The following is a 52,728-nucleotide window of genomic DNA, read 5'->3' as shown; positions in this document are numbered from 1 at the left end:
TTCCCGGAATAACGTTCCAGTTCTCGTCGAGCTGGGCAACTACAGCTCTCTCGACTTTTTCCTTCCCTTCGGCTCTCAGAATCGTGTGTCTCGTGAGTATCGGGATTCCCAGGCGCCTGACCTTGGCCGCGTGGACGAAGTAGCCTCCGACTTTGGGCATCGCCTCGACTATCGCGGCAACATCAACGCCCGCTTGGACGAGTTGGTAGGCCAAGATAAGTCCGACGTTGCCTGCTCCGACAATGAGAACCCTATCGCCCGGCTTCACACCGTAGGTGTTCATCAGCGTCTGAATAGCTCCGGCCCCGTAGATTCCGGGCAAATCGTTGTTCTCGAAGGGTATCATCTTCTCCATAGCGCCGGTTGCCACTATAACCGCTTTTCCATGGAACTCGATCAGCTCGCGGTTGTTTTTGACACCCAGAACGAGCTTTTCGTCTCCTTCCTGAAAGATGCCGATGGCAGAGGTTTCTAAGAATATCTCGACGTTCTCCCTCTTCCTGATTTCGTCCTCCAGAATCTTCGCTATCTCGACACCCCTAACGCCAGCGAACTGCTCTCTCTTGCCAAAGAACTTGTGGGTCTGCTTGACCAGCTGGCCGCCGAGCATTGGATTCTCCTCAAGCAGGATAACTTTGGCACCGGCATCGGCCGCATGGATTGCCGCCATCAGTCCGGCTGGCCCCCCTCCGATGATGACGATGTCTGCCTTCACGACCTTGGCGTCCTTCCACTCTGGCGGCTTTGCGTTTTTTGGGAGTTCAGCTTTTCCCCTCTGGCGCTCAATGACCATGCCGTCCTCGACAAGGGTTATGCACGTCCTGACGTTCGGTATTCCATTTACGACCATTAGACAGGAGGAACACTTTCCTATAGCGCAGAAAAGCCCCCTGGGACGTTGATTATTTGCCGAATAGTTCAGTATCCTTATTCCAGCGGCGTGCAGAGCGGTTGCAATGGTTTCGCCCTCGTAGGCCTTGATCGGTTGGCCATCAAAATATATCGTGACCTCTCTGCCACGCTCAAAGCGGAGAACAGGATGTTCTTTAAGGCGCATGGTAATTCACCTAGGTGTTAATAGATTATGTCTATTTATGAGTATTTTTTAACAGTAAGGTTATTCACCTTTGGTTTAGGAGACATAAATGTTCATGGATGAGCACTTTTGATTCACCAAACCTTTATATATCCGGGTAGTTTACCTTACTTGGCGGCGGGCTAGGCCGGGGGGTTCGGCGTCCCCTGTAACCGGAAACCGTCGATATGCCGGGGCCGAAGCCCGGGGGGCGGTTCCCAAAGCCGTCCCCGGAAGCCGGGGCACAACGATGAGCCCTCGTCCCACGGGGCCGGCGGTGGGCGGGGCGGAGCTGGAGGGCTCCGCTAACGCCCTTTGCCCGCCGAACCCCGCCAGGCCCGGAAGGGAGCAGCGGTAGGCGGGACGTTCGGCGCTCGTGGGGTAGCGGGGGTGAGCGAGCCCCGGTGGAAGGGAGCGGTGGAGGGTTCCCACCCCCGGGCGCGCCCGCCGCCGTTAGAAATCCACTCTTTTTTAAGGCTGATGACAAAAACCTTAATAGCCAACCGAATCTTTTGCCTTTGAGGTGTTAAAGGTGGCCAAACTTGAAGTTGAGGTTGCCGGGATTAAGCTTGATAACCCGCTCATTCTTGCCTCCGGCATAAACGACAAGACGCCTGAACAGTGGATAAGAGCCCACCGCGAAGGAGCGGGCGGAGTTGTTACAAAGTCGATAGGAATCGAGCCGAGAAATGGCTACGACAACCCCACTATCGTGGAGCTCCCCTATGGACTGATAAACGCGATGGGACTGCCGAATCCCGGCTGGAATGGCTTTCTGGAGATGGTCGAAGGCTACACCTTTGACTTTCCACTAATAGTCTCGATATTCGGCGGAACACCGGAGGAGTTCGCCTTTCTCGCTGAAAAGCTGAGCGACGTGGCAGATGCTTTCGAGCTCAACCTTAGCTGCCCCCATGCGAAGGGCTACGGCATGGAGATAGGTCAGAGGCCGGAGATGGTCTATGAGGTCGTCAAAGCAGTAAAGGACGCGACGGATAAGCCAGTAATAGCGAAGCTCACTCCTAACATTGATGATATCACAAAGCTCGGACTTGCCGCTGAAAGGGCTGGAGCAGATGCGGTCTCGGCCATAAACACCCTCAAGGCTATAGCCATAGACGTCTACGCGAGAAGGCCAATACTGAGCAACCGAGTCGGCGGCTACTCCGGGCCGGGTGTCAAGCCCGTCGCCCTGAGGGCTGTGTATGACCTTGCAAAAGTCCTCGACATTCCGGTCATTGGAATCGGGGGAATAACAACCTGGCAGGATGCCGTGGAGTTCCTCTTGGCAGGGGCGAGCGCGCTCCAGATAGGAACTGCGGTTTCCCTTCGCGGCTGGGGAGTTTTCAGGGAGATAAACGCAGGCATTGAGAGATACCTTGAGGAGGAAGGCTTCGGGAGCGTGGAGGAGATAGTGGGCCTGGCCATGGAGTAGGTTTTTAACCCCAACATCACTTTTGAATCAAAAAGAGAGGGTGATAACATGAAGCGCGCGGTCGTTCTCTTCAGCGGTGGGCTCGACTCGACGGCCTGCCTCTACTGGGCGAAGAAGAACTACGACGAGGTGATAATGCTCACCGCAAACTACGGCAGCAACGAGGAGAAGGTTACGAACAGGGTTGCTGAGTTTTTCTCCAAAGAACTCAACGTTCCGCTCAAGGTAGTCCGCCTTGACTTCCTCGAGGAGTTCTCGAAGCTCAGGGGGACAACGCTCGTCGGCGGTGAGACGCCAAAGGTTACCGCCGAGGAGCTCGAGGATATAAGCGTTGCCCAAGAAACAGCCAAAAGCGTCTGGGTTCCGGCTAGAAACGTCGTCCTCATAAGCGTTGCAGCATCGCTTTTGGACGCCCTCGGCGGCGGGGACATAATAGTTGGCTTCAACGCCGAGGAGGGAGCGACCTTCCCAGACAACACGCCGGAGTTCGTCGAGAGGATGAACGAGATGCTGAAGTACGGCACCATGGCGAAGGTTAAAGTTGTCGCCCCGCTCATCGAACTCGACAAGAAGGGCATAGCGAGGCTTTTGAAGGAGCTCGATGCCAAATACGAGTACTCTAACTCTTGCTACATGCCGAAGGGCTTCACCGATGATGGGAAGCCAATACACTGTGGTGAGTGTGAGAGCTGCGTGAGGAGGCACCGCGGTCTTATCGAGGCCATCGGCGAGGACAGGACTGTCTACGCGGTGGAGCCGAAGATTTAGACCACCTTTCTCTGTTCTTTTCACTTAACTTGGTGTGTAGTGAGCACCTCGACGCTCACCGCAAGATTTATAAATCCCGGTTTGCCCCTTATCTTTGGGCATGGGGCGGTAGCTTAGCCTGGGAGAGCGCCGGACTGAAGATCCGGGTGTCGGGGGTTCAAATCCCCCTCGCCCCACCACTTTCTCTCAGTGCGGTGGTAGTCTAGCCTGGTCTAGGACACCGGCCTTCCAAGCCGGTGACCCGGGTTCAAATCCCGGCCACCGCACCATTACAGCCCTTTGCTTCGCAAAGCGCCGCTTTCGCTAACGCTCAAGCATCCTGACGGATGGTGGAAAACTTCTGACTGCTTTTGAAATACTGGCTTTTGAGAGTGCACTTGCTCAAGTGACAGAGTTTAAGCGGATTTCTTTGTTAACTGGCCATTTTCGATGAGTCTCTCACGGTATGACACCCGAAGGGCGTCAAAAAGAAAAGCAGACTCTTCCCGACGTGTTGAGACGAAAGTCTCAACATGCGAAGGCAAATGTTGTTCACCTTCGCGTTCTGAGACTGTTGTCTTAGCCCCTCCAGCGAAGCTGAAGGAACTTCGCAGGACTCTTCATTCGCTAGCTTTAAGTCAAGCTCACGTTAAACTCGCGAGTTTGAGAAGATAACTCTTTGATCAACCTTCATTCGCCGGAGCCGGGGGACTGAGACGACAGTCTCAGGATGCACAGGCAGAAGTGTTGTTCAGCTCTTCAGCTCCATTCTGACCTCCTCATCCAGCAGTATGAAAAGCGCCAGTGCTGAGAGCAGCGTTAAGCTTACCGCTGGAACTGACAGACCGATGAGAACCCACAGGAGGCCAAAGAGGAAGTCGAGAAGCGCTATGTGCGGGGAGACGTCCACGATGAGCTCATGGCCTTTTTTGATACCGTAGGAAAAGGCCAGATGAATTGTTGCGATTATCATAAAGCCCCAGAATGTGTATTTCTCTCCAACGCTTATAGCGGCCAGGCCGTAGAAATACGCCGAGAGAATTAAAAAGAAGGAAAAGACAACCGTTTTAGGCCGCATTGCCCAGCTCCTCCACGGGGAGCTTCATTCTTGAGACTGCTATAAGGGTCAGGATTCCGAGGAGCGGCATTAAGGCCAGCTCCCCTAGGGCCAGTGCGGTGCTCTGCCTTGCGAGTATATCCGTAACGGTCGGTGCCACCGCGTTGGCCGAGTTGGAGATTAGCCCGAGGGCGAACGAGGCCTTCGGGAAGATGCTCTTTGGATATGTCGCCGGGGCGCTCGTCCAGAACGCCGGGCCAGTTCCTTGGAGGGCCCCAATGAGGACAACAGAGGCGAGCGCTAGGGTGTAGTTGCCGTCGAGCATGGCCTTGGCGTAGATGGCAAGTCCTATGAAGGAGACAGCATAGGAAAATATCATGACCTGGACGATGGCCTTGAAGAGTCCCCTGGCGGTTGGGTTCTTCCTTGAGAGCATGTAGCCGATGTAGCCCATGCCTATTGACCAGAGGGCCTTGGATATGTTGAGGCTCGTGCTGAGTGTTGCCACGTGATCCTTAGTCCACCCCATGTTGTAACCGAGGGAAGCTGAGAAACCCACGATGGTGAATATGACCCACAGTGCTGGGAAAAATGTGAAACCGAGCACCCATGTGAACTTCATCTTCCAGACGTTGACCTTGGTGGTTGTCTCACTCTTGTGGGATATCTCAAAGTCTTCAGTGAGAAGCCACCAGATGGCGAGAACCGCGTACATAATAAGAACCGTGCTCCAGAAACCACCCTTCCAGCCGAGGGCTTCAACCGCGTATTTGGCGCTCATGCTTCCAAAGACTCCTCCCCAGAAGATGCCCGAGAGAATTATGCCCTTGGCAAAGGGTCTCTCGGCGACGAAGAAGTGGGCTATCTGAGTGCTGAAGAGGGGGACAAGGGTGACGACAAAACCCTGGATAAATCTCAAGAAGACGACAACGTACCAGTTCGGTGCGAGGGGGATGAGTGCTTGGGTTATCGCGGCCCAGCTCAGGGCTATGGCAACGCTCCTCTTGAAGCTGCCTTCATATATCTTAGTATGACCGAGGAGGAAAGCGATGAAAAGACCGAAAACATAAGCTATGTGCTGCCACTCGTAGGTATTAGCATCTATTCCGAAGTGAGCCATAACATCGGGCTTCGCAACTGCCATCATGCTCAGCGTTCCGAATCCAGCCGTCATGACGAGAGTATCGAGCAGAACCGATTTCCACCGTTTGTCCATGCTATCTCTCCTCCCTACAGCTTTCCAAGTATCATCAGCACACCGAAAAGAATGAAAAGCCCTCCTGCTACCTTGTGGACAACGTCGAGGGGGAGAACATCTCCGAGTTTGTCGCCCAGAAAGGCCCCGATGAGGTTGACTGCCGCGAGACCGAGAATTGCACCGATGAAGGCCGTCTTCCAGCCGTACTTGGAGGCAAAAGCTATGGTGGCAAGCTGAGTCTTGTCGCCCAGTTCAGCAAGAAAAATTGCAATAAAAACCGCGAGTATTCCGTCCATCACCTTCACCGTCATAGTTCTGAGAGGGCTGCCTTCATCCTCTCCATTGCCTCGATTAGCTGGCTCTTCTTGGTGGCGTAGCTGATTCTAATGTAACCCTCGCCGGCCTTTCCGAAGGCCGTTCCAGGTATGACGACAACTCTGGCATTCTCCAGGAGCCACTCAGCGAAGTCCTCGCTGCTCATGTCGAGCTCCGGATCTATCTTTGCCCATATGTAGAAAGCACCCTTCGGCTTGAAGGGTGTTATGTGTGGCATCTTGTTGAGGTATCTGAGAACGACTTTCCTTCTCTCGGCGTAGGTCTGGCGCATTCTTTCAACGGCTTCCCAGCTGCGCTTATCGCGAAGGGCGGTTATTCCCGCTATCTGGACGAAGGAGGTGACGTTTCCGACGACGTAGGCGTGGAGCTTTATCATATCTCTTATTACCTGGGTCGGGGCTATGGCGAATCCGAGGCGCCAGCCGGTCATGGCGAAGGTCTTGGAGAAGCTGTTCGCTAAAATCGTGTTGTCTGGGGCGTACTTTATCATCGGGTAGTGTTTTGCTCCCTCATAGAGGAAGTGCTCGTAGGGCTCGTCGCTGAGGATGTAGAGGTTGTAGTCCTCGGCTATGTCGGCTATGGCCTTTACGGTCTTCTTCTTGAGTATGGCTCCGGTGGGGTTGTTCGGGTAGTTGATGACGAGCATCCTCGTGCGCTTGGTTATGGCCTCGACGAGCTCGTCTGGGTCAAGCTGGAACTCGTTCTCCTCACGGAGGGGAATCCTGATTATCCCCGCTTCTGCTATCTTGGCATCCTCAACGTAGCAGACAAAAGCCGGATCTGGAATGATAACGTCGTCATCCTTCTCGAGGAGCGTCTGGAAAGCGAGATATGTAGCTTCGTAAGCGCCGGCGGTAACGATTATATCGTTTGGAGAAACGTCCACCTTATAGTAGCTCTTATAGTATTCGGCTATCGCCTCTCTGAACTCTGGAATGCCCGCATTGGGCGTGTAATGGGTGTATCCCTCATCGAGGGCCCTTTTTGCGGCCTCTTTGATGATTTCAGGCGTGTCAAAGTCGGGTTCGCCGATGCCCAGGGAAATGACGTTTTCCATCTTTGACGCCTTTTCGAAAAGCTCTCTGATCTTTGAGCGTTGAATCAGGTTTATACGCCCCGCAAGGAAGTACTTGCGCTTTTTATATTTCATGAGCACCACCCCAAGCAGTCCAAAATGAGGAAGGGATTTTATAAATCTATCCTAGAGGAAGTACAGAAAATAGTCATATGGTCCCTATAAAACTTCAACAAGTGCTGCTTTTTCAAAAAAAGTTTTCACTTTTTCTTTATCACAGTCGTCCATCGGCAGCTCTTTCAGGCCCAGCTCCCGAATAATGGCCTCCATCCTGCTACGGTTTCCAAAGACAATGAGATAATTCTCCCCGTTCCTAACTCCGTGCTGGGCTATGGCGTCTTTTATCTGTAGGGTTCCGGCGAGGCGGAGGAGCAGCTCACCACTTAGGGTTCTTGCGTGGTTTCTACCTCTCTCGAATGAGCGGATGGCTAAGAGTGCTGCAAATGCCGCCGCTTCCCAGCATTCGGTGTAAACGATCTGAAAGTCCCCGCCCAGCTTGGGGATGAGCTCATCTGCGTTTTTCACGTGAACTTTTGCAATGTAGAGGTTATCCCTTATTTTTCTCATCGAGCCACCCAAAGTTAGCTGAAATCTTCGACGTTAAAACCCTTTCTCCCCTCCGTCTTTTCGAGGATTAATGTATTTTTTGTTCATCTAAAATTTTTTCAAAATTTTTTTGAAAATTATAATATGGTGGTAATATTAAGCAAGCGCAAAGTATTTAACTAATTAAAGCACTACTTATTTTAGCAGCTTATTAGACTAGGTGGTGCAGTGATGAGCAAGATGCGCGTCATTAGTGTACAGCTCCCGCAGGGTTTGATAAACGCCATGGATCAGCTTGTTAGAAAGGGAGTCTATCCCAACAGGAGTGAGGTGATCAGGGAGGCAATCCGCGAGCTTTTGAAGAAGGAGCTGTACCAGCTCGAGACTGAGGAACGCTCAACACCAGATTACATCATGAAATAAGCTGCTGAAATCACGGTTAAAATAACTTTCAATGTAATTGCCTATGAACCGAGGGGGTTGGGGCCATGGTATTTAAGCTCCTAGAGCAGGCCGGAATTAAACTGGATTTGGATGATGAGCCGAAAACAGCGAAGCTTGATGAGTTCTCCGAAGAGAACCTTGAGGATCTGATAAGAATTGTCATAGTGGGTGTGGGTGGTTCTGGAAACAACACGATAACCAGGCTCTATGAGCTTGGTGTTCAGGGTGCTGAGCTTATAGCCATGAACACCGATGCCCAGCATCTTGCTAGGACCAAAGCTCACAAGAAGCTCCTTCTGGGTAAGGAGATAACCCATGGTAAGGGTTCTGGAGGAAACCCGGAGATAGGCTACCGTGCTGCCGAGGCGAGCGCCCACGAGATTGCCGAGACCATAGGTGATGCTGATCTGGTTTTCATAACCGCCGGTATGGGTAACGGCACGGGCACGGGTGCTGCTCCAGTCGTTGCCAAGGTCATCAAGGAGCGCGCGAGGCACAACGGTCGCTTTAGGGAACCGCTTGTCGTCAGCGTCGTTACGTTCCCCTTCAGGAACGAGGGTAAGATTAGGATCGAGAAGGCCAAGGCGGGCATAAAGGCCCTCATGTACTACTCGGATACTGTCATAATCATCGAGAACGACAAGCTCCTTAAGCTAGTTCCCAAGCTTCCGATAAACGCCGCCTTCCGCTTCGCCGATGAGATAATCGCCAGGATGGTTAAGGGAATCACGGAGACCATAAAGCTCCCGTCGATGGTTAACATTGACTTCGCCGACGTTTACAGCGTCATGCACAACGGTGGGGCAGCCCTCATTGGAATAGGTGAAAGCGACTCCAGCAACAGAGCCGTCGATGCCGTCAAGAACGCCCTAGAGAACAAGATGCTCGATGTCGAGTTCGGAAGCGGCGATAAGGCGCTTGTCCACTTCACCGTTGGTCCCGATGTCAGCCTTGGCGAGATAAGCGCTGCCATGGACGTTGTCTACGAGAAGCTCGGTGAGAAGTCGGAAATCAAATGGGGTGCAAGGATAGACGAGGACATGGGTAAAGTTGTTCGTGCAATGGTAATCATGACCGGAGTCAAATCACCGCAGATATTCGGCGGTGAGCAGGCCCTCCGCATTGGCACCGAAAAGGAGAACCTTATAGCGCCTGAAGAGATCAAGCCGTTCCCATCAAAGGGCAAGGACTTCAACGAGATATTCAGTGCCATCATTGGGAGGAAGAACGAGAAGGGCCTTCCACCCTACGCGAAGAGGGTTCTCGACGGCTTTATAGACTTCACATGATTTCTTTCCACCTTTAACCTTTAGGCGGGTGATTCTAATGGCAGTGGTGATTAGCATAGCCAACCAAAAGGGTGGGGTAGGGAAGACAACGCTCACCATGAACCTCGGCCACGCGCTCGCCGCCATGGGGAAGCGCGTTCTTCTGGTAGACATTGACCCGCAGTTCAATCTCACATTTGGGCTCATCGGCATGGAAGTGCTCAACTACGAGGAGAACAACGTCGGAACAATAATGACACGCGAGAGCAGCGTCGAGGAAACCATCGTGGAGGTTAAGGAGAACCTCCACCTCATACCATCGCACCTCAACCTCTCTGCCAAGGAAATAGAGATAATCAACGCCTACAACCGCGAGAGAAGGCTTGAGAAGGCAATAACCCCGGTTCTGCCCGACTATGACTACGTGCTCATCGACAACCCGCCAAGCATGGGCATCTTCCTCGTCAACTCGCTCACCGCTTCCGACTACGTCCTCATCCCGCTCGAGCTGAGTTACTTCGGCGTCATCGGAATGCAGCTCATGTTCAATCTAATGCGCATGATAAGGGAAGAAACCAACGAAAACCTCAAGCTCCTCGGCCTGGTTCCCAACAAGTTCACGCGCCAGACCAAGGTTCCTAAGACCCGCCTCAAGGAGTTGAAGGAGGCCTATCCCGACGCACCGATTCTGACCACGATCCCGAAAGCGATAGCACTCGAAAAGGCACAGGGTATGGGGTTGAGCATATTCGAGTTTGAGGGTGATGGCAGGGCCGCAAAGGCCTTTTCAAAGCTCGCCAGAGAGGTGGTTGAACTTGTCGAGGAATAAAATCCCAAAGCTTTTTGATGGTTCCGTTAACGAGCTCACCAGGCCGTCAAGGCCCAAGAGGAAGGAGGAGAGGGTCAAATCGGTGGACCTCAAGAAGGAAAAGAAGCAGAAGACCCTTTACATAAGCCTCGACATAAACAGGAAGCTCATCGAGCTCTACGGAGAAGAGGGCAGGAGGCAGAGCATTATCGTCGAAGATGCCGTCAACCTATACTACTACCTCAAGCAGGCTCTTGGCGAGAAGAAGTTCGACGAGCTCATGAGCGCGGTCAGGAGGGAGGATCCCGAGTTCCTGAGGGAGTACATGGAGAAGTTCAAACTCTAACGTTAATCAAGCCCGTGGAATAACCCGCTAAAATCAGGCCCCAACTCCCGTTGGGATTAAATCAGAGTGCAATCACTCGCAGTAGGTCTCCACTATCCTCTGGATTATTTTGCTCGTCTTTGCCCTGTCGTCCTTGTAGAGGTATGGAATCCTTATGACCTCGGCCTGGATGCCGTGCTTTTCCAGCTCCTCCTTGAGCCTCTCGCAGCTGAACCTCTGGTCAGGTCCGATTGCTATGATGTCTGGGTTTATCTTTTTCACTAGCTCATAGTCTATCGTCCCGGGGGTACCTATGTAGACCTCATCGACCATCCTCAGAGCCCTCAGGAGTTCGGCTCTGTCCTCGGCTGGGTTTATCGGGTTGCGGCGCTTCTGCATTCTAACAGTTTCGTCGTGGGCGACTATGACTACCAGCTCATCGCCTAAACTTTTGGCCTGGCTCAAAAAGTGGATGTGGCCGACGTGGAGGAGGTCAAAGACCCCGCCCACGAGCACCCTTATCTTCTTTCTCATTTCATCCCACCGTCAGCTCCCAAATCTTGTCCTTGGCGTGGTGGATTACCTTCACGGCTTTGCCCTTGGGTTTTTCCTTCATCTTCTTGCCGTCCATTAGTGCTATCCCTATGGCCAGAGGCCTTCCGTAGTCTTCCTCAACGACGAAGACGAAATCCCCTTCTTTAATTCCCTCGTCGGCGTCGGTTATGCCTGGTGCCATAACGTCTGCCCCTTTTAGGATGAAGGGAACCGCTCCAGCATCAACGACGACTCTTCTCTTCCACTTTCTCAAATCCTCTTCGTTAGACAGCTCGTAGAGCGCTATGACAAGCGGAAAGATGAGGCCCTTCCGCCTTATGAACGTCGGCCTGCCGTTGACGAGAATTATCTCTGTAGTCTTGTCGAACTCCGCCAGTTCAACCCGGTCCTTCTTCCTCACGAGCTTTTCCGCCACCTCTTCACCGAAAATTTCACTCATCTCGCGGATGATTTCCTTTATCTCCTTCTTGCTAAGGGGGTGCTTGACCTTCAGCTCCATGACTCACACCTCCTCAATCTCTTCGTACAGCCTTTTGGCGCTCTCCCGTGGATTCTCGCTCGCGTAGATGCTCCTCCCGACTATGATGTAGTCAGCGCCAGCCTTTAAAACCGCACGTGCATCTCCCCCCTGGGCGCCGACGCCGGGGGTGAGTATTTTAATCTCTGGTTTGAGCCTCTCGCGGATATACGCGACGCGCTCGGGCCTCGTAGCGGGGGCTATGACGCCGAAGGGTCTCAGCTCGTTGGCCATCTCGATTAGCTTATCCGTTACTGGCTGGATGAACTCTTTTGCTCCGGGGTGGCTCATCTCGACGACCATTATCGTTTTCCCGAGCTCCATGACGGCTTTAACACTGTCCCTCCCAACGAAGCCGTGGGCTATAATGTAGTCGGCTCCTGCCTCAAAGACCCTGCTCGCTATCAGCTTGTTGGTGTTCGGGATGTCGGCTAACTTGAGGTCGGCTATTATCGGCAGCCCAGTGACCTGCTTAAGCTCGGTGATGATGCCCAGCCCAGAGCCTATTATGAGAGGCCAGTTCACCTTCACAGCCCAGAGGTACTCAGCGGTGCACTCGGCTATCTCAAGGGCCTTTTCACGTTCATAAACGTCGAGGGCGAGGATCAGCCTGCTCATTCCCTCACCTCACGAGTGATTTAATGTCCTCTGGCAGCTCGCTCTCCTTCAGGAAAACCGCAACGTGATAGGCGCTCTTCATTGCATCTGGCTCCTTCTCCGCCCACGTCACCACGACGAGGTCGTCCTCCCCGAGCTGGAAGGCCTGGGTTATTCTCTCCGCCAGCTCGGGCATGGTTTCGCTTAGGGACCTTCCGTCCTCCGGAAAGACAGGCTCTCCATTCCTGATGAGCAGTATCATAGCTCCCTTAGCGAAGAACCTTATGGCCTCATCGCGGAGCTCTATGCTCTTGAACTTCGGCGGGTTCTTAACGACGAGGGCGTAGGCTAGGTAACCGTCGATTTTTCCCACCTTGTGAACCTCGGAGAAGTGTTTTGAAATTTTTCCAAGGAGCTTCATGCCTTTCTCGTTGAGGGCGTGTCCCCTCTGGGTGGACTCGATAATTTCGAGATTAGCGAGCTTCTTCAGGAGGGTCCTAACACTTCCCTCTCCAAGGTCGAGAATCTCCGAAATAGTTTTTCTACCCGTGGGGTTCCTCAGCATGAACAGAATCGCAACGGCATCCTCAAGCGTGAACTCTGGATAGGCTCCCCTCTTCCAGCTCATCGGCTTCCCTCCGAGAAAAGTAGGGCAAGGAGATTAAAACTTTATTGGAAAAGGGAGAAAGGCTCAGAGCCACTTGGGTTCGAGACCGGCCCACATGCGCATCTTCTCGTGGGCGATGATCCTCGGGATGTTGCCCTTCTCCTTCGGTCCTGGGTTCTTCATGTAGAAGGCGTTGACCTCGTAGACGGTTCCGTAGGCCTTCTTGTCGAGGGCTATCTTGCCGAGCCTGGCGAGGTCAACGAGCAGGCCGGCCAGAGCAGGGCTGTCGTTTATCCTGCCGGTTATGACGAGCTCGTCGTGGGCGCCGTTGAAGCTGACGTACTCGATGTGCATGGCGATGAACTTCTTGTCGCCGAGCGGCTCGAGGAAGCCGGTCGGCTTGATGTAGTGCGGCGCGTCGTAGCCGAGCAGGTCCTTGACGATGGAGCTCTTGGTGAACTCCTTGCTCTTGTTCCTCTCCTTGTCGGTGAGAGCCAGGAAGTCGTTGTTTCCACCGATGTTGAACTGGGCTATGTCGAGGACGTAGCGGTTCCTCTGGGCGAGGTGGCTGAGTACGTCGGCGGTGAGCGGGGTTGCACCGGTGGCACCGTCGTCACCGAAGATAACCATGTTGCTCTCCTTGGCGAGTTCTACAAAGACCGGGTCGTTGGCGATGAGGGTCGGAATAGCGTTGACGAAGGCAGCGCCGCCGACCTCCTTGGCGTACTGGGCAATGGCGTAGGCGTAGACCTGCGTTGCCGTGAGCCTGTCCCTGTTGTCCTCCTCGATGGCCTTCTCAAGCTCCTCCCTGCTCTCGAAGGGAACGAAGGCCTCGGTGGTGCAGACGTTGATGAAGACCTCAGCCTTGAGCTCCTTCCACTCGTTTACGAGGTGCTCGATGGCATCCTTAAGGCTCATCTCGTCCTCCAGACCAACGGCCTCAATCGGCAGGTTCCTGAGGCTCCTCAGGTGGATTCCCTTCCTCACGGTTATTCCCTTGAGGCTCTCTGGCGCCTCTGGATCGTAGGCTTTGACGACCTCATAGAGATCCTTGCCGACCTTAGAGGCATCGACGTCGTAGGAGCCGACTATTTCAATGTCCTTTATCTTAATTGGAAGCTCGTCGGCCAGGGGGACGCCGTAGGGCTCAAGCTTTCCGGCCTTTATCTTCTCAAGACCGCTCGCAAAGATGCTGGCAACGTAGCCCTGTCCGAGGATAACAACCCTAACCATCTTCTTCCACCTCCCTTTGTTGTTATTTGGATATTTTACAGCAGTTAAATAGTTTTTGGTGGAAAAACGATTTTATGAATTTTTGAACATTCCTTCCTTCCCAGTTTGCCCGATTGCCGTCCAGAGAACCGCCTCCAAAAATTTTATAAATAACAAAACCTGAATAAAAGATTGCGTTTGCCCGCTTTCTAAAATAACTCCCTCCGGGCCTTTTTGGGCTCGCTTTTGAAGACTTCGGATGGTGGTGGCCATGAGGGCCGCGGCGCTGTGGCTGGTTGCACTGGTGATTTTCGGAGTGATTGCCAGTGGCTGCATAGGAGGAGAAGAAACGAAGACTTCTTCTGCGGAGGTTCAGCTTACGGGGGACTTTACAAAGGACGCCGTTGAGATAGGCAAGATTCTAGAGCAGAATGGAGTTAAGGAGGTCAAGTTCTCCGCATGGGGTTCCGGCGACCCCAACAGCGTGATGAGGGTTTATGGCATAGTTGAAGCGGCGAGGAGGATAAACAAAATCTGGGCCGACAACGGTATCAACGTCAAAATCGTGATAACCGACACTCACTACGTCGCCTCCTTCCAGGACGCTTACAAAGAGTACCTAAGCAAGCAGCCCCTTGGACAGGCCGGGGACTTCTTCGTCAACAGCTACGCCTTCCTGCCGACCCTGGCCGATGAGGGCTACATCCTTGACATAACAGACTATGCGAAGGCCTACCAGAGCGTTATCGACGACTTCTATCCGTCCCTGATTGAGGCCTCAAAGTACAACGGAAAGCTCTACGGCCTGCCTCAGGATACCGAGGCGAGGCCCCTCTACATAAGGAAGGACGTCGCGGCGAAGATAGGCTTCGACCTCAACGGTCTCGACGAGAAGGTGAAGAACGGTGAGTTCACATGGAGCGACATCTACTACTGGGCCAAGAAGGCCAAGGATGAGGGAGCCGCCGAGTGGGGGCTGATACACAGGAAGGGTTCGGCCCATCCCGACCTGATACAGTTCATCTTCGCCTTCGGGGGCAGGCTCTATGACCCAAACACCGGAAAGCTGGTCGTTGATGTTCCGGCCGTTTACAAGTGGCTCTACGTTGAGTGGAAGTTTGCCCGCGATGGCCTCCTTCCTGAGGACATAATGAGCTGGGACTGGGCCAAGCAGATACATCCAACGGTGGTCGAGGGGAGAACGCTCTTTGACATAGGCGGAACGTGGTACTGGACCGAGTGGCAGACCAAGCAGTACTACGCCAAGGGCGGAACTCCGAGGGGCCTCAAGCCCGAGGAAGTGAAGGAGTGGTTCTACTACACGCTCTTCCCGGCGGGTGAGAAGGGCGAGAAGCCGGTAACGCTGAGCCAGCCGTTCGTCTGGATGATAAACTCCAAGGCCGGCCAGCTGAACCCGAAGTACGATGAGCTCAAAGATGTCTACCACAAGCTCGCCTTCCTGATGCTCATCAAGGCCAGCGACCCGGACATAAACGCCATACACAGCGTCATCTCAGCCCACCTGCCGGTAAGAAAGGGGGCGGCTAAGCTTATCAAGGACGAGAAGTGGCTCAACGACCTCAAGGCCCTCAACCTTGACCTCGACCCAGCCGTCAAGGACAACATAAAGGACATAGTTCAGGCGACCGTCAACCCGATAAACGCCGAGTTCCTCGCCAACGTCAGCTACATGCTGGAGTACACCCACCTGGCTCCTGCTCACCCGAAGTATCCTGCCCTGGCCGACATCTTCAAGGAGGCGGTTGACAAGGTCCTCAGGGGCGAGATGAATCCGGACGAAGCCGTTAATTACATAATTCAGAAGGTCAATGCCGATCCCGAGCTTAAAGATGCCGTCGAGATACAGGGGGAGATACCCAAAGACTGGAAGTTCCCCCAGGGATGAGGTGATTTCATGAGGGGAAAGGTTAGGGATCTTTCCTTCTTTCTTTCCCCTATGATAATTATGGTGTTCCTGTTCTACCTGATACCCCTAGTCATGACCGTTTATATTAGCATGACCCGGATGAGGAACTGGAACGTTGACAGGTATCTTACCGAGTTTGTGGGCCTCTACAACTACGATAGGCTTTTCTACATGTTCCAGCACGACCCGACCTTCAAGGCCGTTGTTCTGACCACCCTCGTCTTCGTCGGAATCACGCTCATGATAAACGTCTTTGGGGGCCTCGCCCTCGCCCTGGCGACATTCTTCATTAACGAAAAATCCGCCTCCTCATACCGTCTGCTCTGGCTCCTCCCCAGGATGTCGCCGATAGCGGTTTACAGCCTTGTCTGGTACTACTTCTTTCACGGGAGTGAAATCGGAACTCTGAACTCCGTTCTGATGCACCTCGGCCTCATTTCCGAACCCATCCCCTGGGGACAGGTCATACCCTGGGGGGCGTGGAGCATAATAATCTTCGTTAACGGCCTCGTGGGAGTAAGCTTCGGAATGATAGTCTTCACCTCAGCGCTGAACCAGATACCCCGGGAGCTGGTCGTTGCGGCGAGGGTTGACGGCGCTTCCTCGTGGCAGATATCAAGGAGGATACTAATTCCCATGATCAAGTGGCACCTGCTCTACGTCCTCACCTGGCAGTTCCTCAGCCTGCTCACCACATATCCCCACCTCTTCCTGCTCGTTCAGTGGGATCTCGTTAACAGGGACTACGGAACAACGCTGGCGCTGTACGTATTCAATACTGCCTTCGGCAGGGGTGAGCAGGACCAGGGGCTGGCAGCGGCGGCAGCGGTGATTCTCTCAATAATAGGCATAATAGGTGGCTTTGTGACTCTTAAGGTGCTCAAGTTCGAGAGGATGATGAGAAGGCCAAGGGGGGACTTCTGATGAGGGACGTTGAGGCTAGACCCAAGAGGTACGAGTGGCTAATCCTCCTCGCCCTCCTCCTTGCAAGCCTTCCCCTCATCGTCGGCTTTTCCCTCCTCATGCTGTCGAGCTTCAGCACCGAGATGGTCACAAACCTCGACCCGGGTTCCTTTCACTTCACCCTTGAAAACTGGATAAACCTCTTCCAGGGGAAGATAGCCACAACCGGCGGGATAAGGGTCAACATCTGGAGGATAACCCTCAACACCCTCATTGTGGCCCTAGGGGTTGCCGGGGTAGTCACGCTGACGAGCACGATGGCGGGCTACTCACTGTCGAGGATAGACTTTAAGGGAAGGAAGACCATGATGGTTCTCCTCCTGGTTCTCCACGCCTTTCCGGGTGTTGCCCTCATAGTCGGAGTCTACCTCCTATACCGCCTTACTTTTCCGGAGTCAACGGACTTCGTCGGGCTTTACTCCTTCCTCTACGTTATTCTCGCCCGCGCGGCCCTTGAAATCCCGATGTCAATATGGCTGATGAAGGGCTTCTTCGACACAGTCCCCTGGGAGTTTGAGTGGTCGGGGATAATCGACGGGGCATCCAGGATAACCGTCTGGAGGAAGATTATGCTCCCCCTGATAAAGCCGGGAATTCTTTCGGTGGCCCTCTTTGCCTTCCTCGCCGGCTGGCAGGACATAATCTACGTCAGGACTTTCCTGATATACCAGACGCTCGCGACGTTCATAGAGGCCAACATAGAGGCGGAGTACTCGCACATGCCCCTCATTGCCGCCGCCGGGACGTTCTACCTTCTTCCCACCATAATATTCTTCCTGACGGCCCAGAAGCTCCTCCTCCAGGGCTATTCGGGTGGAATTAAGGGATGAGGTGGTGGATATGGTCAGGATAACCCTGGAAAACATCACGAAGAAGTTCGGTGATTTCACAGCCCTTAGGGGCATAAGCCTTGAGATAGAGGACAAGGAGTTCATGGCCCTCCTCGGGCCGAGCGGAAGCGGGAAGTCGACGCTCCTCTACACGATAGCTGGAATCTATAAACCAACGAGCGGGAGGATATACTTTGACGGACGCGACATAACTGACGTCCCCCCGAAGGACAGGAACGTCGGACTCGTCTTCCAGAACTGGGCGCTCTATCCCCACATGAAGGTCTTCGACAACATCGCCTTCCCCCTTGAGCTGAGAAAGGCTCCGAAGGACGAGATCGAGCGGAAGGTGAGAGAAGTAGCCGAGATGCTCCGCATAGAGAAGCTCCTCGACAGGTATCCCTGGCAGCTGAGCGGCGGCCAGCAGCAACGCGTGGCAATAGCGAGGGCCCTCGTCAAGGAACCGGACGTCCTCCTCCTCGATGAGCCCCTCAGCAACCTCGATGCTCTCCTCAGGCTGGAGGTGAGAGCAGAGCTCAAGAGGCTCCAGAAGGAGCTGGGCATAACGGCCGTCTACGTAACCCACGACCAGGCCGAGGCTCTGGCCATGGCCGACAGGATAGCCGTGATAAGGGAGGGAAAGATACTACAGGTCGGGGACCCGGACGACGTTTATTACCGTCCCAAGTACCGCTTCGTCGGCGGTTTTCTTGGAAGCCCGCCCATGAACTTCCTCGATGCGGAGGTTGAGAATGAGCACCTCAATGTTTACGGTAATAGAATTCCGGTTCCGGCGCAGTACCGGGAGCTTGTGAAAAGGATCAACGTTGAGGAGGTTATACTCGGCTTCAGGCCCCATGATGCCGAGGTCGTTAGGGGAGAGGCCGAGGGATTAAAAGGTGCCGTTTACTCCTTTGAACCCTTGGGTAGGGAGCAGATAGTTACGGTTTCATTCAATGGGGCCCACGTTAAGGTATTCGCACCGGAGGGAGAGCACTTCCGCTTTGGGGAGGAGGTAACGGTCAGGATCAGGGAGGATAGAATTGTCCTTTTCGATAGAAAGACGGAGAAAGCCCTGGAATTCCTTGAATCTTAGCTTCTCTCTTTTCTCCATATGAGATAGGCCGTGAGACCAACCCGGAGGTTCGTCAAAACTGCCAGGAGGGCAAAGAGAGCCTTAACTTGGCCAGGAAAGAGCAGGATCATCGTTAAAAATATCCTCTCGTCCCTCTTGCCCGGTAGGTATCGAAGCGCTGGAACGACTCTGTAAGCATCCTTGCAGTAGGCCGCTTTGAAGCGCTCTGTGGAGTAGCTCACCATAACTGAGCCTAAGAGGGCCAGCAGAGCTACAAGCCACCAAACTGGTTCGCTTAGCGTTGAGTATGCGAGCAGAGCTAAAAATGCCCCGTCCACGTAGCGGTCGAGGACTGAGTCCACGTAGCCTCCAAAGCGGCTCGCCTGCATTCTCGCTCGAGCCAGCTCGCCATCAACACCGTCGAGGATTGAGCTTATCTGGTATGCTATTCCGGCTACTGCCGGATTCCAGAGGTTTAGCAGTGCTGAAAGAAGGCCGAAGAGGAACGTGAGGACTGTCATTGTGTTGGGGCTCACGAAATCAACAAGCAGGGCGCTTACCCAGGTGGAGATTTTCCTGTTGAGGTGCCTGGACACAAAGCCGTCGCCGGTACCCTTTACGGCCGCCTTGACGAGCATCCTCCTCGCGCGTTTTATGTCCTCTGGCATATCAACGTCTATCCAGTGGAGGCCGTCAATGAAGGTAACCTTCAACTTGGCCCTTTCAACGACTTCCCTCAGCTCAAAGCTTTCCTTTTCACTCGCCAGCGCTGAAGTAACCTCGAAGATGCTCTCGTCTAGCACAAAGAAGCCGGTATCAACGGCGTCCCACTCGTGGAGGTCCTTTCCGATCTTAGCAACTTTATCGCTTTCCACCCTGACCTTGGTGGCCTCTTCAACATCGGCCCATTTTGGTTCTCTGTCGGCTATTAAACCCTCTCCTTTTACAGCCGCCTCTAAGAAGGCCTCTGAATAGACGTGGTCGCTCATGACGAGGACGAACCGCCCCCTGACTTTCTCACGGGCGAGGTGAAGCGAGTAGCCGTTGCCCCGCTCCGGCTCGGAGTTGATTACTATCTCGGCGTTGAAGCCATTTCGCTCGACGAACTCTTTGTAGAGATTCGAATATTGAGTATTGGTGACGATGACAAACCTGGAAACTCCAAGCTCTTCCAGCGTTCTCATCGTTCGGTAAATTATCTCCCTGCCGGCCACCTTGAGCAGGCCCTTAGGCTTTCCGCCCATCCTGCTTCCCAGGCCAGCCGCGAGAATCACTGCTCTCTCTGGCACCACTGGCATCACCTTTTTAAGGCCTTTTAAGTTCGTCAGGATTAGAAATCCTAAGATTAAATTAACCGTGGGTGATTTAAAACTTTCGGGTGGGAGAGATGCGCGTTGCAGTGCTCTATTCCGGTGGAAAGGACTCCAACTACGCCCTCTACTGGGCCCTCAAGCAGGGGTTTGAGGTCAAATACCTCGTCTCGATGGTGAGCGAGAGGGAAGACAGCTACATGTACCACGTGCCGAATATACATCTCACAGAGCTCCAGGCGAAGGCGATAGGGATTCCCCTCGTCAAGGGCTTCACAAGCGGTGAGAAGGAGAAGGAAGTGGAAGACCTGAAGGAGGTTCTTGAGGGCCTTAGGATAGACGGCGTTGTTGCGGGGGCTTTGGCGAGCGAGTATCAAAAGAAAAGAGTGGACAGGGTTGCGGAGGAGCTTGGCCTGGAGAGCTTTGCTCCGGCGTGGCACAGAGACCCAGTCGACTATATGCGGGAGATAATTGAGATTTTTGACGTCGTCTTTGTTGGAGTCTCAGCCTACGGCCTCGACGAGAAATGGCTTGGCAGGAAAGTAGACGAGAAAGCCCTGGAAGAGCTCATCAAGATTAACGAGAAGTACGGCATCCACGTCGCTGGCGAGGGGGGCGAGTTCGAGACCTTCGTGAGGGATGCGCCGTTTTTCAAAGCTAGGGTCGTTTTCGACGAGGTAGAGAAGCGGTGGGACGAGTGCAGCTATTCTGGAACGCTGATTGTCAAGGGGGCTCATTTGGAGTGGAAGGACGCTCAGAAATGATTTGAGCTTTTCAGGGTCTGTCTTTTGTTTTCATCTGTTTTCCAAGTGCTTTGTCCCCTATAGTTTCAACACGATTAGACTAATCGTAAGAAAAGAAATTAAGCCCCATGCGAAGGTTTGGATTTTATGCAATTCTGGCTATCTCCTATTTTAAGAGTTTCTTCAGTGAAAAGTCATCCAACCAACAAGGTTTATTAAAGATCGCCCGGCTTTTAGTTGGGGGAGGGGTGTGATTGAAGTCGAGAACCTAGTTAAGAGTTTCGGCGCCACGCGCGCGGTTAGGGGAATAAGCTTCACCGTCAAAGACGGCGAGATATACGGCCTCCTCGGACCCAACGGGAGTGGAAAATCAACAACCCTGAAGATTCTCGCTGGAATAATGAAACCCACCTCCGGCAGGGTTCTGGTGGATGGTATCGACGTTGGTGAGAACCCGCTCCGTGTAAAGGAGATAACCGGCTACGTTCCGGAAACTCCAGCCCTCTACGAGAGCCTCACCCCAGTTGAGTTCTTCAACTTCATCGGCAGCGTGAGGGAGATTCCACGGGAGCAGCTTGAGGAGAGGGTAACCACCCTTGCCAGGGCTTTCGGCATCGAAAAATATCTCGGAGAGCTCATAGGTTCGCTCAGCTTTGGAACCAAACAGAAGATCTCCCTCATAAGTGCACTCCTCCACGACCCCAAGGTGCTCATCCTCGACGAGGCCATGAACGGCCTCGATCCAAGGAGCGCGAGAATCCTGAGGGAGCTCCTCATCCAGTTCAAGGACGAAGGGAGGAGCATAGTGTTTTCGACGCACGTCCTCCAGCTCGCGGAGATGCTCTGCGACCGCGTCGGGGTCATCTACAACGGCGAGATAATAGCCGAGGGGACGGTGGATGAGCTCAAAGAGTTCGCCCACGAGGAGAGCCTAGAGGATGTGTTCCTCAAGCTGACGGAGAGTCAAGATGAGGTCTTCGCAGTTGTTCAGGCCCTTAAGGAGACCCTTTAGGTGGGAGCATGCTTGAGATTGTGAGGATACTCTATAAGGAGCTTCACTATAGAAGGCTGAAGAACAACCCTCAGATAGCGAGCGATCCCAAAAAGCTCGCGAAACAGCTGAAGACCAGCGGGGATCTGGTTAGGGGCGTCATTTTCCAGTCCGCGGTCTTTCTACTTTTCGGCTTTATGATTGGGATGGCGGTTAACTCCGCCGATGACGAGTTCAAGGCGGTAGTGGTGTTCTCCACCTACGCGATGCTCCCCTTCGTGATGGCCCTCTACACGACAGCCGTCAACGCTTCCTACGCAACCTCTATGGGAATCTTCGAGCCGTTGAAACCGCTCCCCATCAAAACTGGCGCGAAGTATCTCAGCCTGCTCCTCATGGTTGACAACGTCCCGGCTTTGGTGGCTATGCTCCCAGCGGTGGCTTTCCTCACGCTCAGCTACGGCATTGTTGGCTTTCTTGGCCTGCTCTGGGTCGTCGTCGGCGCGTTCCTGGGCCATACCCTGGGGCTTGTAATCTTCTCGCTCTTCGGCCTCCGCACGAGTGTCGGCGGAAGGTTCTCGGGCCTCAAAACCCTCGCCAGGGCGATTGGGATTCTGCTCTTCATCGGTATGTTCTACGCGATAAACTATCTCCAGGCCTACGTCTCTGAGCACTACGAGGAGCTGGCGGGTCTGTTTTCCCGTTACGCCATAGCCTACCCTTTCTCCGTGACGTCTATACTGGAACCACTTACCTCGGTTCTAATGCTCCTCGGCTACGTTGCGGTGCTCGTTCCCGTTTACCTTGCGGTGATTGGAAGGCTCTGGGAGGGAATGGGCGAGGGCAGGATCGTGTCGCAGAGTGGCAGTACAGTCTTTAAGGCCAAAACGCTCCCCCCTGCGCTGGCAATTGCTGTGAAGGACTTTAAAATAGTCTTCCGGAAGAGCGCTCTCCTCGTCGGGCTAATACTTCCTATTTTCATAGTCCTCCCCACGGCTTTGAGCGTGCTGAGCGAGGGCGGAACGAGTGAGCAGGCCATTATGCCAGTTCTCTTCATGATAGCCTGGATGGGCTCCATCGGGGTCGATACGGTGCTTAAGATAGACGGACTGGCCTTTGAGGTTCTTCAAAGCCTGCCCATAACTCCCAGCCAGTTTGTCAGGGGAAAGCTGATAACGATGAACGCCGTTCCGGTATCGGCAGGTTTTCTTCTGGTTGCGGTGGCCGCTTACCTTAATCCATCCCTCGTGAGGCTCCTCCCGGCGGCTGTAGTTCTGCCCCTCATGACGTCTTCGCTGGCCATGGTCTACTTCTACCGCGGTGAGAAAGAGCTCTCCCTGCCAGAGACGAACGTGGGCGACGTTATAGTCCTCATGATACTCAACGGAATAGCCCTTGGAACAGTCAGTGCCGTCTGGTTCCTCTTCGGCTACTGGTACACGCTAGCCTTGGCCCTCGCTGGAGTTGTCGTTTTTCTGAAGGCCGTCAGCAGGTGACGTGGAATATCCCAAGGGCTCTCTTCTCTTTTCTCAGCTTTTCGAAGAGCTCGGCCGCCTCTGGCGTTGGGCTCTCGATGATTTCTTTGTCCTTGACGAGCTCTCTGCTCTCCGGTAGGAGCGAGAGCATACCCCAGAGGCCGGTCCCAACGACGAGAACGTCAAAGTCCTCTGTGAGGTACTCCCTCAGCTCCTCCGGGTCGAGCTTGTGGCTCGTGCCGTGCTTTTTCTTGCTTATCTCCTTCTTCCTGCGCTCCACCCTGCCGCTGGGGTAGACCACTATATCGTACGTGTATTCCTTCCCGTCCACGATTATCCTACCGAACTCTGGAATCTCGATCATGTCATCACCCCAGCGACAGGGCATCCTCTATAATCTTCGCGTGGTCGAAGGCGAGGGGGACTTTCTTAACTTCATCGATTGGAACAACCACGACTTCCTTTGCATCGTCCCCTGCCTTGAGCTCCCCCCTGCCGAAGGCCAAAAAGGCCACCGTCACCGTGTGTCCCCTTGGATCCCTGTTCGGGTCTGAGTAGACCCCGACAAGGCGGAGGAGCTTTACATCGAGACCGGTCTCTTCCTTTGCCTCCCTCACCGCGGCTTCCTCTACCGTTTCGCCGTACTCGACGAAGCCCCCCGGCAGGGCCAGGTGGTCCTTAAAGGGCTCGTTCTTTCTCTTCACGAGAACAATGCCCTCGCGGTATAGGATGACGAGATCAACGGTCAGGCCTATGCATCTGTGGAGCCCAACCTTTAGCTCTGGATGTTTTTCTTCGAGAAAAGCCTTGAGCTCTTCCCTTATGGGTTCCATGTCCAGCCCCTTGGGGGCCTTTACGAGGAGAACGTACCTGTCCATATCACCACCTCAGTTAAGTCCCTTTTCATCATCTTCAGCATGCTGACGTTTCATCATCGGTCGAGAATAGTTCCCGTGGGGGCTTTTATAGTTTTCAATGTTGAGAAACACCCTCACTTTTCTCGACTTTCACCCTCCTCGCCAGCTCGCCCACCTCTTCCATGGAGAAATCAAAGCTCCTCCTCTCCAGGAACAGCCCCGTGAAAGCGTTTGCCCTCTTGAGAGCCTGGATGAAGGGGCAGCTCTTGTAGAAGTAGCTGAAGGAAGCGAGGAAGACGTCCCCGGCTCCAGTGGATTCCTCCACGTCAAACTCAACCGGTCTGTAGGTGTATTCTTCACCCCTCAGGTAAGCCCTTCCGGGCTCTGGTCCGTTGGAAGCCAGCAAAACCTCAACGTCTTTTGGCTGGAGACTTTTCAGGTAGGGAATCTCAGAGATGTCCGCGTGGAGAACCTTAATGCCTTTGAGGAAAGAGGCATCAATGGAAATGAGCTTGACCTCCCCGATTTGGGGGGCCCTTATGAACCCCTGGACGTCTGCTACTAGGAAGTCCGCCCTTTCCTTGAACGCTTCAACGGTTTCTGGAGGAATCTCGTTGGCAACGGGATTGAGTATTACGATGTCATAGCGGTTGTGAGGAACTTCGGTTATCGGCTCGGCCCTACCGAGGAGCCTCAGCGTCCTCGTGTTCCCGTCCGAATAGCGGAGCTCGTAGGTGGTGCTTTTCTCTGAGGGGATGGCCTTTACTTTTATTCCCCTCTCCCTGAGGCCGTCCAGCCATTCTCCCGGGAAATCTCTGCCCACACTGGTTAGTATCTCGACCTCGCAGAAATTTGCCAGCGCGAGCGCGGAGTAATAGGCACCGCCCCCGATTCGCCGTTCGTTGGTTGAACCCTTGGCTATGATGTCAACTGTGAGATGACCCACGAGAAGGCACTTCATTTGACCCCGCCTAACTTTAAATATAAAGAGCGCCTTAAATAAAAACCTTTTGGAAATTCGCCGAAAAGTTTATAAACCTAAAAGCGAAAAGCTTAAAAGGATGTTCCTTTTGGGGTGGGGCTATGAAGCGCCTAGGCAAGGTTTCTCACTACGCGAAGCAGGGGTTTTTAATTCTGCGCACTGACTGGGTTCCCTCGCTCAACGAGCCCGTGGTGGATAAGAAGCTTACGGTGGTTGGGGTAGTGAAGGATGTTTTTGGGCCTGTTGAGAGGCCCTACGTAGCTGTTAAACCTCGTGTCAGGAACCCCGAGGATTACGTCGGGGCTCTGCTCTACGTCGATACCAAACGCAAGAAGGCCAAGACGAATCACGGAAAGAAGAGAAAGCCCTCCAAGGCTGGGAAGAAAAGACGCCCTGCCCCCAGAAAGAGGGGGTGAGAGCTTTTGGCTGATAAGAATGTTTGTCCCATTTGTGGCTCCGATAAGCTGTTCTACGATCCGCGGAGAGGCGAAATCGTCTGTTCTGTCTGCGGTTACGTCGTTCAGCAGAACGTCATTGATGAGGGCCCCGAATGGCGCGCCTTTGACCCCGACCAGAGGGCGAAGCGCGCCAGGACCGGTGCGCCCATGACGTTGATGATCCACGATAAGGGCCTCTCCACGGATATAGACTGGCGCGACAGGGACATTCACGGCAACCAGATTACGGGAATGTACCGCACCAAGATGCGCCGGCTGAGGATGTGGCAGCGCAGGATGAGGATAAACGACGCCGCCGAGCGTAACCTGGCATTCGCCCTGAGCGAGCTCGACAGGATGGCGGCCCAGATGATGCTGCCGAGGCGCGTTAAGGAGGTCGCCGCCTCGCTCTACAGGAAGGCCGTCATGAAGAAGCTCATCCGCGGAAGGTCAATCGAGGGAATGGTTTCAGCCGCCCTCTACGCCGCCTGCAGGATAGAGGGCATTCCGCGGACGCTCGATGAGATAGCGGCTGTTTCCAAGGTTACAAAGAAGGAAATAGGCAGGAGCTACCGCTTCCTCGCGAGGGGCCTCAGCCTGAACCTCAGGCCGACCAGTCCAGTAGAGTACGTCGACCGCTTCGGCGATGCCCTCGGCGTGAGCCAGAGAACTAAAAAGCGCGCCAAGGAGATACTCCAGGAGGCCATCAGGAGAGGCATAACCAGCGGAAAGGGGCCAACAGGTTTGGCAGCGGCTGCTTTATACGTCGCCTCCCTGCTGGAGGGGGAGAAGAAGACTCAGCGAGAAGTGGCGGAGGTTGCTCACGTCACGGAGGTCACTGTTAGAAACCGCTACAAGGAGCTCGTCGAGAAGCTCGGCATAAACGTCCCCATCTGAGGGATAACCATGCTCGTGGCAGTGATTAGCGACACACATTACGGCAATAAAACAAAAAACCTTCCCTCCCTTCTTTTCCAGCATCTTGAAAAGAAACGCCCAGGCCTTATATTACACGCCGGAGATGTTACCTCTCCGGAGCTCCTTGAGAGGCTCGAAGAGTTTGCCCCGGTAGTGGCGGTCAGAGGCAACGTAGACCACCTGCACCTGCCTGAAGAACAGGTTATCGAGGTCGAAGGCCTCAAAATCGGCGTACTCCATGGTCATCAGTTCGTGGTCATGAACGCCCAGACGCTCACCTACAAGGCCCTCGACATGGGCGTTGACGTTCTCGTTTTTGGCCATACTCATAGGTATTACTACGATACATACTCCGTTCATGGCCAGAGGGTTGTTCTTCTTAACCCGGGCTCGCCGACCTTTCCGAGGATGGACTCCGCAGGGTTCGCTTTTCTAAAAGTGGGCAGTACAAACATCTCAGTCGAGCGCGTTAACTTCTGGTAGAACAGCGGAAAATCAAGAGAAAAGAAAGGCCATCAGGCCTTGATAGCGAGCTTGATGTCCTCGGCCTTGACGGTCTTCCTGCCGGCGTGGTGGGCAAGGTCGACCGCCTTCTTGGCGATCTCAAGGGCCTTCTCCTCGAGGTGCTCGGCGAGGAGCTTGGCAGCGTCCTCGCTGACGCGGGCAGCGCCAGCCTTCCTTATCAACCTGTCAACTGGGGCAATTGGCAACTCAGCCATTTTCCCAACCTCCTAAACATTGTTTTGCAGATGTCTGCGTTTTATTTTAAGAACAAAGTGCTATATAAACTTTTCGGAAATGGGGCATTCTGGGGGCGATAATTGGCTATTTTTCAGTAAGGTGTTGAGAAATTAAGCAGCGTTGGGTCCTTGACTTATGAACAGCCCGACACTAACTTTAGAACGAAGTTTGAAAAATCGTTTTTAGGTCCTTAAATCCAGTTTGCAACCTTATTATTGTCTTGATTTCCCAAACGGAGACGGGAGTTTGAAGCGTTGACGAAGAAAAAGCGTCTCTAATACTCACATAGAGACAGTGATGTCCAGGAATTGGACCACAGCATTTTTATAGGGAGTGATGCAATCTTTGGTTTACTGAGGAGGTGAAAGCATGGTGGAGAAGTTTGAGATATACGACATATATGTGGACAAGGAGTATGAGCCGAATCTCAAGAGAGATTTGATAGCCGTTTTCAGAATAACTCCGGCCGAGGGCTTCAGCATTGAGGATGCCGCTGGGGCAGTTGCCGCCGAGAGCTCGACCGGAACCTGGACGAGCCTCTACCAGTGGTACGAGAAGGAAAGATGGGACGACATGTCTGCCAAGGCCTATCACTTTACAGACATGGGCGACGGCTCGTGGGTTGTTAGAATCGCCTATCCCGTTCACCTGTTCGAGGAGTGGAACATGCCGGGAATGCTCGCTTCCGTTGCCGGCAACGTCTTTGGAATGAAGCGTGTCAAGGGCCTCCGCCTGGAGGACATCTACCTGCCCGAGAAGTTCCTCAGGGAGTTCGATGGACCTGCCTTTGGAAAGGAGGGCGTTAAGGAGATTTTCGGAGTTAATGACAGGCCAATAGTCGGAACCGTTCCGAAGCCCAAGGTAGGCTATTCGCCGGAGGAGCTCGAGAAGCTCGCCTACGACCTTCTCAGCGGGGGAATGGACTACATCAAGGATGATGAGAACCTAACGAGCCCCTGGTACAACCGCTTTGAGGACAGGGCCGAGGTCATCATGAGGGTCATCGACAAAGTTGAGAGCGAGACTGGAGAGAAGAAGAGCTGGTTTGCCAACATTACCGCCGACATCAGGGAAATGGAGCGCAGACTGGAAATCCTCGCCGATTACGGCAACCCGCATGCCATGGTGGATGTTGTCGTTACCGGCTGGGGAGCCCTTGAGTACATCCGCGATTTGGCCGAGGACTACGGCATAGCCCTGCACGCCCACAGAGCTATGCACGCGACCTTCACCAGGAACCCCTACCACGGCATCTCGATGTTCGTTCTGGCTAAGCTCTACAGGGTCATAGGCCTTGACCAGCTCCACGTCGGCACCGCTGGAGCAGGAAAGCTCGAGGGCGGCAAGTGGGAGGTCATACAGTACGCCAGGATATTCAGGGAGGAGCACTACGTCCCGGATGAGAACGACGTCTTCCACCTGGAGCAGAAGTTCTACCACATCAAACCGGCCATGCCCGTCAGCTCGGGTGGCCTTCACCCCGGCAACATTGAGCCCGTCATAGATGCCCTCGGAAAGGACATCGTCCTGCAGATAGGCGGCGGAACCCTCGGACACCCTGACGGACCGAAGGCTGGAGCAATGGCCGTCAGGCAGGCGCTGAATGCCATCATGCAGGGCATCCCGCTCGACGAGTACGCCAAGACCCACAAGGAGCTTGCGAGGGCCCTCGAGAAGTGGGGCCACGTCACGCCAGTTTGACCGTTTTTCCCTTCTTCCTTTGTCTTTTGTTCAACTTTTCTTCCGCAGTCCATTTAACTCCCAAATCCCGTTCCATATCTGGTGGGAGAAAGTGCATCCAGAGGGATTTCTTGAGGTCATAACCGGGCCGATGTTTGCGGGCAAGACAACTGAGCTGATTAAGCGCATAGAACGCCAGATGTTTGCAAAAAGAAAGGCGGCGCTCTTCAAACCTGCCATAGACAACAGGTACAGCGAGGATGAGGTGGTTGCACATAACGGGCTGCGCTACGAGGCCTTTGTCATACCGACGGACGAGGAGGGTGTGAGAAAGATAGAGGAAATAACCAAGAGGGAGGGCTTCGAGGTCATAGGAATCGACGAGGTGCAGTTCTTTCCGATGAGCATCGTTGAAACGCTCAACCGGCTTGCCGATGATGGGGTTTACGTCATAGCGAGCGGCCTGAACCTCGACTTCAAGGGAGACCCGTTCCCTGTAACCAGGGAGCTTCTCGTTAGGGCCGACAATATAGTCTACCTCACCGCCGTCTGCACCGTCTGTGGAAGACCAGCAACCAGGAGTCAGAGGCTCATCGATGGAAAGCCTGCTCCCAGGGATTCCCCGGTAATTCTCGTTGGAGGGAGGGAGAGCTACGAGGCGAGGTGCAGGCTCCATCACGAGGTGCCTTAGCTCGTCAGCACTTTGCTCCAGGTGTTGATGTCCTTGAGTCCGTGGCCGGTTGCGATGATGACTACGCTTTCGCCTTTGTCTATTATTCCCTCTTCTCTCATCTTCTGGGCAAGGGCTAGGGAGGTTGCGGATGATGGCTCAACAAAGAGGCCCTCCTTTCCGAGGAGAAGGCCAGCCGCGGCTGTTTCTTCATTGGTAACTGTATCGAGGTATCCGTTGCTCTCCTTTACTGCCTTGAGAACGTTTTCTCCATCAACCGGGGCCTTGACGGCTATTGCACTGGCGATGGTTGGGACCTTTTTTGTTATCTTCTCAATTGATTTGCCGGTCTTCCAGGCCCTAACTATTGCGTCGTAGCCCTCAATTTGGACGCCCGCTATCCTCGGAAGCTCACTGATGAGGCCGACCCGATAAAACTCTTTTAGGCCCTTCCAGATTGCTCTGAGGTGTGTTCCGGCTCCGATGGGCACTACTATCCAGTCCGGGACGTTGAAGTGGAGCTGGTCAATGATTTCGAAGCCCGTCGTCTTCTGTCCCTCGACGCGGTAGTGGTAGTTGCCGGTCAGGTAGTAGCCCTCCTCAAGCGCCTTTCTCTCTGCCTCTGCCAGCGCTTCATCGTACGTCTTTCCGAAAACCTCAACGCTTGCTCCGTACACCTTGGCCTGGACGAGCTTGCCCTCTGGGGTCCCCTCGGGAACTACTATCGTGACTTTGAGGCCGGCTTTTGCCCCGTATGCACTTATTGACGCCGCCATGTTGCCGGTTGAAGCTACTATCACTTTCTGCGCGTGAAACTCGAGGGCCTTTGTGATTTCTACGCTTGAGCCCCTGTCTTTAAAGGCCCCGGTTGGATTTTCGCCTTCGTTCTTGATGTAAAGCCTCGTGATGCCTATTTTCTCCTCGAGCCTCTTTGCCCTGTAGAGTCTCGTACCGCCTTCATTGAGCGTAACTGCTTTTTTAAGATTGGAAACGGGCAGGAACATCCAGTACTTCCAGACGTGCGGGTGTTCCCGGAACCAGGGGTCGTTGTCCTGGATGATGTCGGCTATATCATCGTAGTGATAGCAAACATCCAGAGGCGAGCCGCATTTGGGGCACTTGTAGATACCGGAGGCGAGGGGATAAGGTTCACCGCATTTTGTGCAGACCAGTTTTGCCGCGAACATTGGGATCACCGAAGTTACTTCTGCTGATACTTTTTAAACCTGGGCGTCACAACCGAAAAGCTTAAAGTAGTCTTTTCTTACATTAGGTTAGGGAAAGAGGGGGTGAGAGCATGGAGTTAAATAAGAACATGGGACGGTTGCTTGACATACTGGGAAACGAGACGAGGCGTAGGATACTCATCCTGCTCACCAGGAGACCATACTTCGTGAGCGAGCTTAGCCAGGAGCTTGGAGTTGGCCAGAAGGCCGTTTTGGAGCACCTCAGGATACTCGAGAGTGCCGGACTGATAGAGGGCAGGGTAGAGAAGATCCCGCGCGGCAGGCCGAGGAAGTACTACATGATAAAGCGCGGCTTCCGTTTGGAGGTTCTCCTGACACCGTACACCTTTGGAACCGAGATGTACGAGCCCAAAGCGCCAAGGCCCACCCGTGAGTACGCCCAGGCAAGGGAGCTTATAAAGTCCACCGAGCCGACCGAGGACAAGATCAGAGAGCTCGTGACGTTCCTCTCTGAGATTCAGGAGAGGATAGAGGAACTCATAAGGACAAAGCAGGAGCTTGAAGAGGTTCGCCTCCTAACGGAGACCTACATCGAGAACCTCCTGCGGAGAATAGCCCTGGAGAACGAGCGCGAATTCGAGAGGCTCATGCGCGAGTTTGGTCCAAGGCTCCCCAGGAAGATACTGGAAGACCTCGATGACTTTTAGAAAGCGCCTTGAGAAGGAGAAAGTTAAAGCTCAGAAAAACGATGGATAGGGCATCAGAGTATCTTGCCCTCTTCCTTCATTCTCACGAGCCTGGTGATGTAGCCGGCTATCCTGTTCCTGATGGTCTTGCTGGTAACGTTGGTCAGCTCCTCGACCTTCTTCTTGTTGTGCTCGAAGTCCCTGGTGAACTGGTCTGGATAGCGGTCAAAGAGCTCCCTTGCAACCCTCTTAATGAACGTCTGCTTGATGTTTCCCATCATCAATCCCCCCATTAGCTTGAGTTTGACAACCATATGCCCAATCTCGAAAGCCGTTTTAAAACTTTTCCCTGGCTTAGGCTTATAAGCCCACCTTCAAAACTGGAACCATGCTCAAGGAAATCATCCGCTGCCGGGGCCACGAGAACGTTAGGGCCACGCACAAGTCCACGCTTGAGTTTACAAAGGAGGACTACCTCACGCCGAAGGGGGATTGCATACTCTGTATTGAAGCTGACAAGGGAATAAACGACCTTAGTGAGGAGTTTAAAGCCGCCCTGAAAGAGGGAAAGAGGCTTCTAATCCGCATTAAGGTCGGGGAGCTCGTGGACGAGGTCTTAGCCTGTGGCAGTCCAGAGCTGATTCTGAACCATGAATACTCCATGGTGATACGGAAGAGCACCTACGTGGATGGGAGAACGCTTGCGATAAAAGCGAACAAAGCCGCTAAAGACATAGACAGGCGCATCGTTGAGCTCCTGAAGAACCCCGAAACCATGGCGGAGATAGAGCTGATTATTCTTGATTGAGCGCTCTTTCAACCGCTGTTTTTGCAATATACCTTCGTTGAGATGTGTAAAGAAACCTTTAAATACTTGCCCATTTTATTAACCTTTGGTGATGAAAATGCTCGAGGGGTATTACATAATCGAGAACTCGGGAGTCGTCCCTGCTGAGCGGAGGTTCAAGTTCAAGGACTTGAGGGCATGGGGCTACGACCTTCACCTCGGAACCATAGAGGGCGAGAGGGCCTACTTCGTCTCGAAGGCGGGCGAGAGGCAGGAGGGAGAGACCTACACGGTTAGCGGTAAGGAGTACCACATTGACGAGACTCAGAAGGCAATACCGAAGAACGCGAGGCTTCTGGCCAGGATAGTCATCGAAAAGGGCCAGCCCTACCTCGAGTTTTGGTTAGAAGAGGAAGAGCAGAGCTTTCCGCTGGCCAGGGAGGACCCCAGGATAGTACTCCATCGCTTTTGGTCTGAGAAGGGCTTCAAGCAGCTTGAAAAATACGTGGGTTCAATCGGCTTGACCACTGACTTCTTCAAGGACAGGGTTTTTGTCAAGAGTCTCCCGCTGCCCTACGAGGAGTACCCACCCAAGGTCAGGCGCGTCCTGAGAGAAGTCAGAGATCTCCACCGCGACATGACGGGCTTTGGAAGATTCGTCTTCCAGTACTACGGCGAGGAAGGTAAGGCCCACAGCTACCGCCTCTGGTGGTTGCTCCCAACCATACACCTCTTCGACGTTGAGGTCGCCAACGAGGTGGACAAGGTTCTGGCTATGCTGGACTGATGCAGTTTATTTTCTTCCTCTGTTATCCATCCAACGGCAAAGGTTAGATCTACGGGAAATTTTGTCTTCTGGGAGCCCAATGTAATTCGAACGTTAATTGTCTTTTAGTTAATAGAGTCACCTTAAGCACGATTTTTGTAACACAATGTGTTGTTGATAATTTGGTGTTTTGGAAAGTTGGAATTTATCATAAAACCAAAAGTAATGGCCATTTTTATTGTCTGTATGGAAAGATTTATTTGGTATTTGAGCAATACAATTTTTGCCCTTTCGGGCAGGAGGGTATCCCATGGTTTCGGGGCAGATATTGCTACTGTTGCTGGCTATATCGGTTGGTCTAATTGTTTTGTTTACAGGGAAGTACAAAGTGCACGCATTTCTGGTGCTTCTAGGAGCAGCATACTTTGTGGGAATATTCTCGGGCCTCGGACTTTCAGAGACTGTAAATGCAATAGCCACGGGCTTTGGAGGAACCCTGAAGTCGATAGGTATAGTCATTGCAGCTGGAACAATAATCGGATATATTCTCGAAAAGTCCGGTGGAGCACTGTCCATGGCAGAGGCTGTTCTCAAGGTTGTCGGGAAGAACAGGGTTCCACATGCGATGAGTATAATCGGATACATAGTCTCAGTGCCCGTGTTCTGTGACTCGGGATTCGTTATCTTATCCCCACTCAACAAGACCCTGACCAAGCGTGCGGGCCTTTCCATGGCGGTTACTGCCATTGCGCTGAGCACGGGTTTATACGCTACCCACACCCTGGTGCCACCAACGCCGGGTCCAATTGCAGCCGCTGAAAATCTCAACGCGGATCTTGGACTTGTAATCATGCTGGGACTTATTGCCTCGATACCTGCCGCCATCGCTGGCCTCTACTATGCAATGAAGGTTGGAAGCAAGATACAAATCGAGCCCGACATAGAGGAGAGCTATGAGGATCTCATGCAGAAGTATGAAAAGCTGCCACCAGCCAGGTGGGCGTTTGCCCCTCTGGTTGTTCCGATACTTCTCATCGTTCTCAAGTCGGTAGCCGACTTCCCGTCTCACCCCTTCGGAACGGATACGCTCAAGAACTTCCTTGATTTCATTGGTCACCCAATAACCGCACTGCTGGTCGGTGTCCTCCTGTCGTTTAAGCTGGTTGAGAAGCTCGACGAGAGCATCTACGGACCCAATGGCTGGGTCGGAGAAGGTCTAAAGAACGCCGCAATCATCATCTTAATCACCGGCGCTGGTGGCTCCTTCGGGTATGTTCTGAGGGAGACGGGAATAGGTGACTACATCGGAAGCACTCTGGCAGCATACAATCTCGGACTTCTGCTGCCGTTTGTTATAGCCGCGCTTCTTAAGACCGCCCAGGGATCATCAACGGTTGCAATAATCACGACCTCAGCGCTTCTGTCTCCGATGATGGACTCACTGGGACTTGGATCTCCCTACGGCAGAGCGCTGGCAGTTTTAGCGATCGGTGCCGGTTCCATGGTCGTAAGCCACGCGAACGATAGCTACTTCTGGGTGGTTACGCAGTTCTCCAACATGGACGTCACCCAGGGCTACAGGCTCCAGACAATAGCAACCTTCGTTGAGGGTGTCGTAGCGGCCATAGTGATTTTAATCATGGGCGCGATTCTTCTTTGAGCCGGCTTTCTTTATTTTTTTAACTGAGGGGGAGAGGTGGTATGATGGGTACTGGCTTATCCCTATTTCCCAAAGGTGATCTCCGGAGAGCGGCCCTCGAAATAATGAACGCCGCACTTAAGGCGGCCGACCCCTACTTGGCTGTTAAAAGGACGCTCGAGTACCGCGAGGATAGGCTCTATGTGAATGGAAAGCCCTTCAATGTTCCAGGCAGGGTCTACCTCCTCGCTTTCGGCAAGGCTGCCTGCGCGATGGCTAAAGCTGCTTATGAGGTTCTCGGTGAGAGGATAGCGGAAGGCCTCGTCGTCACAAAATATGGATACGCTGCAAACTGCGTGGACGACCCGAAAATCACGGTAATCGAGGCGGGCCATCCAGTCCCTGATGAGAACTCTATGAGGGGCGCGCTGGCTGGCGTTGAGCTCGCGGAAAAAGTTGGGGAAGATGATTTACTTCTCGTCCTGATTTCAGGTGGAGGTTCGGCTCTCTTTACTCTCCCCGAGGACGGCATAAGCCTTGACGACAAGATACAGACGAACGAGCTTCTTTTGAAGAGCGGGGCGAAGATTTATGAGATAAACACCGTCAGGAAGCACATCTCAAAGGTGAAGGGCGGAAAACTGGCAAAGCTCGTGAAGGGGACGGTTGTAAGTTTAATCCTCTCGGATGTTGTCGGCGACCCCTTGGAGGCCATCGCCTCTGGACCAACTGTGAGCGATCCCACGACCTTTGAAGATGCCCACAGAGTTCTGAGGCTCTACGGCGTGTGGGACAAGCTCCCGGAGAGTGTTAGGGGGCACATAGAAAAAGGCCTCCGGGGGGAAGCAGAGGAGACCCTCAAAGAAGATTTGCCCAACGTTCACAACTTCATAGTGGGGAGCGGGGCTATAGCGTGTGAGGCCGCAAAAAGAAAGGCCGAAGAGCTCGGCTTTAATGCCCACATCCTGACGACCACCCTTGAAGGCGAGGCAAGAGAAGTAGCGCTCGCAATCGGCTCGCTGATTCAGGAGATAGCCTCGAGAAACCGGCCCTTTGAGAGGCCCGCCGTTCTGATAGCAGGCGGTGAGTGGACAGTCACGATTGAGGGGGAAGCTGGTCTCGGCGGCCCGAACCAGGAGTTCGCGCTGAGCATAGCGAGGAAGATAGCCGGCTTAAACGCCGTAGTTTTGGCCCTTGACACCGACGGAACCGACGGTCCCACCGATGCCGCCGGAGGAATTGTTGACGGATCCACCCTTGAAAAGCTCAGCGAGGCTGGAATAGATGTGGAGGAAGTCCTTAGGAAACACGACGCCTACAGGGCCCTCGAAAAAGTAGGTGCGCTCCTCAGAACCGGCCCGACGGGGACGAATGTCAACTCGCTGGTGATAGCGGTGATTCCGTAGTAGAGGATATAAACATCTTCGCTGAAATCTAAGGGGAGATGAAATCATGAAAGGGATACCTAGAAGGGAACTTGTCAGAAAAGGCTGGCACGTTCTGCCCGGAATACTGGGAGCTCCAATAATCGTCTTCACGCCAAAGTGGGTAACGCTCCTAGTGGTGTGGGGATTCGCCTTCCTCTACACTCTCCAGCATCTCAAGCTCAGGAGGGGCTGGCGCTTCACCGTCCCTGTAGCAGACCTGAGCTACCGCCAGATGGCGAGGGAGGACGAGGCTGACAACTATCTGGGCAGCTTCCTCTTCTGGGTTACGATGGCGATGATATGTTCAATCTTCCCGAAGATAGCCGCCCTCTCGGCGCTGTGGGTCTCGACCTTCGGCGACTGCTTCAATGCGATAGTAGGCCGAGCCGTGGGCGGGCCGAGAATTCCGTGGAATGGGAGAAAGACCATCATTGGAAGTGTCACCATGTTCGTGGTCTCTCTGGTCATGCTGGTCTTTGCCCACAGAGTCCTTGGTATGCAGTATTCCCTTCCGTTCCTGGGATTGGTGGCCATGATTGCAGTATTTCTGGAGAGCCTCCCCATCCCGTCCGCCTACGACGAGTTTACCGTCCCCTTTTCGACTGCCCTTCTTCTGTGGCTCGCCTATGGCGGAGAGCTGCTGGGGGTGACGTGGTAGTTAGAATTGGATGAGCTTCCAGCCATGTCGGTGGGTTTCTATCCCCTCCGTTTTTATGTCAAGCCCTTTAATTTCTTCCTTCAGCTTCGAAATGAAGCGCGTGAACTTCTCGTCGTCCGTTAGAATCATGTAGCTTTCTGGGTAGTTCTCCCGCAGAACCCATTGGAACTCCTTTCCGGAGGCCCTGAGGTTCAGCACCTCGAAAAAGTAGCGGTCCGCGAAGCCCCTGGTCTCCTCTACGATGGTTCTGACATCGGTAACTCCTGGGATTATCGGGCTCACGAAGACGTAGGTTCTTACGCCCTCATCGTAAAGCCTCTGGAGCGCGGTGATCCGGGCCTTCTGAACAGGTGCCAGCGGTTCAAAGAGCCTCTTTTCCCTCCTATCAAAGCCGTTAATCGTCAGGCCGACCTCTATCGAGCGGAATTCCCGAAATAAGTCTATGTCGCGTGTGACCAGCGGCGACCTCGTCAGTATGGACAGCTCGTTTCTCTTGTCCATGTAGCGGAGAACCCGCCGCGTCAGCTTCAGTTTGGCCTCTATCGGTTGGTAAGGGTCGCTGACGGTTGACATCACAACGCTCCCCCGAATCCGCTTCCTGGCGAGCTCCGGTGCGTTGGTCTTCACCTCCACCCAGCTTCCCCACTCGCCGTAATCCCTCCACCGGCACAGAAACTTGGCGTAGCAGTACCTGCAGGAGAAGGCACAGCCGACGTACTGGTTAACCGTCCAGTTAACTCCCGGAATCTTCGAGCGGGTGTAGATGCTCTTGGCTTTTCTCTCGAGGACCTCAACTTTCATAAGCTCAGCTTCTTACTTTTCCTTAAAAGGTGAGCGGGATGGACTACGAGCTCCGCGTGAGGCCGGTGAAGTACGCCCGGCTTGAGGTCAGGCCGGATGGGAGGGTGGTCGTTACTGCTCCATCGGGCTTTGACGTTGATTCCTTCATCGAGAAGCACAGGGAGTGGCTAGAGAAAAAGATTGCCGAGGTCGAGAAGGCTAAGAACGAGGCCGAACTGGGTTTTCCCCTCGACGGCAGATTCTACCGCGTCATTCACGGAAGGAAGCCGAAGATACACGAGAGGTTTGAAACTGTAGTGCTCCCTCCGATGCCCGAACCGATGGTCTCGCTTCTCAGAGAGCGCCTCAGGAGGGAACTCCACGAGCTTATCGGGGAGTACTCTCGGAAGATGGGCGTCGAACCCGGGAAGGTCTACGTGAGGCTCGGCAGGAGCAAGTGGGGAAGCTGCTCTTCGAGGAAAAACCTGAGCTTCAACCTTCGTCTCATAGTCGTTCCGGAAAATCTGAAGCGATACGTCGTCGTTCATGAGCTCGCTCATTTAAGGCATCTTAACCACTCCAAGGCCTTCTGGGAGCTCGTCGGAAGGTTTTATCCCGACTACAAAACCGCCAGAAGGGAGCTCAAACACTGGTGGCGCGTGGTTGAGCTGAACCAATACTGGCGCTGGCTGGAGGGGAGGGAATGAAAAAGGGGGATTTCCTAAAGTTGCTCGCCCTGATGACGGATGAGCTGATTGTGGCTGGGTTACTGCTCTTTATTTTGCCTTCAATGGGGATAAACGTCCCTATACGTGGAATGATGATAGTTCTGGGGGTGCTGCTCGCTAAGGACGTCGCAGTGGCTCCATTTCTCCTCGGAACCTTCGACAGGAAGGTCGAGGTTGGAGTGGAGGCTTTGATTGGGAGAACCGCCGTGGTCGTTGAAGATCTGGCTTCCGAAGGACTGATTAAGCTCGACGGCGAGCTCTGGCGCGCCGAATGCCTCAAAGGAACCGCGAAGAGTGGCCAAGAAGTCAGGATAGTGGCCGTCAGGGGGACTAAGGTTCTCGTGGAATGCCCAGCATAGAGAGAATCTTTGCTATCTCCTCGGGCCGGTTGGTGGAGAATGAGACGCTCCAGCCCTTCCGCGGAATTATCACCACACAACCCCTGGCGGGCAATGTGAAGTGCACCATCCCGTAGCACTTCATCCAGCTATCGCCGACCTTGAAGCTGGCGATGTTCTCCAGGGGAATCGTCTTCCTCATTATTAGTCCTAAGGTTCCGCGTATCCTTATCTCACGGTCGTCTATCTCTATCCTCATCGCCATGATGTCCAGTAGAAGGACTAAGACCACTGCAGTGGCTGGGAGCATGACCTCAAGGCCTTCCCCTGTTCTGTAGGTCTGATACGTCCCCCAGAGCATTGCCGCTAGAGGGATAGTCATTAAGAGCTGAAACACCCTGCTTGTCACAGTTTCTTCATAGAGCATATAGGGAATTGGCAAAAGATGTTATAAACGTTGGCTAAGAGATGGATATTGTGATAACATGGTGCGGATAATGTCTGTCGACAGGCTGACGGATGAAGACGTTAAGGAAATTCTGACCAAGTACAGGAAAATCGCCCTCGTGGGCGCATCACCAAAGCCCGAAAGGGACGCCAACAAGGTTATGAGATACCTTATCGAGCACGGCTACGAGGTCTATCCAGTAAACCCCCACTACGAGGAAGTTTTGGGGAGAAAGTGCTACTCGAGCGTTCTAGACATTCCAGACGAGGTGGAAATCGTTGACATCTTCGTTAGACCGGAGTTCGCGATGGACTACGTCGAGCAGGCGATAAAGAAGGGCGCCGAGGTCGTCTGGTTCCAGTTCAACACCTACAGCCAGGAGGCCTTTAAGAGAGCGAAGGAGGCCGGATTAATGGCAGTTGCCCACCGCTGCATGAAGCAGGAGCACGAGAGGCTGATAGGGGATTAACCCCTGTACCTCAGCACGTGGATGTCCCTTACGAGCCTGTGCCTCTCCTCGTAGTCGGTGTACCTTCCCAGAACCTCGAAGCCGAGTTTCCCGAGCCACTTCCTATCTTTTCTATATATTCCGCCGCCGGAAAGCCTGTAGGCCGGAAAGACGAAGACTACCCTTCCGTTTCTTTTAAGGACGTCGGCAAAGCTTTCAAAGACCTGGTAGTAAAACCTATCAAGCTCGTTGGCGAGCTTTATCGCCTCCCCGCGCGTCGGGTTCCTCTTGAGGGGCTTGCCGAGGTAGGGCTCGGTAACTATTGCATCAAAGCGCGTCCTGAAGCACCTCTTCAGCTTCCTCGCGTCGCAGACTTCCAGGTGGGCCGAGTTTTTAAGCCTGAACTCCTTCCTTAGCCAGGCGAGGTTTTTCTTGGCATCGCGTATTGCCTTCTCGTCTCTGTCGCTCCCGTGGGCGTTTAATCCCTGGAGAACGAATTCCTGGACTATAGTCCCTATGCCACAGAATGGGTCGAGGAAGTTACCCTTCCTGACCTCCGTGAGGTTCACCATTATGCGCGCGAGCCGTGGGGGGATAGAGAGTATTGGCCTCTGAACCGGCCTCTCCACGTCGAGCTTCTTGAGCTCGAAGGGATCCGCAACCTTCACCGTCTCCCCGACCCAGAGGCTCTCGCCGAAGAGGAATACGAAGTCTTTAGTTTCTGGAAAGCCCTTGAGGATGAGCTCGGCTGGCATGGCGTAAACTTTGGCCGGCTTGAAGAACTTGGAAGGTCCTTCAGCTTTGAATTGTCTCTTTATCTCGCTCCCAAGCTTCCGCCAGAGCTTCCAGTCGCTCTTCCCGTAGAGGCTCACGGTGAAGAGCTTGGAGTATTCAAACTCGCCTATAGTCTCTTCGCCCTCACCAAAAACCTTCACCAGCTTTAGCGAACCTCCGAGCCATCTAAAATAGCGTTCAACGTTTGGGCTTGATTCAAACACCAGCCAGTCCTGCCCAGTCTCAACTACCCTGACCTTTAGGTTAAACCTTCTCGCGAAGGCGTAAAATTCTGCCTCGCTGAGGCGGGGATTCTTACCAAATATTACTGCATACATGGTTCCTCCCTTCTGTCCGGCTCTTAAAAACGTTCCGAGGGTTAGGTTTAATAAGATTAAGCGCGCACCTGGATTAAAGCTTGAGTCTTAATGTAAAATTTACTCTCGCGGATGAATGTCATGCTGATTAAAGAGATACTCGTCTCCGAGATTCTCCTCAAAGCACTCGAACGTGAGCTTGCGGGGAGGGTGGCACCATGGAACGGCTCCGGGCGCTGATGGGGCAGAAGGTAGGCATGGTGGAGTTTATAGGGAACCTCATCTACCTGCTCCTGACGAACAAGGAGGTTTACTCAGACGAGGTTCTCTTCGGGGATGTCGTGGGGGGTTAAAAATCCTGAGGAGATCCTCATAGAGATCCAGAAAAACCTCGGGGTGGTGAGGTAGATGCTCTTCGAGATTGAGGTTCCTACTAAGGAAAGGTTTCAGATAATAGACATAACCAGGGAGATCCAGCACGTAGTATGGAGGAGTGATGTGACGAGCGGCATAGTGGTGGTTTTCACAAAGCACACCACCACGGGCCTGTTAATCAATGAAAACGAGGAGAGGCTTCTTCAGGACATAAAGGCAAAGATGAAGGAGCTTGTCCCTAAAGGCACTGGCTACGGTCACGACACCATCGACAGCAACGCCCACTCCCACATCAGGGCGAGCCTTTTCCTGAGCCCTGAGGTTGTCGTGCCTATAGACGAAGGGGAGCTCCTCCTTGGAACTTGGCAGAGGATTCTTTTCGTCGAGCTCGACGGCCCGAGGCGTAGGAAGGTGCTCGTTAAGATATGCAAGTGCTGATTCATCTGACGTATTGGGCGTAATAGGCCAATGCCTTCAGCAGGTCGTTGAAGCCCTTGTAGGTTACAAGCGAGAGCGGAATGGCATCCTGCTCGAGGCGCTTCTTTATTATCTTCCTCAGCTCTTCAACCCTCTCGGCTGGAACGAGGTCGATTTTGTTGATGACGACTATTATTGGCTTCTCGTGACGCATCTTGAGGAGGTGGTGGAGCTTCTCCATGCCCCTGTGAAGACCGTACTGGGCATCCACCATGTGGATGACGATATCGGAAGATAGGATTTCATTCAAAATCTCTCTGAACTTCTCCTCGCTGAGGACCTTCCCCCTGAACTCCCTCTGGGGGTCGAAGAGGCCGGCGGTGTCTATCAAAACGAACTCATCCGCCCCTCCGAGCGGGTTTTTCATGCTCTTCGGTATCTTCAGCTTGCCGAAGCGGCGCCTTATTATGCCCTTCGTCGTTCCTGGAAGGTTCTCGACCTCTGAGATTCTACCACCGATGAGCGCGTTCATGAGGGTTGACTTGCCAACATTCTCGGCACCGATAATCGCAACCTTTATCATACCCTCACCCCACACATAATAGGCAACGTGGGGCTATAAAGGTGATGAACATGCCCAAAAGGGTCAAGCTGGGTCACCATTACTATTACATCGTTACCGTTGATGAGCTCCATGCCGGTGGTTTCAGGGGTAAGAACGTTGTTATAGAGGGCACCATCGAGGACAAACCCCTAATTGAGTTCCTTCCTATGGAACTTCCGGGATACAGAACCACGTTCAAAGTTTCTGGCATCAGGATAGAGTTCTCCGGAAGCCCCTGCCTGGGCAAGGGGGAGTGGGTGAGGGTTTACGGAAGGTTCTTGGGTGACTGCATAATAGCGAGTGCGATAGAGACCGAAAAAGCGGTTTTCACTACGGAGGATTGAAGATGCTCGATCTGTTTTTTGAGGCCGGCAACCTGAAGAGGCTCCCCAGAACCGGGTGGCTCCTTCGGGGAGTTTCGAATCCCGAAAGCATAGCCGACCACAGCTATCGGGTCGTTCTGATAACCCTCTTTCTCGCCGACTCGCTGAGGGAGAGGGGAGTGGATATAGACGTTGAGCGGGCCCTTAAGATAGCGATCCTCCACGACCTTGCCGAGGCGAGGATAACGGACATACCACTGACTGCCCAGTACTACCTCGACAAGAAGAGGGCCGAGACGAGGGCCGCGATGGAGATTTTCATCAAGGCCGGTCCTAAGGCCAGAGACTACTTCGAGCTTTTCAGGGAGTACGAGGAGGGCCTTAGCTTGGAGGGCAGGTTAGTTAAGTTCGCCGATAAACTCGAGATGCTGATCCAGGCGCTTGAGTACGAGGAGGCCGGCTTCAGGAACCTCGACGAATTCTGGAGTGCCCTGGATGACCTCAGGAAAAGCGAGTTCTATGAACATTTCCGGGATCTGGTCGAGGGACTCGCCGCTCGACGTAAACAGAAATGTTAACTTAAACATGTTTGTTTTCTCAAAACGCTTAAATACCCGCTTCTGGGTATTAGTTCGGTGGTTCCAATGAGGTGGAAGGGCATTCTCTTAATGGCTGTTCTCATCCTTTCAGTGGTCGCCGCGGGATGTATAAGCGGCGATGGCTCTGAAACTTCGACCTCTGGACCTAAGGAGGCGACGCTGATAGTCTTCCACGCCGGCTCGCTCAGCGTTCCGTTCCAGCAGTTAGAGGAAGAGTTCGCAAAGTACGCAGAGGAGAACCTCGGATATAAGGTAACTTTTCAGGATGAGGCCAGCGGAAGTGTTGCGGCCGTCAGGAAGGTCACGGACCTCGGTAAGAAGGCCGACATAGTCGCCGTCGCCGACTACACCCTCATACCCCAGCTGATGATACCCAACTACACCGACTTTTACGTCATCTTTGCCACCAATGAGATAGTCATAGCCTTCACCGACAAGAGCAAGTACGCTGACGAGATAAACTCCGACAACTGGTATGAGATTCTCTCAAGGGACGACGTTTCCTTCGGCTTCAGCGACCCGAACCAGGACCCCTGCGGTTACAGGAGCGTTATGGTCATGAAGCTCGCCGATTACTACTATGGCAAGCCAATCTTTGAGACCCTCGTCGAGAAGAACACCAACATTTACTTCAACGGTACCCACATCGTGGCCCCGAAGGAGATTCAGATTAAGAACGACCGCGTCGTCATAAGGCCTAAGGAGACAGACCTCACAGCACTGGTTGAGAGCGGCTCCCTTGATTACTACTTCATCTACAAGAGCGTGGCCGAGCAGCACGGCCTCAAGTACATCGAGCTCCCCAACGAGATAAACCTCAAGGACTTCAAGATGGCAGACTACTACGGCAAGGTTCAAATTTACATTGGCTCAACAGAGAAAGTTATCCAGGCAAAGCCCATCGTTTACGGCGTCACCGTCCCCAAGGAAGCCCCCAACAGGGAGCTGGCGATGGAGTTCCTCAAGTACCTCCTGAGCGAGAAGGGTAAGGAGGTATTCCAGAAGAACTATCAGGACTTCATATGGCCGCCGGTAGCTTTCGGCAACGTGCCCGACGAAATCAAGGACATGGTCACGGTTGAGGGATGATATTTTTATTTCCCTCTTCAAAATTTTCTGGGGGGCGAAAATGAAGCGCGACTACACGGTGGCGTTCTTTGCCCTCATGGGGAGCTTCATAGTGCTCTACATTGCAATTCCCCTAATTGTGATTTTCCTTAAGCAGGCCTCCGACTGGGGGATGCTCGTAAAGACGCTCCACGACGAACTCGTCATAAAGGCCCTCAAGAACTCCCTGCTAACGGCAACCGCGACCGCGTTAATATCACTCCTCTTCGGCGTTCCTCTCGGCTACGTCTTGGCTAGAAAGGACTTCAAAGGTAAAAGCCTCGTTCAGGCCATAGTTGATGTTCCAATCGTTATTCCCCATTCTGTCGTCGGTATAATGCTCCTGGTAACCTTCTCGAGCGCCATTCTTGACAGCTACGCCGGAATAATAGCGGCGATGCTCTTCGTTTCAGCTCCCTTCGCGATAAACGCCGCGCGCGATGGATTTTTGGCAGTGGATGAAGAGCTGGAGCACGTCGCGAGAACCCTCGGCGCTTCGAGGCTTAGGGCCTTCTTCTCAATAGCCCTCCCAATGGCGTTTCCAGCCATAGCGAGCGGCGCGATAATGACCTGGGCCAGGGCCATAAGCGAGGTCGGAGCGATTTTGATAGTCGCCTACTATCCCAAGACCGCCCAGGTTCTGGTCATGGAGTACTTCAACAACTACGGGCTGAGGGCATCGAGGCCCATTTCGGTGATACTCATAGTCATGAGCCTCACCATATTTGTGGTACTTAGATGGCTCGTGGGGAGGAGGGCAAATGCTGGAAGTTAAATCAATCTCCAAGGACTGGAAGGAGTTCAAGCTTAGAGAGATAACCTTCGGCGTGGAGGCGGGCGAGTACTTCATAATACTGGGCCCGAGCGGGGCTGGAAAGACCGTCCTGCTGGAAATTATAGCAGGCATAATGGAGCCCGATTCCGGAAAGGTGATCCTCGATGGGAAGGATGTGACAGACTGGCCCCCCGAAAGGAGGAGTTTAGCTTATATCCCGCAGAACTATGCCCTCTTTCCCCACATGAGCGTTTACGACAACATAGCCTTTGGCCTGAAGTTAAGAAGGCTTCCTAAGGGGGAGATTGAAAGGAAAGTGAGAGACATAGCGGAGGTCCTCGGCATAGACCACCTCCTCCATAGGAAGCCGAAAACGCTGAGCGGCGGAGAGAGCCAGCGCGTCGCCATAGCGAGGGCCTTGGTGATTGAACCGAAGCTTCTCCTCCTCGACGAGCCCTTCGCCAACCTCGACGTCCAGACGAGGGCTAAGCTCATAGGGGAGATGAAGCGCTGGCGTAAAGAGCTCGGCTTCACGGCCCTACACGTTACCCACTCCTTTGAAGAAGCCGTCAGTCTGGGTGATAGAGTTGGAGTGATGCTTTCGGGGAGACTCGTGCAGGTGGGAAGCATTAGGGAGGTCTTCTCAAGGCCAGCTAACGAGGAGGTCGCCCGCTTCCTCGGCTTCGAGAACCTCATCGAGGGCTTTGCCGAGGGGAGGAAGCTCAGAACTAACGGTCTTGAGATAGAGCTCCCGGTTGAGGTGCATGGCAAGGTTCGCGTTGGTCTAAGACCGGAGGACATAATCCTGTCGCTTGAGCCCATAAGAACATCCGCGAGGAACGAGTTCAAAGCCACCATTGAAGCCGTTGAGGAGCTTGGGCCTCTCGTCAGGGTGAGGCTCAGGGCCAAGGGATTGGAGCTGAGCGCCTTTATAACCCGCTCATCCATGCTCGAGATGGGGATAGGGAAGGGAAAGGAAGTCTGGGTGAGCTTCAAAGCGAGCGCCCTTCACGTCTTCTGAGCTTGTCTTTAATTTCCACGGGCAGTTTGTCGTAGAACTCCTCCAACACTTCAATGAGTTCCACGAGTTCTTTTGCAGTTAGAACCGTCGTCTTCGGTCCGATTTCGACCACTACGGCGTTGTATTCATCTGGAGAAACTTCCTCAAGCTCGTCGAGGTGCTCGTCCTTCCTCGGAATCAGGTTTATCTCTCCCACCTGCCGCGATTTCCCGATGTCGAGCTCCCACTCCTCGATTGGGGTCTCCTTTGGACAGTCGAGTCTCTCCACGAGTATCTTGATGTCCGCTACCGGCGTCCCATCGTGGGCGTCTATCCAGTCTATGTACAACCTGTTTCCCTTTATTCTGTGGATTTTGACCGCATAAATTGCCAAGGGGTTAGGCCTAACGGGAGAGCGCGTGGCGAAGACGCCCGTGAGGGGATTTTTAGGGTTGTTGTAGGGATGAACTTTCAAGACGTTCCTCCGTTCGGGCGTGTCGCTTTCATGGAACCAGAGGATGAGCTTTATCCAGTCTCCCTCCCCAAGCCCCTCTACTGCTTCGCTGAACTCTGGATAGATTTCAAGCCAAGTTTTCTCGTTTTCTTTCCTGACCCTGCCAACGGGGATAATCTTGAAGGGCTCAAATTCCATAACATCACCAGAAGAAGAAAAGAAGAGAGAGTTAAACGCTTTACGGAAGGAGATCGTTGGTGAAGCCATCTGCTATAACAGGCGTTTGCTGCTCGCAGTTGGCGAAGGTGTAGTCAAATGCCTCCTCAACAGTGACGTCCGGAGTGGCGGGGTCTCCATCGTGGTCGTAGACATCGGCGTAGCCCTCGTTGATGCCCTCAAGGAAGAAGTAGTACGTGAACTGACCGTGTCCCCACTCGGAGCTCTCAAGTGAGAATTCCCTCTCTCCAGAGGCCATAACCACTATCCTGCCCTCGGCGGCCAAATCGGTCATTCCTCCGGAGTAGCAGCTGTCGAAGATGAATATTATCCTGTCAGTCGGGAAGTCCTCGAACCATGCCCTGAGCTGTCCGTCCCATATAAGGATGAAGCTGCCATCCGGGTTGCCGTCGTGGGTGACTATCGCCTCGTCTATTACCTCACTGTCTCCATCATCGGCCCTTCCGGTTGAACCGTGCCCGCTGAAGTAGAAGACAGCCTCATCACCCGGCTGAACCTTCGATTTGAGCTCCATAACCGCGTCGTATATGTTGTAGAAGCTCGCGTCCATGTTGAGGAGGAAGATTATGTTCTCCGGCTTGAATCCATAGACGTTGATGAGCGTGTCATAAACCAGCTGGGCATCATCATCGGTGTATTGCAGATCGCTCGACGTGCCTGGGTAATCTGCTATCCCGATGACTATTGCGTACTTCTCTCCTTCGACTGGGGCCCCGAGAATACCCGTTGCCGCGGTTGTGGTGCTCGTTCCCCTGCCCCTTCCGCCGCGGAATCCTCCTGCCTTTGGAATGTAGTCCACACTTATCTTGTGTCCTATCTTCACGTCCTCTGCATACAGGGGCTTGGAGTAGTCTATGCCGTGCCTCTGCTGGACAGAGGCGACCATTGGTATACTCAGTAGGACTACTAACACCACAAATATAGCTGAAAGTTTCTTCATGTGGATCACCGCAACTGGGTATGGATTTATGCATAAAAAATTTTCTTTAAATTGTGCTTGGAGGACAGCCCTTATCGTTACAAGCAGCAATGAAAGAGTTCTCAAAAGTGAATAAAAATTGGAAAAATCTTTGCATTATTTTTGCGGACAAAATCAACGCTGTCCTTATGTCCCGTGCTCCCAGCTCTCGAGATATTTCCTCTGCTCCTCGGTGAGCTGCTCGATTTCAATGCCCATGGCTTTCAGTTTTATCCTCGCCACCATCTCGTCTATCTCCCTCGGGAGCACGTAGACTTTAGGCTCAAGCTTATCGTGGTTGTTCCTGATGTACTCGGCCGCCTTCGCCTGTAACGCGAAGCTCATGTCCATAATTTCGGCGGGATGACCATCCGCTGCAGCCAGATTGACGAGTCTGCCCTCCGCGAGGAGATAGAGCCTTCTGCCGTCTTTCATCTTGTACTCGGTTATGTTCGGCCTCGGCTGGTTTATCTCAACGGCTAATGCCTCTAGGTCGGGCTTGCTTATCTCAACGTCGAAGTGGCCCGCGTTGGCCAAAATGACGCCGTCCTTCATGAGCTCGAAGTGCTCTCTCCTTATGCAGTTGATGTCTCCGGTTGCCGTGATGAAGATGTCTCCAACCTTCGCCGCTTCAGTCATAGGCATCACTAAGAAGCCGTCCATCCTGGCCTCCAATGCCCTTATTGGGTCCACCTCGACGACTATGACGGTCGCTCCAAAACCCCTCGCGCGCATCGCTATTCCCCTCCCGCACCAGCCGTAGCCGACGACAACGACGTTCTTGCCGGCAACGAGAAGGTTCGTCGTCCTTATTATGCCGTCCCACGTCGACTGGCCCGTTCCGTAGCGGTTGTCGAAGAGGTACTTGGTATAGCTGTCGTTGACCGCTATGATCGGGAACTTCAAAACCCCGTCCTTCTCCATGGCGCGGAGCCTTATGACGCCGGTCGTCGTTTCTTCACTCGCCCCCCAAATGTTATCGATAAGCTCGGTTCTCTCCCGGTGGACGACGCTTATCATGTCGGCACCGTCGTCTATGATTATGTTCGGTTCTATATCCAAAGCCCTGTGCATGTTCTCGTAGTATTCCTCCCTGCTCTCGCCCCTTACAGCGTAAACCTTAACACCCGCCTTAGCTAAAGCCGCAACCACGTCATCCTGAGTGCTCAGCGGGTTGCTTGCTGCTGCAGAAACCTCTGCTCCTCCAGCTTTCAGCGTGAGAAGCAGAAAAGCGGTCTTCATCTCGAGGTGGAGCGTGGCGGCTATCTTAACCCCCTTGAAGGGCTTTTTCTCCTCGAAGTCCTTCCTTATGCTCTGCAAAACCGGCATGAATCTTGACACCCAGTCGATCTTCTTCTCGCCGCTTGGGGCGAGCCTTATGTCCCTAACGCAGTAGTCCTTCGTGCAGTCCATTACCATCACCGCAGGATTTTAATCCTTGAACATTAAAAGCTCATTGGTGGTCCCATGATAATCGACCTCTCCATATCCATTGGTGAGGACACCCCTGTCTACCCTGGCGACCCTGAGGTGAAGGTAAAGCCCTGGGCGAGGATAGAGCGTGACGGCTACTACATGAACGCACTCCGTCTCGGGGAACACACGGGGACGCACGTCGATGCTCCGGCACACTTTATACCAGGAGGGAAAACAGTTGACGAGATGCCCCTTGAAAAGTTTATGGGCCCCGGCCTCGTTATCGATGTCCGAAGCGGTGAAGGACTAGTAGGGCTTGAAGAGGTGCCTGACTCCGGATTCCTGGGGAGGGTTGTTCTGTTCCTCACTGGAGGGAGGGAGCTATCACCAGAGGTTGCCCTGTTCCTTGTCGCGGAGGGAGCCAGAGCTGTTGGAACAGACGCCATGAGCATAGGGGATGATGCCGTGCACAAGATACTCCTCAGTGAGGAGGTACCAATCTTCGAGAACCTTACCAACCTCGAGCTTTTGGTGGGGAAAGAGTTCACATTCATAGCATTTCCACTGAAAGTTAGGGGAGGTTCGGGCAGTCCAGTCCGAGCAGTTGCTATAGTCAAATAAGCCTGTGTCAGTATAGGTTTGATACTATTACATCTCAGCCGTTTTCTAGATTTGGCGGTGAATCCTCGATTTTTAAACGCAGCTAAACATTGAGAAACCTTTGTTAACAGTTACTGGATAAAAACCTGATCTCAACGCTTTTTTCTAAACAATGGGTAACACAGCTGGACGATTTCCTGAAAAAAGCTTAAATATGTCCTTTTTCATAAGGATAACTGAGGTGAAGTGCCATGATGGTAAAGAAAGTCCTGGCAATCCTGTTCGGGTTGCTTATGGTAGCAATGCCAGTGAGTTTTACCGGTGTCAGCGCGGCGACGAGCAACATAGTCATCCTTGTCAGCGATAATGCCGCGGACAAGGGCATAGCAGAATACCTCGCCAACGTGACCGGCGCGGTTATCGTGACGACCACATGGGGTGTCTACGATCCGAACGTTACCGCTGAGATTATGAGTTACGCTCCCGATGAGGTCATAATAATCGGCGGTCCGGACGCTGTAGTTGAAGAGTACGTTACAGACCTCCAAGAGCTCGGCATCTCGGTCGAACGCTGGGGTGGAGAGAACAGGTACGAGACCAACCTCATAGTCATGACCCAGGCCCCGGTCAAGTTTGGACTCAAGTTCAACGGAAGCGTTATGGTCGCTGGAAACGACAGCCTGGCAATTCAGAACGCCATCAGGATAGCAGTTCAGAACAGGGCCATAATACTCTATATTAACAAGACCACGAACATTACCCTGCTGATGGAGAGGTTCCAGATAAGGAACATGACTATGGTTCACACCCATGCCTCCGAAATGACCATGGAGCTGGTTAGGAAGCAGCTCAAGGAGTGCAACTGCACCACAAACGAAGTCCAGGTCAACGTTACCAAGGAGACCGTGCTTCAGCTGATGATTCAGATCAGGGAGAGGCTAATGGCGATCGAGGAAATAGCCAACGCCACCAATACAACCCAGCTCATGGAGCAGGTTCGCGTCATGGAGATGACCATGGAGAAGGCCAACCAGGCCCTTCAGGCCGGCAACTACACCTACGCCTACCAGCTCATGCTTGAGCTCCAAGTTCAGACCCAATTCAGCCTCAAGGCAGCGAACGGCGAGATGAGAATAGCGATAAAGAACAGCGAGAAGATGGCTCTCGAGAGGGAGCTGGCGAAGCTTGAGGCCCAGATAAAGGTTATGGAAAAAGCCGGTCTCGACATGGCCCAGCTTAACCAGCTCATGGAGCAGTTCAAAATCGCCATCAAGAACGGTCAGTACGACGTTGCCAGGCAGCTGATGGACCAGATAAAGAGCATGATTCAAGAAGCTTACAAGAACAACAGGGAGGCCATAAGAAACGTCCCGAAGGAGAGGCCTCGAAGGCCGTGATCTCCTCTCTTTCCTTCCTCTCGCTGGATAACATCAGACATTCTTTTTATCTTTCTCCTCGGCTTGCATTCTGCGCCTCTTCTTCTGCTCCTTTAAGTATGGATACCTCATCACATGCCCGCAGTTGAGGCACTTGATCACCACGTGGGGCATCCGCTTGTTCCTCAGCCTAACCCTGGCGTTCACGCCGGGAACGAGGAACGAGTGGCATTTCTTGCAGTAGCGCCTCTTCCATTTCTTTGGCATCCTTATCTTGGCCTTCTGCTGAACGGCGAGGGCTATTTCGACGTAGCGGTTGGCTAATTCAGGCTCGTAGGGAAAGACGCGCTCGGCGAGCGTGAACAGAATATTCACTCTCTCCCTTGCTATTCTCTTCTTCTCCCGCTGCTCTCTCTGGCGTATGAACTTCTTTTTCGACATGATATCACCGTACCAGCCTCAGCTTTCCGGGAAATGGCTCGTAAATGTAGCCTGCGGCTATAAACCGCTCAATCAGACCCATCGCGTCGTCCCTACTAAAGCCAACATCAATGAGTGCCTTCAAAAACTCTTCCCTTGTCGTTTCCTCGCTGGAGCTTGTGGACACCAAGTCGCTGAATATTCTCAGGGCCCTGCTGGCTCTTACGTCGCGGGGAACGTAACGTTCGTACTCCTTTAGCAACCTCATCAATACATCTGGCCTATCCCTGAGAACCACCATCCAGTCGTTTACTATGGCATCGTTTATGAACAGGACATCGCGTGCTACTGAACCCTTCATTTTTCCTTCAAACCTCACTGCAGAGCCCAGGAGCCTGAGACTCAGGTGGTAACGTATCGTGGGGTTCATAAGTCCCCTTGGGGCTATCAACGCGTCGAATTTTTTATCGTACTCGTCCCTCTTCTCCTCCTGCCACCGGATGTACTTTCTCCTAAACTCCTCTATGGCCCCTGCGTTTATCGAGCTCACTTCCGCCCTCCTCAGGAACAGTGTGGCAATCAGGTTTGGCATGAGCTCCATTAGCTCACGGTTGTGCTCGTAGTATGGCCTCTCCTCCCAGGGGGCGAGAACAAAGGGAGCCTCGGAGGTTCTAGCCAGGAGTTCCGTGGGGTCTGCTTCCTTGTTTTCGGGTAGTAGCCCCACGGCTCGTTTTCCAAGTATCTCATTAGCGGCCCATTTGGGGAGTATCCGAAGACCCCTGCGGGAGTAGGGCACGAAGTAACGGAGGTTCGTGGAGTTGGGATTTGAGAGTCTAAAATCCAGGTCCAGGAATGGGTCTGAGACTTCCATTACCCTCTCGCGCCTTAGGCGCATTTCCCATGGTAGAGCGGAGTGGAAATACTTCAGAGCGCTCCACAGGGCCAGTAGTTCACTCTCCGCCTTGTAATGGTAGACGGTGAGGTCAAGACCTTCGCCCCAGCTTTGAGACAGCCCGAGAACCACGGGGGTGCCATAGAGAGAGTATATCAGAGCCTTTTCCATCTCGTATCTGACGTAGACAGTCCTGGAAAGCAGCCCTTCGACCTCCGTTTTGCTTAATGCGGCGCTCCTGTATTCGAGCCAGTACTCGGAGTAGTCCCTGCCCTCGATGCTCTCAACATAAAGCATTCTCAGATTTCCCCAGGAGTATGCGTCAATGATTCCCTTGACGACCACATACCTCCCGGGCTTTACATCCCCCGTGACCTGGCTCTTCTCGGTTAGTCTAAGCACTAGGTAAGCCCTGGGTGCATCTTTTGGCAACCCTGCAAGCTCCGAGGGGGGTACGGGGGACAGCAGATAATACGCTGCGTCAGCTGGCGCATATGGGGGTTTTCTCCCAATTAGGAAACCCCCTATTTCCAGATTGTCTCCGTTCTTTGCTCTCTGGATTTTCATCTGAAATTCCTTGATCCTCTTTGCTGGGTTTAGGGGTTCCCTTCTTCCCGCCCAATGGAGCAATTTCATAATCTCTTCGTCCATCACTACTACAGCAACCGTAAGATTTATAAATGCACCGCGGGAGGTATGTATCGGTACGGCGGTCATAGCGGCGGGGTTACACCCGGTCTCGTTTCGACCCCGGAAGTTAAGCCCGCCAGCGATCCCGGGTGTACTGCCCT

62 protein-coding genes, 2 tRNA genes, 1 rRNA gene and 1 other RNA gene (1 of these 66 only partly in view) are annotated in these 52,728 nt (G+C 53.4%); 40 read left to right on the top strand and 26 right to left on the bottom strand.

The window, feature by feature from the left end; translation table 11 throughout:
• Positions 1-1,057 carry the 5' portion of an FAD-dependent oxidoreductase gene (locus E3E23_RS04490; protein WP_167906781.1) on the bottom strand. Its footprint begins 380 nt before the window's first position, so the window shows 1,057 of its 1,437 coding nt (coding positions 1-1,057); the start codon lies at positions 1,055-1,057; the stop codon falls past the left edge of the window.
• Between the two features lie 154 nt (positions 1,058-1,211).
• On the opposite strand from E3E23_RS04490, the gene ffs reads away from it, so the two are divergent.
• The 5 genes from ffs to E3E23_RS04465 all read left to right on the top strand — a co-directional run bounded on the left by ffs (position 1,212) and on the right by E3E23_RS04465 (position 3,547).
• Positions 1,212-1,525, top strand: an RNA gene (ffs, locus tag E3E23_RS04485) — signal recognition particle sRNA.
• Between the two features lie 82 nt (positions 1,526-1,607).
• Complete coding sequence (locus E3E23_RS04480) at positions 1,608-2,510, top strand: dihydroorotate dehydrogenase (RefSeq protein ID WP_167906780.1); 903 nt, start codon at positions 1,608-1,610, stop codon at positions 2,508-2,510.
• 48 nt (positions 2,511-2,558) lie between these two features.
• Positions 2,559-3,278 (top strand): 7-cyano-7-deazaguanine synthase QueC, encoded by a 720-nt coding sequence (gene queC, locus E3E23_RS04475; RefSeq protein WP_167906779.1) that lies wholly within the window; start codon positions 2,559-2,561, stop codon positions 3,276-3,278.
• A 102-nt stretch (positions 3,279-3,380) separates the two neighbouring features.
• Positions 3,381-3,457, top strand: a tRNA-Phe gene (locus E3E23_RS04470).
• A gap of 12 nt (positions 3,458-3,469) precedes the next feature.
• Positions 3,470-3,547: transfer RNA gene (locus E3E23_RS04465), tRNA-Gly, on the top strand.
• A gap of 461 nt (positions 3,548-4,008) precedes the next feature.
• On the opposite strand, the gene E3E23_RS04460 is transcribed toward E3E23_RS04465, so the two are convergent.
• From E3E23_RS04460 to cgi121, 5 genes are all read right to left on the bottom strand, one after another.
• Complete coding sequence (locus E3E23_RS04460) at positions 4,009-4,335, bottom strand: hypothetical protein (RefSeq protein ID WP_167906778.1); 327 nt, start codon at positions 4,333-4,335, stop codon at positions 4,009-4,011.
• Positions 4,325-5,530: an MFS transporter gene (locus E3E23_RS04455; protein ID WP_167906777.1), complete on the bottom strand. Its 1,206-nt coding sequence runs from the start codon at positions 5,528-5,530 to the stop codon at positions 4,325-4,327. The genes E3E23_RS04460 and E3E23_RS04455 overlap by 11 nt, the downstream gene beginning before the upstream one ends.
• Before the next feature lie 14 nt (positions 5,531-5,544).
• Positions 5,545-5,808, bottom strand: coding sequence for a TMEM165/GDT1 family protein (locus tag E3E23_RS04450; protein WP_167906776.1), 264 nt, complete (start codon positions 5,806-5,808; stop codon positions 5,545-5,547).
• 11 nt (positions 5,809-5,819) lie between these two features.
• Positions 5,820-6,998: a pyridoxal phosphate-dependent aminotransferase gene (locus E3E23_RS04445; protein WP_167907421.1), complete on the bottom strand. Its 1,179-nt coding sequence runs from the start codon at positions 6,996-6,998 to the stop codon at positions 5,820-5,822.
• An 84-nt stretch (positions 6,999-7,082) separates the two neighbouring features.
• Positions 7,083-7,490 (bottom strand): KEOPS complex subunit Cgi121, encoded by a 408-nt coding sequence (gene cgi121 / locus E3E23_RS04440; RefSeq protein WP_167906774.1) that lies wholly within the window; start codon positions 7,488-7,490, stop codon positions 7,083-7,085.
• A gap of 210 nt (positions 7,491-7,700) precedes the next feature.
• On the opposite strand from cgi121, the gene E3E23_RS04435 reads away from it, so the two are divergent.
• The 4 genes from E3E23_RS04435 to E3E23_RS04420 all read left to right on the top strand — a co-directional run bounded on the left by E3E23_RS04435 (position 7,701) and on the right by E3E23_RS04420 (position 10,335).
• Positions 7,701-7,892 (top strand): ribbon-helix-helix domain-containing protein, encoded by a 192-nt coding sequence (locus E3E23_RS04435; protein ID WP_068664356.1) that lies wholly within the window; start codon positions 7,701-7,703, stop codon positions 7,890-7,892.
• Positions 7,893-7,957: 65 nt separating this feature from the next.
• Positions 7,958-9,202, top strand: coding sequence for a cell division protein FtsZ (gene ftsZ, locus E3E23_RS04430; RefSeq protein ID WP_167906773.1), 1,245 nt, complete (start codon positions 7,958-7,960; stop codon positions 9,200-9,202).
• A 37-nt stretch (positions 9,203-9,239) separates the two neighbouring features.
• Positions 9,240-10,010: a ParA family protein gene (locus tag E3E23_RS04425; RefSeq protein WP_167906771.1), complete on the top strand. Its 771-nt coding sequence runs from the start codon at positions 9,240-9,242 to the stop codon at positions 10,008-10,010.
• A complete protein-coding gene (locus E3E23_RS04420; protein ID WP_167906770.1) occupies positions 9,997-10,335 on the top strand; it encodes a CopG family transcriptional regulator in 339 nt (112 codons plus the stop codon). Before E3E23_RS04425 ends, E3E23_RS04420 begins: the two co-directional genes overlap by 14 nt.
• 72 nt (positions 10,336-10,407) lie before the next feature.
• Here the strand turns inward: E3E23_RS04420 and E3E23_RS04415 are convergent, their stop codons facing one another.
• The 5 genes from E3E23_RS04415 to E3E23_RS04395 form a co-directional block, all read right to left on the bottom strand.
• Positions 10,408-10,848 carry an adenylyltransferase/cytidyltransferase family protein gene (locus E3E23_RS04415; RefSeq protein WP_167906769.1) on the bottom strand — a complete coding sequence of 147 codons (441 nt, stop codon included), beginning with the start codon at positions 10,846-10,848 and terminating at the stop codon, positions 10,408-10,410.
• Between the two features lies 1 nt (position 10,849).
• The gene (locus tag E3E23_RS04410; protein ID WP_167906768.1) at positions 10,850-11,368 is read right to left on the bottom strand and encodes an RNA-binding protein; all 519 of its coding nucleotides are present in this window, start codon (positions 11,366-11,368) and stop codon (positions 10,850-10,852) included.
• A 3-nt stretch (positions 11,369-11,371) separates the two neighbouring features.
• A complete protein-coding gene (gene pyrF, locus E3E23_RS04405; protein WP_167906767.1) occupies positions 11,372-12,004 on the bottom strand; it encodes an orotidine-5'-phosphate decarboxylase in 633 nt (210 codons plus the stop codon).
• A 4-nt stretch (positions 12,005-12,008) separates the two neighbouring features.
• Entirely contained in the window at positions 12,009-12,611 is a 603-nt protein-coding gene (locus tag E3E23_RS04400) for a DUF4443 domain-containing protein (protein ID WP_167906766.1), read from the bottom strand.
• 63 nt (positions 12,612-12,674) lie between these two features.
• The gene (locus E3E23_RS04395; RefSeq protein ID WP_167906765.1) at positions 12,675-13,823 is read right to left on the bottom strand and encodes an inositol-3-phosphate synthase; all 1,149 of its coding nucleotides are present in this window, start codon (positions 13,821-13,823) and stop codon (positions 12,675-12,677) included.
• A 250-nt stretch (positions 13,824-14,073) separates the two neighbouring features.
• On the opposite strand from E3E23_RS04395, the gene E3E23_RS04390 reads away from it, so the two are divergent.
• The 4 genes from E3E23_RS04390 to E3E23_RS04375 are packed head-to-tail and all read left to right on the top strand — an operon-like array spanning position 14,074 to position 18,618.
• Complete coding sequence (locus E3E23_RS04390; protein ID WP_167907420.1) at positions 14,074-15,708, top strand: extracellular solute-binding protein; 1,635 nt, start codon at positions 14,074-14,076, stop codon at positions 15,706-15,708.
• A gap of 9 nt (positions 15,709-15,717) precedes the next feature.
• Entirely contained in the window at positions 15,718-16,653 is a 936-nt protein-coding gene (locus E3E23_RS04385; RefSeq protein ID WP_167899421.1) for a carbohydrate ABC transporter permease, read from the top strand.
• A complete protein-coding gene (locus E3E23_RS04380; protein WP_167731523.1) occupies positions 16,653-17,522 on the top strand; it encodes a carbohydrate ABC transporter permease in 870 nt (289 codons plus the stop codon). Before E3E23_RS04385 ends, E3E23_RS04380 begins: the two co-directional genes overlap by 1 nt.
• A 10-nt stretch (positions 17,523-17,532) precedes the next feature.
• The gene (locus tag E3E23_RS04375) at positions 17,533-18,618 is read left to right on the top strand and encodes an ABC transporter ATP-binding protein (RefSeq protein WP_167906764.1); all 1,086 of its coding nucleotides are present in this window, start codon (positions 17,533-17,535) and stop codon (positions 18,616-18,618) included.
• Here E3E23_RS04375 and E3E23_RS04370 read toward each other — a convergent pair.
• A complete protein-coding gene (locus E3E23_RS04370; protein ID WP_167907419.1) occupies positions 18,615-19,889 on the bottom strand; it encodes a bifunctional L-myo-inositol-1-phosphate cytidylyltransferase/CDP-L-myo-inositol myo-inositolphosphotransferase in 1,275 nt (424 codons plus the stop codon). The genes E3E23_RS04375 and E3E23_RS04370 overlap by 4 nt on opposite strands.
• A gap of 95 nt (positions 19,890-19,984) precedes the next feature.
• Between E3E23_RS04370 and E3E23_RS04365 the strand changes: the two genes are divergently transcribed.
• The 3 genes from E3E23_RS04365 to E3E23_RS04355 all read left to right on the top strand — a co-directional run bounded on the left by E3E23_RS04365 (position 19,985) and on the right by E3E23_RS04355 (position 23,137).
• Positions 19,985-20,671: a TIGR00289 family protein gene (locus E3E23_RS04365; RefSeq protein ID WP_167906763.1), complete on the top strand. Its 687-nt coding sequence runs from the start codon at positions 19,985-19,987 to the stop codon at positions 20,669-20,671.
• Positions 20,672-20,900: 229 nt separating this feature from the next.
• Entirely contained in the window at positions 20,901-21,662 is a 762-nt protein-coding gene (locus tag E3E23_RS04360; protein WP_167906761.1) for an ABC transporter ATP-binding protein, read from the top strand.
• 8 nt (positions 21,663-21,670) lie between these two features.
• Entirely contained in the window at positions 21,671-23,137 is a 1,467-nt protein-coding gene (locus E3E23_RS04355) for a hypothetical protein (protein WP_167906760.1), read from the top strand.
• Here E3E23_RS04355 and E3E23_RS04350 read toward each other — a convergent pair.
• From E3E23_RS04350 to E3E23_RS04340, 3 genes are all read right to left on the bottom strand, one after another.
• The gene (locus tag E3E23_RS04350; protein ID WP_167906758.1) at positions 23,127-23,480 is read right to left on the bottom strand and encodes an Mth938-like domain-containing protein; all 354 of its coding nucleotides are present in this window, start codon (positions 23,478-23,480) and stop codon (positions 23,127-23,129) included. The genes E3E23_RS04355 and E3E23_RS04350 overlap by 11 nt on opposite strands.
• Before the next feature lie 4 nt (positions 23,481-23,484).
• The gene (locus E3E23_RS04345) at positions 23,485-23,994 is read right to left on the bottom strand and encodes an NUDIX hydrolase (RefSeq protein ID WP_167906756.1); all 510 of its coding nucleotides are present in this window, start codon (positions 23,992-23,994) and stop codon (positions 23,485-23,487) included.
• Positions 23,995-24,088: 94 nt separating this feature from the next.
• The gene (locus E3E23_RS04340) at positions 24,089-24,934 is read right to left on the bottom strand and encodes a PfkB family carbohydrate kinase (RefSeq protein WP_167906754.1); all 846 of its coding nucleotides are present in this window, start codon (positions 24,932-24,934) and stop codon (positions 24,089-24,091) included.
• Positions 24,935-25,056: 122 nt separating this feature from the next.
• Here E3E23_RS04340 and E3E23_RS04335 point away from each other — a divergent pair, with 122 nt between their 5' ends.
• The 3 genes from E3E23_RS04335 to E3E23_RS04325 are packed head-to-tail and all read left to right on the top strand — an operon-like array spanning position 25,057 to position 26,793.
• Positions 25,057-25,371: a Gar1/Naf1 family protein gene (locus tag E3E23_RS04335; RefSeq protein ID WP_167906752.1), complete on the top strand. Its 315-nt coding sequence runs from the start codon at positions 25,057-25,059 to the stop codon at positions 25,369-25,371.
• Between the two features lie 6 nt (positions 25,372-25,377).
• Entirely contained in the window at positions 25,378-26,289 is a 912-nt protein-coding gene (locus tag E3E23_RS04330) for a transcription initiation factor IIB (protein ID WP_167906750.1), read from the top strand.
• A gap of 9 nt (positions 26,290-26,298) precedes the next feature.
• Positions 26,299-26,793, top strand: coding sequence for a metallophosphoesterase (locus tag E3E23_RS04325; protein ID WP_167906748.1), 495 nt, complete (start codon positions 26,299-26,301; stop codon positions 26,791-26,793).
• A gap of 32 nt (positions 26,794-26,825) precedes the next feature.
• Here E3E23_RS04325 and hpkB read toward each other — a convergent pair whose 3' ends face one another.
• A complete protein-coding gene (hpkB, locus tag E3E23_RS04320; protein ID WP_012572195.1) occupies positions 26,826-27,029 on the bottom strand; it encodes an archaeal histone HpkB in 204 nt (67 codons plus the stop codon).
• Positions 27,030-27,420: 391 nt separating this feature from the next.
• Between hpkB and rbcL the strand changes: the two genes are divergently transcribed.
• Together rbcL and E3E23_RS04310 are read left to right on the top strand one after the other, a co-directional pair.
• Positions 27,421-28,752, top strand: a complete 1,332-nt coding sequence (gene rbcL, locus E3E23_RS04315) for a type III ribulose-bisphosphate carboxylase (RefSeq protein ID WP_167906746.1) — start codon at positions 27,421-27,423, stop codon at positions 28,750-28,752.
• Between the two features lie 91 nt (positions 28,753-28,843).
• Positions 28,844-29,422, top strand: coding sequence for a thymidine kinase (locus E3E23_RS04310; RefSeq protein WP_167906744.1), 579 nt, complete (start codon positions 28,844-28,846; stop codon positions 29,420-29,422).
• Here the strand turns inward: E3E23_RS04310 and thrC are convergent.
• Positions 29,419-30,588 (bottom strand): threonine synthase, encoded by a 1,170-nt coding sequence (thrC, locus tag E3E23_RS04305; RefSeq protein ID WP_167907418.1) that lies wholly within the window; start codon positions 30,586-30,588, stop codon positions 29,419-29,421. The genes E3E23_RS04310 and thrC overlap by 4 nt on opposite strands.
• 110 nt (positions 30,589-30,698) lie before the next feature.
• Between thrC and E3E23_RS04300 the strand changes: the two genes are divergently transcribed.
• Positions 30,699-31,295, top strand: coding sequence for an ArsR family transcriptional regulator (locus tag E3E23_RS04300; protein ID WP_167906742.1), 597 nt, complete (start codon positions 30,699-30,701; stop codon positions 31,293-31,295).
• Positions 31,296-31,348: 53 nt separating this feature from the next.
• On the opposite strand, the gene E3E23_RS04295 is transcribed toward E3E23_RS04300, so the two are convergent.
• Positions 31,349-31,552 (bottom strand): 30S ribosomal protein S17e, encoded by a 204-nt coding sequence (locus E3E23_RS04295; RefSeq protein WP_167907416.1) that lies wholly within the window; start codon positions 31,550-31,552, stop codon positions 31,349-31,351.
• Positions 31,553-31,662: 110 nt separating this feature from the next.
• On the opposite strand from E3E23_RS04295, the gene E3E23_RS04290 reads away from it, so the two are divergent.
• The 5 genes from E3E23_RS04290 (at position 31,663) to E3E23_RS04270 (ending at position 36,551) form a co-directional block, all read left to right on the top strand.
• On the top strand, positions 31,663-32,082 hold the full coding sequence (locus E3E23_RS04290; protein ID WP_167906741.1) for a DUF371 domain-containing protein: 420 nt from the start codon (positions 31,663-31,665) through the stop codon (positions 32,080-32,082).
• Positions 32,083-32,179: 97 nt separating this feature from the next.
• Positions 32,180-32,848, top strand: a complete 669-nt coding sequence (locus tag E3E23_RS04285; RefSeq protein WP_167907414.1) for a TIGR00703 family protein — start codon at positions 32,180-32,182, stop codon at positions 32,846-32,848.
• 307 nt (positions 32,849-33,155) lie between these two features.
• A complete protein-coding gene (locus E3E23_RS04280) occupies positions 33,156-34,487 on the top strand; it encodes a GntP family permease (RefSeq protein WP_240920742.1) in 1,332 nt (443 codons plus the stop codon).
• 44 nt (positions 34,488-34,531) lie between these two features.
• Positions 34,532-35,872: a glycerate kinase gene (locus E3E23_RS04275; RefSeq protein WP_167906738.1), complete on the top strand. Its 1,341-nt coding sequence runs from the start codon at positions 34,532-34,534 to the stop codon at positions 35,870-35,872.
• Between the two features lie 46 nt (positions 35,873-35,918).
• A complete protein-coding gene (locus E3E23_RS04270) occupies positions 35,919-36,551 on the top strand; it encodes a diacylglycerol/polyprenol kinase family protein (protein WP_167906736.1) in 633 nt (210 codons plus the stop codon).
• Here the strand turns inward: E3E23_RS04270 and E3E23_RS04265 are convergent, their stop codons facing one another.
• A complete protein-coding gene (locus tag E3E23_RS04265) occupies positions 36,552-37,352 on the bottom strand; it encodes a radical SAM protein (RefSeq protein WP_167906734.1) in 801 nt (266 codons plus the stop codon).
• A gap of 38 nt (positions 37,353-37,390) precedes the next feature.
• On the opposite strand from E3E23_RS04265, the gene E3E23_RS04260 reads away from it, so the two are divergent.
• Positions 37,391-38,038 (top strand): M48 family metallopeptidase, encoded by a 648-nt coding sequence (locus E3E23_RS04260; protein ID WP_167906732.1) that lies wholly within the window; start codon positions 37,391-37,393, stop codon positions 38,036-38,038.
• On the top strand, positions 38,035-38,418 hold the full coding sequence (locus E3E23_RS04255; RefSeq protein WP_167906731.1) for an NfeD family protein: 384 nt from the start codon (positions 38,035-38,037) through the stop codon (positions 38,416-38,418). Before E3E23_RS04260 ends, E3E23_RS04255 begins: the two co-directional genes overlap by 4 nt.
• Here the strand turns inward: E3E23_RS04255 and E3E23_RS04250 are convergent.
• Positions 38,390-38,824 (bottom strand): hypothetical protein, encoded by a 435-nt coding sequence (locus E3E23_RS04250; protein WP_167906730.1) that lies wholly within the window; start codon positions 38,822-38,824, stop codon positions 38,390-38,392. The genes E3E23_RS04255 and E3E23_RS04250 overlap by 29 nt on opposite strands.
• Before the next feature lie 58 nt (positions 38,825-38,882).
• Between E3E23_RS04250 and E3E23_RS04245 the strand changes: the two genes are divergently transcribed.
• Positions 38,883-39,314, top strand: a complete 432-nt coding sequence (locus E3E23_RS04245) for a CoA-binding protein (RefSeq protein ID WP_167906728.1) — start codon at positions 38,883-38,885, stop codon at positions 39,312-39,314.
• Here the strand turns inward: E3E23_RS04245 and E3E23_RS04240 are convergent.
• Positions 39,311-40,405: a TRM11 family methyltransferase gene (locus tag E3E23_RS04240; protein WP_167906727.1), complete on the bottom strand. Its 1,095-nt coding sequence runs from the start codon at positions 40,403-40,405 to the stop codon at positions 39,311-39,313. The two genes, E3E23_RS04245 and E3E23_RS04240, sit on opposite strands and share 4 nt — an antisense overlap.
• Positions 40,406-40,602: 197 nt before the next feature.
• Here E3E23_RS04240 and E3E23_RS10060 point away from each other — a divergent pair, with 197 nt between their 5' ends.
• Together E3E23_RS10060 and E3E23_RS04230 are read left to right on the top strand one after the other, a co-directional pair.
• A complete protein-coding gene (locus E3E23_RS10060; RefSeq protein WP_256366230.1) occupies positions 40,603-40,737 on the top strand; it encodes a hypothetical protein in 135 nt (44 codons plus the stop codon).
• Between the two features lie 55 nt (positions 40,738-40,792).
• On the top strand, positions 40,793-41,197 hold the full coding sequence (locus E3E23_RS04230; protein ID WP_167906726.1) for a secondary thiamine-phosphate synthase enzyme YjbQ: 405 nt from the start codon (positions 40,793-40,795) through the stop codon (positions 41,195-41,197).
• Between the two features lies 1 nt (position 41,198).
• Here E3E23_RS04230 and E3E23_RS04225 read toward each other — a convergent pair whose 3' ends face one another.
• Positions 41,199-41,759, bottom strand: coding sequence for an Era-like GTP-binding protein (locus tag E3E23_RS04225; protein WP_167906725.1), 561 nt, complete (start codon positions 41,757-41,759; stop codon positions 41,199-41,201).
• A 50-nt stretch (positions 41,760-41,809) separates the two neighbouring features.
• Between E3E23_RS04225 and E3E23_RS04220 the strand changes: the two genes are divergently transcribed.
• The 5 genes from E3E23_RS04220 to wtpC all read left to right on the top strand — a co-directional run bounded on the left by E3E23_RS04220 (position 41,810) and on the right by wtpC (position 45,605).
• Positions 41,810-42,124, top strand: a complete 315-nt coding sequence (locus E3E23_RS04220) for a GTP-binding protein (protein ID WP_167907412.1) — start codon at positions 41,810-41,812, stop codon at positions 42,122-42,124.
• A gap of 2 nt (positions 42,125-42,126) precedes the next feature.
• Entirely contained in the window at positions 42,127-42,681 is a 555-nt protein-coding gene (locus E3E23_RS04215) for an HD family hydrolase (RefSeq protein ID WP_167906724.1), read from the top strand.
• A gap of 66 nt (positions 42,682-42,747) precedes the next feature.
• Complete coding sequence (wtpA, locus tag E3E23_RS04210) at positions 42,748-43,791, top strand: tungstate ABC transporter substrate-binding protein WtpA (RefSeq protein ID WP_167907410.1); 1,044 nt, start codon at positions 42,748-42,750, stop codon at positions 43,789-43,791.
• Positions 43,792-43,831: 40 nt separating this feature from the next.
• Entirely contained in the window at positions 43,832-44,584 is a 753-nt protein-coding gene (gene wtpB / locus E3E23_RS04205) for a tungstate ABC transporter permease WtpB (protein ID WP_167906723.1), read from the top strand.
• Positions 44,571-45,605 (top strand): tungstate ABC transporter ATP-binding protein WtpC, encoded by a 1,035-nt coding sequence (gene wtpC / locus E3E23_RS04200; protein ID WP_167906722.1) that lies wholly within the window; start codon positions 44,571-44,573, stop codon positions 45,603-45,605. Before wtpB ends, wtpC begins: the two co-directional genes overlap by 14 nt.
• Here wtpC and tsaA read toward each other — a convergent pair.
• The 3 genes from tsaA to E3E23_RS04185 all read right to left on the bottom strand — a co-directional run bounded on the left by tsaA (position 45,577) and on the right by E3E23_RS04185 (position 48,646).
• Positions 45,577-46,236 carry a tRNA (N6-threonylcarbamoyladenosine(37)-N6)-methyltransferase TrmO gene (gene tsaA, locus E3E23_RS04195; RefSeq protein WP_167906721.1) on the bottom strand — a complete coding sequence of 220 codons (660 nt, stop codon included), beginning with the start codon at positions 46,234-46,236 and terminating at the stop codon, positions 45,577-45,579. The two genes, wtpC and tsaA, sit on opposite strands and share 29 nt — an antisense overlap.
• Positions 46,237-46,276: 40 nt before the next feature.
• On the bottom strand, positions 46,277-47,215 hold the full coding sequence (locus E3E23_RS04190; protein WP_167907408.1) for a caspase family protein: 939 nt from the start codon (positions 47,213-47,215) through the stop codon (positions 46,277-46,279).
• 165 nt (positions 47,216-47,380) lie between these two features.
• Positions 47,381-48,646: an adenosylhomocysteinase gene (locus tag E3E23_RS04185; RefSeq protein WP_167907406.1), complete on the bottom strand. Its 1,266-nt coding sequence runs from the start codon at positions 48,644-48,646 to the stop codon at positions 47,381-47,383.
• A gap of 54 nt (positions 48,647-48,700) precedes the next feature.
• Here E3E23_RS04185 and E3E23_RS04180 point away from each other — a divergent pair, with 54 nt between their 5' ends.
• Together E3E23_RS04180 and E3E23_RS04175 are read left to right on the top strand one after the other, a co-directional pair.
• The gene (locus tag E3E23_RS04180; protein ID WP_167906720.1) at positions 48,701-49,270 is read left to right on the top strand and encodes a cyclase family protein; all 570 of its coding nucleotides are present in this window, start codon (positions 48,701-48,703) and stop codon (positions 49,268-49,270) included.
• 230 nt (positions 49,271-49,500) lie between these two features.
• On the top strand, positions 49,501-50,646 hold the full coding sequence (locus E3E23_RS04175) for a cell wall-binding repeat-containing protein (RefSeq protein ID WP_167906718.1): 1,146 nt from the start codon (positions 49,501-49,503) through the stop codon (positions 50,644-50,646).
• Between the two features lie 33 nt (positions 50,647-50,679).
• On the opposite strand, the gene E3E23_RS04170 is transcribed toward E3E23_RS04175, so the two are convergent.
• Entirely contained in the window at positions 50,680-51,066 is a 387-nt protein-coding gene (locus tag E3E23_RS04170) for a ribonuclease P protein component 4 (protein ID WP_167906716.1), read from the bottom strand.
• Between the two features lie 1,576 nt (positions 51,067-52,642).
• On the opposite strand from E3E23_RS04170, the gene rrf reads away from it, so the two are divergent.
• Positions 52,643-52,728: ribosomal RNA gene (rrf, locus tag E3E23_RS04160) — 5S ribosomal RNA — on the top strand; the annotation flags it as partial.

The organism is Thermococcus sp. CX2 (assembly GCF_012027555.1).
Taxonomy (GTDB): domain Archaea; phylum Methanobacteriota_B; class Thermococci; order Thermococcales; family Thermococcaceae; genus Thermococcus.
Note: the sequence above shows the minus strand (reverse complement) of the source record. Positions and strands in the feature narration are given on the sequence as shown.

What these genes read in the sequence shown, in the direction of transcription:
- E3E23_RS04220 (WP_167907412.1), top strand. Translation starts at nt 41,810, where the DNA reads ATGCCCAAAAGGGTCAAGCTGGGTCACCATTACTATTACATCGTTACC.
- E3E23_RS04170 (WP_167906716.1), bottom strand. Translation starts at nt 51,066, where the DNA reads ATGTCGAAAAAGAAGTTCATACGCCAGAGAGAGCAGCGGGAGAAGAAG.
- E3E23_RS04250 (WP_167906730.1), bottom strand. Translation starts at nt 38,824, where the DNA reads ATGCTCTATGAAGAAACTGTGACAAGCAGGGTGTTTCAGCTCTTAATG.
- E3E23_RS04380 (WP_167731523.1), top strand. Translation starts at nt 16,653, where the DNA reads ATGAGGGACGTTGAGGCTAGACCCAAGAGGTACGAGTGGCTAATCCTC.
- E3E23_RS04450 (WP_167906776.1), bottom strand. Translation starts at nt 5,808, where the DNA reads ATGGACGGAATACTCGCGGTTTTTATTGCAATTTTTCTTGCTGAACTG.
- E3E23_RS04175 (WP_167906718.1), top strand. Translation starts at nt 49,501, where the DNA reads ATGATGGTAAAGAAAGTCCTGGCAATCCTGTTCGGGTTGCTTATGGTA.
- E3E23_RS04395 (WP_167906765.1), bottom strand. Translation starts at nt 13,823, where the DNA reads ATGGTTAGGGTTGTTATCCTCGGACAGGGCTACGTTGCCAGCATCTTT.
- E3E23_RS04215 (WP_167906724.1), top strand. Translation starts at nt 42,127, where the DNA reads ATGCTCGATCTGTTTTTTGAGGCCGGCAACCTGAAGAGGCTCCCCAGA.
- E3E23_RS04190 (WP_167907408.1), bottom strand. Translation starts at nt 47,215, where the DNA reads ATGAAGAAACTTTCAGCTATATTTGTGGTGTTAGTAGTCCTACTGAGT.
- ftsZ (WP_167906773.1), top strand. Translation starts at nt 7,958, where the DNA reads ATGGTATTTAAGCTCCTAGAGCAGGCCGGAATTAAACTGGATTTGGAT.
- queC (WP_167906779.1), top strand. Translation starts at nt 2,559, where the DNA reads ATGAAGCGCGCGGTCGTTCTCTTCAGCGGTGGGCTCGACTCGACGGCC.
- E3E23_RS04240 (WP_167906727.1), bottom strand. Translation starts at nt 40,405, where the DNA reads ATGTATGCAGTAATATTTGGTAAGAATCCCCGCCTCAGCGAGGCAGAA.
- E3E23_RS04345 (WP_167906756.1), bottom strand. Translation starts at nt 23,994, where the DNA reads ATGGACAGGTACGTTCTCCTCGTAAAGGCCCCCAAGGGGCTGGACATG.
- E3E23_RS04400 (WP_167906766.1), bottom strand. Translation starts at nt 12,611, where the DNA reads ATGAGCTGGAAGAGGGGAGCCTATCCAGAGTTCACGCTTGAGGATGCC.
- E3E23_RS04180 (WP_167906720.1), top strand. Translation starts at nt 48,701, where the DNA reads ATGATAATCGACCTCTCCATATCCATTGGTGAGGACACCCCTGTCTAC.
- E3E23_RS04390 (WP_167907420.1), top strand. Translation starts at nt 14,074, where the DNA reads ATGAGGGCCGCGGCGCTGTGGCTGGTTGCACTGGTGATTTTCGGAGTG.
- rbcL (WP_167906746.1), top strand. Translation starts at nt 27,421, where the DNA reads ATGGTGGAGAAGTTTGAGATATACGACATATATGTGGACAAGGAGTAT.
- E3E23_RS04285 (WP_167907414.1), top strand. Translation starts at nt 32,180, where the DNA reads ATGCTCGAGGGGTATTACATAATCGAGAACTCGGGAGTCGTCCCTGCT.
- E3E23_RS04460 (WP_167906778.1), bottom strand. Translation starts at nt 4,335, where the DNA reads ATGCGGCCTAAAACGGTTGTCTTTTCCTTCTTTTTAATTCTCTCGGCG.
- E3E23_RS04415 (WP_167906769.1), bottom strand. Translation starts at nt 10,848, where the DNA reads ATGAGAAAGAAGATAAGGGTGCTCGTGGGCGGGGTCTTTGACCTCCTC.
- E3E23_RS04230 (WP_167906726.1), top strand. Translation starts at nt 40,793, where the DNA reads ATGCTCTTCGAGATTGAGGTTCCTACTAAGGAAAGGTTTCAGATAATA.
- E3E23_RS04375 (WP_167906764.1), top strand. Translation starts at nt 17,533, where the DNA reads ATGGTCAGGATAACCCTGGAAAACATCACGAAGAAGTTCGGTGATTTC.
- E3E23_RS04350 (WP_167906758.1), bottom strand. Translation starts at nt 23,480, where the DNA reads ATGATCGAGATTCCAGAGTTCGGTAGGATAATCGTGGACGGGAAGGAA.
- thrC (WP_167907418.1), bottom strand. Translation starts at nt 30,588, where the DNA reads ATGTTCGCGGCAAAACTGGTCTGCACAAAATGCGGTGAACCTTATCCC.
- E3E23_RS04355 (WP_167906760.1), top strand. Translation starts at nt 21,671, where the DNA reads ATGCTTGAGATTGTGAGGATACTCTATAAGGAGCTTCACTATAGAAGG.
- E3E23_RS04300 (WP_167906742.1), top strand. Translation starts at nt 30,699, where the DNA reads ATGGAGTTAAATAAGAACATGGGACGGTTGCTTGACATACTGGGAAAC.
- E3E23_RS04425 (WP_167906771.1), top strand. Translation starts at nt 9,240, where the DNA reads ATGGCAGTGGTGATTAGCATAGCCAACCAAAAGGGTGGGGTAGGGAAG.
- E3E23_RS04385 (WP_167899421.1), top strand. Translation starts at nt 15,718, where the DNA reads ATGAGGGGAAAGGTTAGGGATCTTTCCTTCTTTCTTTCCCCTATGATA.
- wtpC (WP_167906722.1), top strand. Translation starts at nt 44,571, where the DNA reads ATGCTGGAAGTTAAATCAATCTCCAAGGACTGGAAGGAGTTCAAGCTT.
- E3E23_RS04270 (WP_167906736.1), top strand. Translation starts at nt 35,919, where the DNA reads ATGAAAGGGATACCTAGAAGGGAACTTGTCAGAAAAGGCTGGCACGTT.
- E3E23_RS04185 (WP_167907406.1), bottom strand. Translation starts at nt 48,646, where the DNA reads ATGGACTGCACGAAGGACTACTGCGTTAGGGACATAAGGCTCGCCCCA.
- hpkB (WP_012572195.1), bottom strand. Translation starts at nt 27,029, where the DNA reads ATGGCTGAGTTGCCAATTGCCCCAGTTGACAGGTTGATAAGGAAGGCT.
- E3E23_RS04290 (WP_167906741.1), top strand. Translation starts at nt 31,663, where the DNA reads ATGCTCAAGGAAATCATCCGCTGCCGGGGCCACGAGAACGTTAGGGCC.
- tsaA (WP_167906721.1), bottom strand. Translation starts at nt 46,236, where the DNA reads ATGGAATTTGAGCCCTTCAAGATTATCCCCGTTGGCAGGGTCAGGAAA.
- E3E23_RS04365 (WP_167906763.1), top strand. Translation starts at nt 19,985, where the DNA reads ATGCGCGTTGCAGTGCTCTATTCCGGTGGAAAGGACTCCAACTACGCC.
- E3E23_RS04245 (WP_167906728.1), top strand. Translation starts at nt 38,883, where the DNA reads ATGGTGCGGATAATGTCTGTCGACAGGCTGACGGATGAAGACGTTAAG.
- E3E23_RS04265 (WP_167906734.1), bottom strand. Translation starts at nt 37,352, where the DNA reads ATGAAAGTTGAGGTCCTCGAGAGAAAAGCCAAGAGCATCTACACCCGC.
- E3E23_RS04455 (WP_167906777.1), bottom strand. Translation starts at nt 5,530, where the DNA reads ATGGACAAACGGTGGAAATCGGTTCTGCTCGATACTCTCGTCATGACG.
- wtpA (WP_167907410.1), top strand. Translation starts at nt 42,748, where the DNA reads ATGAGGTGGAAGGGCATTCTCTTAATGGCTGTTCTCATCCTTTCAGTG.
- wtpB (WP_167906723.1), top strand. Translation starts at nt 43,832, where the DNA reads ATGAAGCGCGACTACACGGTGGCGTTCTTTGCCCTCATGGGGAGCTTC.
- E3E23_RS04435 (WP_068664356.1), top strand. Translation starts at nt 7,701, where the DNA reads ATGAGCAAGATGCGCGTCATTAGTGTACAGCTCCCGCAGGGTTTGATA.
- E3E23_RS04340 (WP_167906754.1), bottom strand. Translation starts at nt 24,934, where the DNA reads ATGAAGTGCCTTCTCGTGGGTCATCTCACAGTTGACATCATAGCCAAG.
- E3E23_RS04335 (WP_167906752.1), top strand. Translation starts at nt 25,057, where the DNA reads ATGAAGCGCCTAGGCAAGGTTTCTCACTACGCGAAGCAGGGGTTTTTA.
- E3E23_RS04255 (WP_167906731.1), top strand. Translation starts at nt 38,035, where the DNA reads ATGAAAAAGGGGGATTTCCTAAAGTTGCTCGCCCTGATGACGGATGAG.
- cgi121 (WP_167906774.1), bottom strand. Translation starts at nt 7,490, where the DNA reads ATGAGAAAAATAAGGGATAACCTCTACATTGCAAAAGTTCACGTGAAA.
- pyrF (WP_167906767.1), bottom strand. Translation starts at nt 12,004, where the DNA reads ATGAGCAGGCTGATCCTCGCCCTCGACGTTTATGAACGTGAAAAGGCC.
- E3E23_RS04225 (WP_167906725.1), bottom strand. Translation starts at nt 41,759, where the DNA reads ATGATAAAGGTTGCGATTATCGGTGCCGAGAATGTTGGCAAGTCAACC.
- E3E23_RS04295 (WP_167907416.1), bottom strand. Translation starts at nt 31,552, where the DNA reads ATGGGAAACATCAAGCAGACGTTCATTAAGAGGGTTGCAAGGGAGCTC.
- E3E23_RS04275 (WP_167906738.1), top strand. Translation starts at nt 34,532, where the DNA reads ATGGGTACTGGCTTATCCCTATTTCCCAAAGGTGATCTCCGGAGAGCG.
- E3E23_RS10060 (WP_256366230.1), top strand. Translation starts at nt 40,603, where the DNA reads ATGGAACGGCTCCGGGCGCTGATGGGGCAGAAGGTAGGCATGGTGGAG.
- E3E23_RS04445 (WP_167907421.1), bottom strand. Translation starts at nt 6,998, where the DNA reads ATGAAATATAAAAAGCGCAAGTACTTCCTTGCGGGGCGTATAAACCTG.
- E3E23_RS04325 (WP_167906748.1), top strand. Translation starts at nt 26,299, where the DNA reads ATGCTCGTGGCAGTGATTAGCGACACACATTACGGCAATAAAACAAAA.
- E3E23_RS04260 (WP_167906732.1), top strand. Translation starts at nt 37,391, where the DNA reads ATGGACTACGAGCTCCGCGTGAGGCCGGTGAAGTACGCCCGGCTTGAG.
- E3E23_RS04410 (WP_167906768.1), bottom strand. Translation starts at nt 11,368, where the DNA reads ATGGAGCTGAAGGTCAAGCACCCCCTTAGCAAGAAGGAGATAAAGGAA.